At 64.7% G+C, this 53,768-nt stretch carries 45 protein-coding genes (1 of these 45 only partly in view); 19 read left to right on the forward strand and 26 right to left on the reverse strand.

From position 1 onward, the window contains the following. Positions 1–652 carry the 5' portion of a TRAP transporter substrate-binding protein gene (locus BP38_RS19235; RefSeq protein ID WP_081816467.1) on the reverse strand. The gene continues 344 nt to the left of window position 1, outside the view, so 652 of the gene's 996 nt are visible here — the first part of the coding sequence; its start codon is at positions 650–652; its stop codon lies beyond the left edge, outside the window. 241 nt (positions 653–893) lie between these two features. On the opposite strand from BP38_RS19235, the gene BP38_RS0105580 reads away from it, so the two are divergent. Beyond that, on the forward strand, positions 894–1,583 hold the full coding sequence (locus BP38_RS0105580; protein ID WP_026986925.1) for an MBL fold metallo-hydrolase: 690 nt from the start codon (positions 894–896) through the stop codon (positions 1,581–1,583). Positions 1,584–1,652: 69 nt separating this feature from the next. On the opposite strand, the gene BP38_RS19240 is transcribed toward BP38_RS0105580, so the two are convergent. Then, on the reverse strand, positions 1,653–2,486 hold the full coding sequence (locus BP38_RS19240; RefSeq protein WP_051609011.1) for a dienelactone hydrolase family protein: 834 nt from the start codon (positions 2,484–2,486) through the stop codon (positions 1,653–1,655). A 260-nt stretch (positions 2,487–2,746) separates the two neighbouring features. Here BP38_RS19240 and BP38_RS0105590 point away from each other — a divergent pair, with 260 nt between their 5' ends. Next, positions 2,747–3,172, forward strand: a complete 426-nt coding sequence (locus tag BP38_RS0105590; protein WP_155992217.1) for a HEPN domain-containing protein — start codon at positions 2,747–2,749, stop codon at positions 3,170–3,172. Beyond that, on the forward strand, positions 3,151–3,522 hold the full coding sequence (locus tag BP38_RS22505) for a hypothetical protein (RefSeq protein WP_155992219.1): 372 nt from the start codon (positions 3,151–3,153) through the stop codon (positions 3,520–3,522). The genes BP38_RS0105590 and BP38_RS22505 overlap by 22 nt, the downstream gene beginning before the upstream one ends. A 149-nt stretch (positions 3,523–3,671) precedes the next feature. Here BP38_RS22505 and rpmB read toward each other — a convergent pair whose 3' ends face one another. The 7 genes from rpmB to tsaE form a co-directional block, all read right to left on the reverse strand. Then, a complete protein-coding gene (rpmB, locus tag BP38_RS0105600; protein ID WP_026986927.1) occupies positions 3,672–3,974 on the reverse strand; it encodes a 50S ribosomal protein L28 in 303 nt (100 codons plus the stop codon). 139 nt (positions 3,975–4,113) lie between these two features. Then, entirely contained in the window at positions 4,114–4,434 is a 321-nt protein-coding gene (trxA, locus tag BP38_RS0105605; protein ID WP_026986928.1) for a thioredoxin TrxA, read from the reverse strand. A gap of 78 nt (positions 4,435–4,512) precedes the next feature. Then, on the reverse strand, positions 4,513–8,049 hold the full coding sequence (addA, locus tag BP38_RS19245; protein WP_051609038.1) for a double-strand break repair helicase AddA: 3,537 nt from the start codon (positions 8,047–8,049) through the stop codon (positions 4,513–4,515). After that, positions 8,046–11,081 (reverse strand): double-strand break repair protein AddB, encoded by a 3,036-nt coding sequence (addB, locus tag BP38_RS0105615; RefSeq protein WP_026986929.1) that lies wholly within the window; start codon positions 11,079–11,081, stop codon positions 8,046–8,048. The genes addA and addB overlap by 4 nt, the downstream gene beginning before the upstream one ends. 3 nt (positions 11,082–11,084) lie before the next feature. Then, positions 11,085–11,831, reverse strand: a complete 747-nt coding sequence (locus BP38_RS19250) for a nucleotidyltransferase family protein (protein WP_051609013.1) — start codon at positions 11,829–11,831, stop codon at positions 11,085–11,087. Then, the gene (locus tag BP38_RS19255; protein ID WP_051609014.1) at positions 11,828–12,874 is read right to left on the reverse strand and encodes an aminoglycoside phosphotransferase family protein; all 1,047 of its coding nucleotides are present in this window, start codon (positions 12,872–12,874) and stop codon (positions 11,828–11,830) included. Before BP38_RS19255 ends, BP38_RS19250 begins: the two co-directional genes overlap by 4 nt. Then, positions 12,874–13,356, reverse strand: coding sequence for a tRNA (adenosine(37)-N6)-threonylcarbamoyltransferase complex ATPase subunit type 1 TsaE (gene tsaE, locus BP38_RS0105630; protein WP_035723662.1), 483 nt, complete (start codon positions 13,354–13,356; stop codon positions 12,874–12,876). The genes BP38_RS19255 and tsaE overlap by 1 nt, the downstream gene beginning before the upstream one ends. A 175-nt stretch (positions 13,357–13,531) precedes the next feature. On the opposite strand from tsaE, the gene BP38_RS0105635 reads away from it, so the two are divergent. Further along, on the forward strand, positions 13,532–14,551 hold the full coding sequence (locus tag BP38_RS0105635) for an NAD(P)/FAD-dependent oxidoreductase (RefSeq protein WP_026986931.1): 1,020 nt from the start codon (positions 13,532–13,534) through the stop codon (positions 14,549–14,551). A 52-nt stretch (positions 14,552–14,603) separates the two neighbouring features. Here BP38_RS0105635 and BP38_RS19260 read toward each other — a convergent pair whose 3' ends face one another. Continuing rightward, entirely contained in the window at positions 14,604–16,799 is a 2,196-nt protein-coding gene (locus BP38_RS19260) for a sensor histidine kinase (protein WP_155992221.1), read from the reverse strand. Positions 16,800–17,145: 346 nt separating this feature from the next. Here BP38_RS19260 and BP38_RS0105645 point away from each other — a divergent pair, with 346 nt between their 5' ends. Further along, positions 17,146–18,486 carry a sodium-dependent transporter gene (locus BP38_RS0105645; RefSeq protein WP_026986932.1) on the forward strand — a complete coding sequence of 447 codons (1,341 nt, stop codon included), beginning with the start codon at positions 17,146–17,148 and terminating at the stop codon, positions 18,484–18,486. Positions 18,487–18,529: 43 nt separating this feature from the next. On the opposite strand, the gene BP38_RS0105650 is transcribed toward BP38_RS0105645, so the two are convergent. Further along, positions 18,530–19,351: a HesA/MoeB/ThiF family protein gene (locus tag BP38_RS0105650; RefSeq protein WP_026986933.1), complete on the reverse strand. Its 822-nt coding sequence runs from the start codon at positions 19,349–19,351 to the stop codon at positions 18,530–18,532. A 151-nt stretch (positions 19,352–19,502) separates the two neighbouring features. Then, positions 19,503–20,102, reverse strand: a complete 600-nt coding sequence (locus BP38_RS0105655) for a TetR/AcrR family transcriptional regulator (protein ID WP_026986934.1) — start codon at positions 20,100–20,102, stop codon at positions 19,503–19,505. 71 nt (positions 20,103–20,173) lie between these two features. On the opposite strand from BP38_RS0105655, the gene BP38_RS0105660 reads away from it, so the two are divergent. Further along, on the forward strand, positions 20,174–20,599 hold the full coding sequence (locus BP38_RS0105660; protein ID WP_026986935.1) for a VOC family protein: 426 nt from the start codon (positions 20,174–20,176) through the stop codon (positions 20,597–20,599). Positions 20,600–20,693: 94 nt separating this feature from the next. Here BP38_RS0105660 and cysK read toward each other — a convergent pair whose 3' ends face one another. The 4 genes from cysK to coaBC are packed head-to-tail and all read right to left on the reverse strand — an operon-like array spanning position 20,694 to position 23,960. Beyond that, positions 20,694–21,686, reverse strand: a complete 993-nt coding sequence (cysK, locus tag BP38_RS0105665; protein ID WP_051609015.1) for a cysteine synthase A — start codon at positions 21,684–21,686, stop codon at positions 20,694–20,696. A gap of 35 nt (positions 21,687–21,721) precedes the next feature. Then, positions 21,722–22,180: an RrF2 family transcriptional regulator gene (locus BP38_RS0105670; RefSeq protein ID WP_026986937.1), complete on the reverse strand. Its 459-nt coding sequence runs from the start codon at positions 22,178–22,180 to the stop codon at positions 21,722–21,724. Positions 22,181–22,236: 56 nt separating this feature from the next. After that, positions 22,237–22,710: a dUTP diphosphatase gene (gene dut / locus BP38_RS0105675; RefSeq protein WP_026986938.1), complete on the reverse strand. Its 474-nt coding sequence runs from the start codon at positions 22,708–22,710 to the stop codon at positions 22,237–22,239. Next, positions 22,707–23,960: a bifunctional phosphopantothenoylcysteine decarboxylase/phosphopantothenate--cysteine ligase CoaBC gene (gene coaBC, locus BP38_RS0105680; RefSeq protein ID WP_026986939.1), complete on the reverse strand. Its 1,254-nt coding sequence runs from the start codon at positions 23,958–23,960 to the stop codon at positions 22,707–22,709. Before coaBC ends, dut begins: the two co-directional genes overlap by 4 nt. Positions 23,961–24,166: 206 nt before the next feature. On the opposite strand from coaBC, the gene BP38_RS0105685 reads away from it, so the two are divergent. Beyond that, the gene (locus BP38_RS0105685) at positions 24,167–27,802 is read left to right on the forward strand and encodes a hydantoinase B/oxoprolinase family protein (RefSeq protein ID WP_026986940.1); all 3,636 of its coding nucleotides are present in this window, start codon (positions 24,167–24,169) and stop codon (positions 27,800–27,802) included. Between the two features lie 78 nt (positions 27,803–27,880). Here BP38_RS0105685 and BP38_RS0105690 read toward each other — a convergent pair whose 3' ends face one another. Beyond that, complete coding sequence (locus BP38_RS0105690; protein WP_026986941.1) at positions 27,881–28,432, reverse strand: NUDIX hydrolase; 552 nt, start codon at positions 28,430–28,432, stop codon at positions 27,881–27,883. A gap of 81 nt (positions 28,433–28,513) precedes the next feature. Next, positions 28,514–28,783, reverse strand: a complete 270-nt coding sequence (locus tag BP38_RS0105695; RefSeq protein ID WP_035723665.1) for a hypothetical protein — start codon at positions 28,781–28,783, stop codon at positions 28,514–28,516. Positions 28,784–28,871: 88 nt separating this feature from the next. On the opposite strand from BP38_RS0105695, the gene rsmB reads away from it, so the two are divergent. From rsmB to purH, 4 genes are all read left to right on the forward strand, one after another. Next, entirely contained in the window at positions 28,872–30,287 is a 1,416-nt protein-coding gene (rsmB, locus tag BP38_RS0105700) for a 16S rRNA (cytosine(967)-C(5))-methyltransferase RsmB (protein WP_081816468.1), read from the forward strand. Between the two features lie 137 nt (positions 30,288–30,424). Next, on the forward strand, positions 30,425–31,093 hold the full coding sequence (rpe, locus tag BP38_RS0105705; RefSeq protein WP_026986944.1) for a ribulose-phosphate 3-epimerase: 669 nt from the start codon (positions 30,425–30,427) through the stop codon (positions 31,091–31,093). Beyond that, positions 31,090–32,898 carry a heparinase II/III family protein gene (locus tag BP38_RS0105710; protein WP_081816469.1) on the forward strand — a complete coding sequence of 603 codons (1,809 nt, stop codon included), beginning with the start codon at positions 31,090–31,092 and terminating at the stop codon, positions 32,896–32,898. Before rpe ends, BP38_RS0105710 begins: the two co-directional genes overlap by 4 nt. 91 nt (positions 32,899–32,989) lie before the next feature. After that, positions 32,990–34,576 carry a bifunctional phosphoribosylaminoimidazolecarboxamide formyltransferase/IMP cyclohydrolase gene (gene purH, locus BP38_RS0105715; protein ID WP_026986946.1) on the forward strand — a complete coding sequence of 529 codons (1,587 nt, stop codon included), beginning with the start codon at positions 32,990–32,992 and terminating at the stop codon, positions 34,574–34,576. Between the two features lie 78 nt (positions 34,577–34,654). On the opposite strand, the gene BP38_RS0105720 is transcribed toward purH, so the two are convergent. From BP38_RS0105720 to BP38_RS0105740, 5 genes are all read right to left on the reverse strand, one after another. Then, on the reverse strand, positions 34,655–35,545 hold the full coding sequence (locus BP38_RS0105720) for an amidohydrolase family protein (protein ID WP_026986947.1): 891 nt from the start codon (positions 35,543–35,545) through the stop codon (positions 34,655–34,657). Positions 35,546–35,563: 18 nt separating this feature from the next. After that, positions 35,564–36,844, reverse strand: coding sequence for a TRAP transporter large permease (locus BP38_RS0105725; protein WP_026986948.1), 1,281 nt, complete (start codon positions 36,842–36,844; stop codon positions 35,564–35,566). Next, positions 36,841–37,353 (reverse strand): TRAP transporter small permease, encoded by a 513-nt coding sequence (locus BP38_RS0105730; protein ID WP_035723668.1) that lies wholly within the window; start codon positions 37,351–37,353, stop codon positions 36,841–36,843. The genes BP38_RS0105725 and BP38_RS0105730 overlap by 4 nt, the downstream gene beginning before the upstream one ends. An 84-nt stretch (positions 37,354–37,437) precedes the next feature. Then, positions 37,438–38,457: a DctP family TRAP transporter solute-binding subunit gene (locus BP38_RS0105735; RefSeq protein WP_035723670.1), complete on the reverse strand. Its 1,020-nt coding sequence runs from the start codon at positions 38,455–38,457 to the stop codon at positions 37,438–37,440. A 146-nt stretch (positions 38,458–38,603) separates the two neighbouring features. After that, complete coding sequence (locus BP38_RS0105740; RefSeq protein WP_026986951.1) at positions 38,604–39,377, reverse strand: class II aldolase/adducin family protein; 774 nt, start codon at positions 39,375–39,377, stop codon at positions 38,604–38,606. Between the two features lie 273 nt (positions 39,378–39,650). Between BP38_RS0105740 and mutS the strand changes: the two genes are divergently transcribed. From mutS to BP38_RS19265, 3 genes are all read left to right on the forward strand, one after another. Then, the gene (gene mutS, locus BP38_RS0105745; RefSeq protein ID WP_051609039.1) at positions 39,651–42,293 is read left to right on the forward strand and encodes a DNA mismatch repair protein MutS; all 2,643 of its coding nucleotides are present in this window, start codon (positions 39,651–39,653) and stop codon (positions 42,291–42,293) included. A gap of 77 nt (positions 42,294–42,370) precedes the next feature. Next, the gene (locus BP38_RS0105750) at positions 42,371–43,534 is read left to right on the forward strand and encodes a Fic family protein (RefSeq protein WP_035723673.1); all 1,164 of its coding nucleotides are present in this window, start codon (positions 42,371–42,373) and stop codon (positions 43,532–43,534) included. A gap of 58 nt (positions 43,535–43,592) precedes the next feature. Further along, positions 43,593–46,505, forward strand: coding sequence for a [protein-PII] uridylyltransferase (locus BP38_RS19265; protein ID WP_081816472.1), 2,913 nt, complete (start codon positions 43,593–43,595; stop codon positions 46,503–46,505). A gap of 40 nt (positions 46,506–46,545) precedes the next feature. Here BP38_RS19265 and metW read toward each other — a convergent pair whose 3' ends face one another. Next, positions 46,546–47,181 carry a methionine biosynthesis protein MetW gene (metW, locus tag BP38_RS0105760; protein WP_026986954.1) on the reverse strand — a complete coding sequence of 212 codons (636 nt, stop codon included), beginning with the start codon at positions 47,179–47,181 and terminating at the stop codon, positions 46,546–46,548. 49 nt (positions 47,182–47,230) lie between these two features. Beyond that, positions 47,231–48,454 carry a homoserine O-acetyltransferase MetX gene (gene metX, locus BP38_RS19270; RefSeq protein WP_081816473.1) on the reverse strand — a complete coding sequence of 408 codons (1,224 nt, stop codon included), beginning with the start codon at positions 48,452–48,454 and terminating at the stop codon, positions 47,231–47,233. Positions 48,455–48,681: 227 nt separating this feature from the next. On the opposite strand from metX, the gene BP38_RS19275 reads away from it, so the two are divergent. From BP38_RS19275 to BP38_RS19280, 3 genes are read left to right on the forward strand one after another with little or no spacing between them, the layout of a single operon-like run. Further along, entirely contained in the window at positions 48,682–49,590 is a 909-nt protein-coding gene (locus tag BP38_RS19275) for a chorismate mutase (RefSeq protein WP_051609017.1), read from the forward strand. Beyond that, on the forward strand, positions 49,590–50,687 hold the full coding sequence (gene hisC, locus BP38_RS0105775) for a histidinol-phosphate transaminase (protein WP_035723677.1): 1,098 nt from the start codon (positions 49,590–49,592) through the stop codon (positions 50,685–50,687). Before BP38_RS19275 ends, hisC begins: the two co-directional genes overlap by 1 nt. Further along, a complete protein-coding gene (locus BP38_RS19280) occupies positions 50,684–51,661 on the forward strand; it encodes a prephenate/arogenate dehydrogenase family protein (RefSeq protein WP_051609018.1) in 978 nt (325 codons plus the stop codon). Before hisC ends, BP38_RS19280 begins: the two co-directional genes overlap by 4 nt. Here the strand turns inward: BP38_RS19280 and BP38_RS0105785 are convergent. After that, positions 51,645–52,757, reverse strand: coding sequence for a DUF2125 domain-containing protein (locus tag BP38_RS0105785; protein WP_035723683.1), 1,113 nt, complete (start codon positions 52,755–52,757; stop codon positions 51,645–51,647). The genes BP38_RS19280 and BP38_RS0105785 overlap by 17 nt on opposite strands. On the opposite strand from BP38_RS0105785, the gene BP38_RS0105790 reads away from it, so the two are divergent. Both BP38_RS0105790 and BP38_RS23370 read left to right on the forward strand, forming a co-directional pair. Beyond that, positions 52,756–53,364, forward strand: coding sequence for a gamma-glutamylcyclotransferase (locus BP38_RS0105790; RefSeq protein WP_081816474.1), 609 nt, complete (start codon positions 52,756–52,758; stop codon positions 53,362–53,364). The genes BP38_RS0105785 and BP38_RS0105790 overlap by 2 nt on opposite strands. A gap of 141 nt (positions 53,365–53,505) precedes the next feature. Next, the coding region (locus BP38_RS23370) for a transposase (protein ID WP_026986958.1) at positions 53,506–53,768 on the forward strand (263 nt) is incomplete at its 3' end.

The following is a 53,768-nucleotide window of genomic DNA, read 5'->3' on the forward strand; positions in this document are numbered from 1 at the left end:
TCACGCCGGTGGACGGCGAGGTGATCATGGCGTCGACGCGGCCTGTGGAGAAGGCCTGTGCCAGGTCAGGCACCTCGACCTGGGTCGGTACGGCCCCGGCCAACTGCGCCAGGCGCTCGGTGGTGTTGTTATAGCTGCGGAAGCTGGTGCCGCTCAGGTCATCGATCGATTCCAGCTTATCGATGGTGTAGATGCCCTGCGGTGGCCAGGCCACGGCAAAGAGAACCTTCAGGTTCTGCTCGGCAAGGAGCTCCTCGGTCTTTTCGCGCGAGACCTCCCACAGTTTTCCGGCCTCGTCATAGCCTGTGGCCAGGAAAGGCACCGAGTCGATCTGGAAGATCGGGTTCTCGTTGGCAAGCAGCGACAGGAGGAACTCGCCGGCCGGGACCTGCCCGCCACGCACGGCATTCTTGATCTCCGGATGTTCGATCAGCGAGCCGTTGGAGTGCACCGTGATGGTCAGTTCGCCATCGGTGGCCTCCTCGACGTCCTCGGCGAACTGGATGATGTTCTGGGTGTGGAAGTTGCCCTCGGGATAGGGGGTGGGCATGTCCCAATTCTCGGCTGCGGCAAGGCTGGCCGTCATGGCCAGGCCGACGCCCATGGCGGCGCCGCCGGTCGCGAAGCGGGACAGGATGTTTTTGGTGGTCATGATGATCGTACTCCCTGAAGCCGTGTTTGCTGGTTGTATGTTTTATTGATGGCACAGTTGAAGCTAAAGGCCAAATTCAGGCGCGATCATCAGAATTTAGCGACAAAGTGTCAAGGAAGGTGAAGCTGACCGGCATAGGCCTTGAGCTGCCTGCCGGCATGGGAGAGACTTGTTTCCAAAGCTGTGACAGTGAAAAACTGCTTAAAGTTGTGTGCAAAAACAAGTAAAGAAGGGAAGACTCGTGACGGCAGACTACGAAATACTGCTGCAGGGGAACAACCTGCGCCTGCGTGAAGGATTCCTGGGCCTGGCGAACGTCAGCCTGGTCCATACCACGGAAGGCCCCATGCTGTTCGATGTCGGTCACTACGTGAATCGTCCCGGCCTGCTGACCGCGCTGGCGGCTCGAGACCTGGCGCCGGCCGACATTCCGTATGTCTTCCTGTCGCACCTGCACTTCGATCACAGCCTGAACATCGATCTCTTCCCGGATGCCAAGGTCTTCGTCAGCCAGCGCGAATGGGACTATGCGGCTGCTCCGCACGAGAAGGACCCCTTCATCCCGCAGATGATCCGCAAGCAGCTTGAGGGGTTCGACCTGGCGTTTCTGGAGGGCGAGCCGGAGCTGTTCCCCGGCGTGCGCACCCTGGCCGTGCCCGGGCACACGCCGGGGTCCTATGCCCTGGACCTGGACACGCCCGACAAGGGCCGCGTGGTGATCGCAGGCGATGCCATCAAGTATCCCAAGGAGGTGGTGGGACGGCGTTGCGACATGGCCTTCGACACCCTGGAAGCGGGCACGAAATCCATCGAACGCATCCTCGCCATCGCCGACCGTATCGTACCGGGCCACTTCCCGGAAATGATCCGCCAGCCCGACGGCACCTTCCTCTGGCAGGATGCGGCGTCCTTCGAGCTGTTGGTGCGCTAGAGCAAATCACGGCTTAACGGATCGCAAGGCGATTCCTCAAGCCGTGTGACTCCGCTCCAGGTCCCGCGATCACTCGCGCAGCTGCGCCTTCAGGAACACCAGCGTCCGTTCCCAGGCCTGGGCGGCGTCGTCCTCGTCGTAGCGCGCACCGGTCGGATTGGCGAAGGCGTGGTCGGCCTCGTACCAATAGAGCGTCAGGTCCTTGCCCGCCTCGTCCATGCGGCTGGCGAAGGTCTCCACCATTTCCGGCGTGATGGATTTGTCCTGCCGGGCAAAGTGGCCAAGCACCGGGCCTTCAAGCTGTTCCAGTTTCTCGACGGGGCGGTCCACGTTGCCGTAATAGATGACCGTCGCATCCACCGGGCTTGCGATGGAGGCGTTGAGCGACCAGGCGCCGCCGAAGCACCAGCCGACGGTGGCGACCTGTCCGGTGCTTGCGTCATGCTGTTTCAGCCAGTCGGTCCAGGCGGTCAGGGTTTCGGTAGCCACCTCGGCGTCCACGGCCTGCATCAGGCTGCGCGCCGTCTCGCGGTCGCCGGCCTCGGCGACCTCGCCCCCATAGAGGTCGACGGCCAGGGCCAGGTACCCCTGTTCGGCGAATTCGGCGGCCATGGTCTTGATCTGGTCGTTCAGGCCCCACCATTCGTGGATCAGCAGGACGGCGGGGGCCGGGGTTTCGGCCGGTCGCGCCAGCGAAGCGGTGACCTGGTCCCCATTGGACAGGGTCAGGGAGACCTCGTCCAGGCTGTCGGCAGCGGCCCGCGCCAGTTTCGGATCGGCAAGCACGTTGGCCAGGCCGGTGGCCAGGGGTGCCGCCGCCAGACCCTTCAGTACGGTACGACGGCCATAGCCGGTGCCTTCCGCCGGACCGAAAGTAATGGTCTTGTAAATCAGAGATTTCATAGCGCACCTCCTACTCGGAACTGTGAATGCGGAGGAATCACTATTGTAGCATGGAATTCTGTATTGGTCCCACCACAGGATGCGCCCAATCGCAAAATACCGAAATTAGCTTGTCGAATTGGACAGGCTTATTCTTTTTTGTCTGGTCTTTCCGCTTCACCGATTCCTGTTTAGGCTTCGGGGGGATTCTAATGACGCCGATCAGGATGAGGTAGCGTGTTCTCATCTAAATTTGTTTGTTTAGCTATTCTGAGGTTCGTATGGCGCACGGTTTGAAGAAGGCGGACTTGCAGACGTTAGCGCAAACTAAGGTAGATGATGCCCTATTACTATTTGATAGGGGGCGCTTTTCCAATGCCTACTATCTTGGTGGTTATGCGGTAGAATTCGCGCTAAAAGCCTGCATTGCAGCCCGAATTGAAACAGACACTATCCCCGACAAGAAATTCGTTACCTCCATATTCACCCATGACCTCGTCACTCTCATAAACGTGTCTGGTCTTTCTAATGAACTAAAAAAACAGGAGAACAGTGACGATGAGTTTCATGCCAATTGGGGTATTGTTTCAAAATGGAGTGAACAAAAGCGATACGAAGTATCAGACCGTTCCACTACACATTATTTTTTGCACGCCATTATTGATCAATATCATGGAGTACTGCCTTGGATAAAGAATTTCTGGTGAAATGCGGACACGCTTTTGTCCGCCTCCTCGACGAAACGGAAATTAGACCGCGCGGTGCTTTATGGGTTCACAATCCTGATAACGATATTTGGCGTTTGTGGATAGTTGGACAAAGGGGATTAAAAGAGCAAGAATTTTACCGAATTGTTGCTGAAACAATAACCAAGAATCGGACAGATTTGGCAGGTCTGGATATCAGTTCTGTAGAGCTAGTCGACGAGACTCATCCCGCTATTAAGGGATTAAAGGGTTTTATGCAAATGGAAAACCTCGGAAGCGCTCATATATCAAATAACACGATGAATGGATTCTTTATGCCAGACGGTATTATCTTGCGAATGGCATTGTGATTCACTCTGCACTTCATTCTCAGTATTCTGAATACAAGAATCATCTTAGTATGGAATTCTATAAGGGTTCCACCAAGAATCGTGTCTCAACGCAAAAAGGCCCGCCGAGGGGCGGGCCTTGAAAGCTGGACTCTTGCGTGCCGGAAGGATCAGGCGGCAGAGCTTTCCTTGGCAGCCGCTGCGCGAGCAATGCGGCGCTTCATCTTGAGGGCCTCGGCGCCGAGCTTGCTGTTGGGCATGCCCAGGAGATAGGCGTCGAGGCCGCCCTTGTGCTCGATCGTGCGGATGGAAGAGGTCGCCAGACGCAGGGGCACCATGCTCCCCAGCGCATCGCTGTAGAGAGAGGTTTCCTGCAGGTTCGGCAAGAAGCGACGCCGTGTCTTGTTGTTGGCGTGGCTTACATTGTTGCCGCTCTGGACACCCTTGCCGGTGAAGGCGCAACGTCGTGCCATGATCTCGGTTCCGTTTCGAAGTGATCGGTTGAAATGACTTGCGCCGGAGAGGAGCGCTCTCCGGGCGCGCAGCTGCCTTCTACGCAAGCCGGCGCGCGGCGTCAAGCCCCGCGCTGGCCCTGCGCCGAGAGAATCGACGTCAGATATGCTCCTCGATCCAGGACTGCAGCTGATTCTTGGGCAGAGCGCCGACCTTGGTGGCGCTGACCGCCCCGTCCTTGAACAGCATCAGGGTCGGGATGCCGCGCACACCGTATTTGGCGGGTGTGGCGGGATTCTCGTCGATGTTCAGTTTGGCGACCGTGATCTTGCCGTCGAGAGCCTGTGCGATTTCCTCCAGGGCCGGGGAGATCATCTTGCAGGGGCCGCACCATTCGGCCCAGAAATCGACGACGACCGGACGATCCGCCTTCAGGACATCCTCATCAAAACTGCTGTCCGAAACCTGTGTGGTAGACATGAGCTTACCTCGTAATCTGGTGGTCCGGGAGTCGCCCGGCTGACTTGGCGGAAGTATTGGCGCCTGTGAGCGGAAGCGTCAAGGCGCATGACCTGTCAGCAATTCACTCGGCAGTTCCATCAGGTTGGGCCCGTCCGTCCAGAGCAGAGCACAGCGTATGCTGCGGCCGGGATAGACCTCCGAAAGCACTTGGGCATAGGCGGCCATCTGCCGCAGGTAGGCCGTTGGAACCTGTTCCGGGGTGAGCGGTGGTGGCCGGTTGGTCTTGTAGTCGAGGACCAGGATGTCCTCGGCCCGGACGGCCAGGCGGTCGATCTGGCCGCTGATGACCCGGGTGTGTCCCTCGGCCCGGACCAGGCCGGTGATGGGCACTTCGGCCCGGCTGTCCGGGCCGAAGAAATCGGCAAAGGCGGGCGTGTCCAGGACCGCCAGTGTTTCCTCCAGGATCTCCTGGCGCTCCGTCTCATCCAGGCCGAAGGCGCTCTGGCCCAGGAAGCGCAGGCCGGCCTGCCGGCGTTCGGCCAGCGGCAGGTCGGGAAGGTGCTCCAGCAGGCTGTGTACCAGGCGCCCGTGCCGGAAGATGCGGCCGGGGCTACCCTGCAACGGCGAGCGTGGCGGGGGGTCGTCCTGCGTCGGACGGGACGGTGTGAGCGGGCGTGGCGGCTCGGCTTCCGCAGGCGGCGGGCGCAACAGCCAATCGGGCAACTCCGCCGAGGGGCGTTCGCGGCGCGGCGTATCCCGGGTCTGGTCGGGAGGCGCCGCGCCGGGGGTGTCGAGTCGCCAGCCCGGACCGCTCCAGCCCTTGTCCACCTCTGTGGTGAAATCGAACTCGACGGCTTTGGCACCGGCCGCTTCCATGGCGGGCTCCACCAGCTTGTACCAGCAGGTCTCGGGCGTGGTTCTCTGTGTTTCCCAGCCGCAGATGTAAAGGCGATCCTCGGCCCGGGTCAGGGCCACATAAAGCAGGCGCCGGTGTTCCTCCTCTGCCTGCTGCTCGGCCGTTTCCAGGGCCGCGCGGCAATGGCTGTCGGCCATGGACTTGCGCGGCAGCCAGACCGGAAGCGTGGCGCCCTGCGATTGTTCCAGCCACAGAAGATTGGGGTTCGGCTTCGTGTACTGCATGGTGTCGGGCAGAATCACGATGGGGGCCTGCAGGCCCTTGGCGCCGTGCACCGTCATGATGCGCACGGCGCCGCCATCGCTTTCCAGGTCGCGCTTGATCTCGCGTTCGCCTGATTCCATCCAGTGCAGGAAGCCCTGCAGCGACGGGGTGTGTTCGCTTTCGTAGGCCAGCGCCAGGGACAGGAACTCCTCCAGCGGGTCCGCCGCATCGGGCCCCAGGCGGGCCAGCAGGCGCTGCCGCCCGCCACGGGCCAGCAGGTCGGCATAGAACTCGTAGGGCGGTCGGTAGTCCGCCTCGGAGAGGAGCTGTTCAAGTGTATCCCGGGCGGGCTGCAATGCGGGATCCGCCTCGGCGGTGTGGCGCAACTGGCGCCACAGGCTGCCCTCGCCCGGACGGTTCCAGGCCAGCTGGAAGAGCTGCTCCTCGCTGAGCCCGATCAGGGGGCTGCGCAGGACCACGGCCAGGTTCAGGTCGTCCTCGGGCAGCAAGAGGAACTGGCCCAGGGCCATCAGATCCATGACCGCCATCTGGTCGGTCAGGACCATGCGGTCGACGCCGGCCACCGGTACGTTGCGTGCCTTCAGTTCGCGCACCAATTCGTTCACGAAGGCATTGCGCCGGCGGACCAGGACCAGGATATCGCCCGGCGCCACGGGGCGCGCCCGCGCGTCCAGCCAGGCCTCGTCGCCTTCCGTGACCCCACCGGCCGGCGCCGTCCAGCTCTGGATGCGGCTTGCCAGCAGGCTGGCCAGTCGGGCGCGGGGCTGGTCGTCCTCCTGCCGATTCAAGGGCAGGTCCCAGGGCGATTCGCTGTCCTGTTCGCGCGGGCTGACCGGAGGCCAGAGCTCGACGCGCCCGGCCTGGCCCACGCGCACGGCGTCGTGGGGCAGCCAGCCGCGCCCGAAGGTGACGCCCGCGTGCATGTTTTCGCTTTCGAAAACGGCATCCACCAGATCCAGGACCGCCTGGCAGGAACGGAAGGAGTGGATCAGGTCCACCGACGCCCAGTGCTTGCGGGCGGACCTGGCCTTTTCGGCGAAATAGGCCTGCATGCGGGCGAAGGCGGCCGGCTCGGCGCGCTGGAAGGAGTAGATCGACTGCTTGGCATCGCCCACGGCGAAGACGGTGCGGTTGTCCAGGCCGGCGGCCGTTTCGTGGCCGCTGTCGCCGGCGAAGAAGTCGGCGGTGATCAGGCGCACGATCTCCCATTGCTCGGGGTTGGTATCCTGGGCCTCGTCCACCAGGAAATGATCGATGCCGCCGTCCAGCTTGTAGAGCACCCAGGGCGAGATGCCCGGGCGGGAGAGCAGGTCGCGGCTTTTCAGGATCAGGTCCTCGTAATCCATCAGGCCGCGCAGCGTCTTCTCGCGCTCGTAGGTGTCCAGGATGCGCAGGCCCAGCCGCAGTAGGGCCGAAGTGGCCTCGGCCACGCGCAGGGCGCGTACGGACTCCTGCAGCGCTTCCACGCGCAAGGCCTCGCTTTCCAGGATGCTGGCCGCCGTAGGCAGGACGGCCAGGGCCTCCTTGTGTGCCAGTTTCTCGCGTCGTGTGCCCGTGGTCGTGAAGAAGACCCCCAGGTAGGTTTCCCAGTCCCGGGCGCGCGACTCGGGAGTTTGTGCCAGCCAGGAAGCGAGCACTTCACCGCGTTTGGCATCGCTCTTGCTGCCTGCCATCAAGGCATTGGCCGCCTGGCGCAGTTCGTCGGCGGCAAAGGACGCGTCGCGGCAGGCCGACTCCAGGAAGTCGAGGGACGCGCCCTGCCCCTCCACCTCGAGAGCACGGGCCACTTCCGTCAGCAGGGCCTCTTCCGAGCCCAGGTCCGCCAGCAGGCGCGCCAGGCGATCGCGCTCGCGGATCAGGCTGTCCACCAGGCCCTGGAAGTCCTCTTCGCCCACCAGGGCCGTGATCTGGTCGATGGCCTCCGACAGCGCGTCTTCCCCGGGCCGGCCCAGGGCCGCCAGGACTTCCTCGCGCGCCGCGTTCAGCAGGTCCTGCTGTCCGCGTTCCTCGACCAGCCGGAAATGCGGCGCAATTCCGGCCTCCAGCGGGAAGCGCCCCAGCAGGGCCTGGCAGAAGCCGTGAATGGTCTGGATCTTGATACCGCCGGGGGCGTCCAGGACGGCCGCGAAGAGTTGGCGTGCGCGCAGAATCAGGTCAGGCGCCGGTCGGTCATGCCCCAGCGCATGCAGCGCCTCTTCCAGCTTGTCCGGGCGGGCGGTGGCCCAGTCCTTCAGTGTCCGGGCAAGACGGATGCGCATTTCCGCGGCGGCGGCCTTGGTGAAGGTCAGGCAGACGATACGGTTCGGCGGTGTTCCATCCAGCAGCAGGTTCAGCACCCGGTCGGTCAGCACCTTGGTCTTGCCGGTCCCGGCCGAGGCGGTCACCCAGGCCGAACTGCGCGGATCGGCAGCCTGACGCTGGCGCTGCGAGGCACCCTGTTCACGCTGCTGGCGGTCCTGTGCGACAGCACTGTGCGTGGTCCCGCCGCTCATGATGCCTCCGTGCTGCTGGCCCATTCCTTCAGGCGGGCCAGGTGGCTGTAGTCGTTGTAACGCAGGGCGAAGGACGGACGCGGCCGGGCATGATAGGCGGTCTCGGGATCCTGGAAGGCCGCGACCAGGCGCTCCAGGCCCTCCAGGGCGGCGCGGGCCACGTCCTCCAGCGTTTCGTCCTTGGGTGGGCCCACCTCCAGTTCCGCGCCCGCGGCCTCGGCACCGCTCAGTCGCCAGAAAACCAGGGCGGCCACGGGTCCGGCGGGCACCTCCTGGAAGCCGCCGGCCTGGGCTATGGCTGCCTCCAGGGGAAGCTGGGGCGCGATGCCCGAATGAACGGCCTTTTTCGATGGCAGGCCGCCGGTCTTGTAGTCCAGCAGCGCCAGACTCCCATCCCCTGCGCGTTCGATGCGATCCGCCTTGGCCGTGAGCCGGAATCCGCTTGGAAGGTCGAGAATTCCGCTCACCTCGGCCAGGACCTCGCCATGCCCCATGTCGGTGCGGCGCCGGGCCTCGGCTTCGGCCACCCACTGGGCAATGCGGCGGAAGCGCGGCATCCAGAAGGCATAGAGCCCCGGCCAGGCCCGGAAGTGTTCGAATTCCTCCGCACCAATGGCCAGCAGTTCACCCACCGGGTCATCCGGCAGCTCCCGCGGCCACCTGCGGACAAAGCGCTCCAGGATGCGGTGGATCAGCGTGCCGCGTTCGGCCAGAGAGGGATCGGCGTCAAGTGGGTCCAGGGGCTTCAGGCGCAGGATCTGTCGCGCGTAGAGTGCATAGGGATCGCGCAGCCAGGTTTCCACCCGGGTGACCGAAAGCTGGTCGGGGCGTGCCTCCAGCGGCGGGCGGGGGGCCGGCGGGGCACAGGCGCGCACCTCTGCCGGCCGGTCGATCTCCTCGACCCAGTGCTGCAGACGCGGGGAGATATCGGCAATGGCCTGAGGCTGGCCCAGGCTTTCCAGGCAGGCCTCGAGCCGCAACAGCCAGCGTGACGGCACGGTCGGCGAGCCCTCGACACGGGTGGAGCGTGACAGCACCACCTCGGGTGCGCAGAAGGCCTGCGCGAAGTCGTGGGCGGACAGGCCGATGCGCCGTTCCAGAGGCGGCAGGCCGAAGTCTCGCCGCATGGGGCGGCTGAGCCAGGGGCCGGGTTCGCTCTCGGCCGGCCAGGTGCCCTCGTTCAGGCTGCCCAGGATCAGCAGGTCGCGGTGCAGCAGGCGCGCCTCCAGCGGCCCCAGGATGGACAGGCGCGGATGGCGTCCGTACCGCGGGCGCACCACGCGCCCGCGCAGAAGGCTGTCCAGCAGGGCTGGGTAATCCCCCGGGCCGAAATCCGGCGCATGTTCTACCGCCTGGCGCAGTTCGGTGACGAAGTCGGCTGCCGCCTCGCCGGCCTCTCCGGCCCAGAGTTGCTGGTCCTCCTCCGGAGGGGGGCCCGCGGCCAGGTACTCGGTGAAATGCAAATGTGCCTCGAGGACGTCTGCCAGGTTGCCCCCACCGCGGCGCGCTTCCTGACAGGGGCGATAGGCAGCCGCGAGGCTGTCCAGCCACTGCGTCAGGGCGCGGCGTTTCTCTGCCTCCAGGTCGCTTTCGGCCAGGGCGGCCTGAAGCCCCTGGAAGCCGGGCGCGGGCCGTGGTCCACGCAGCACCGCGCGTTCCAGGCGGCGCAGCGCTTCGCGGAAATGACCGGGTGGCTGGCCGCCGCGTGCCAGGGGGTGTTTCAGGGCAGACAGCAGGGCCAGCGGCGCGCAATCCTCCTCGATCAGCGCTGCCGTCAGACGCAGGAACTGTCCCGGGGGTGTCAGGGCCAAGTCCTGGCCGGCCGAGTCGTCGATATCGATGTCCCAGCGCCGCAGCTCTGCCGCCACACGACGGGCCAGGTTGCGGTCGGGCGTGACCAGTGCTGCGGTCTTGTCTGGTGTTTCCAGGGCCTCACGCAGCAACAGCGCGATGGCCAGGGCCTCCTCTCCCGGACTGCTGCAGGACAGGCGCTTCACCTCGGCCAGGGCCGTGGCAGGGTCCAGTTCCGGCTGCCCGGCCGCTTCATTTGCAACCCCTGCCTGCCAGAGCTGGGTTGTCTCGGCGGGCAGCAGAGCCTGTGCCACCAGCCGACGGCGTTGCCGGGCCGCCTGTGGCGCCTCGTGCTCTGGCCAGGGGACAACCTCGCTGCGCTCGACCCCCAGATGCTCCAGCAGTTGCGCCAGGCCGTATTGCGGATGGGTGGGATCCTGCCCGATCCAGGACCAGACCGCATCGCTGCAGTCCTGGTCCAGGCCGGGCAGGATAACCTGCCCTTGCGGCAAGGTGGTTATGGCCTTCAACAGGTCGGCCGTGGAGGGAATCGAACCGGTGGAGCCGGCGGCAATCACGGGGTCTTGCGGCGGCTGGTTCTTCCAGAGCGCAATACGGCGTTCATGCAGGCGGCGGCGGCGTTCGGCCGGCCCGATGCAGCCCTCGTCTGCCTCGATCTTCGGCCAGTGCTCGGTGACCAGCCGCAGGAACTCCAGGGTTTCCTCCCAATGGGCGGCCAGTTCCTTTTCGACCAGGCCGTCCAGACCGGAGAAGTCCAGGCCCTCGGTCTGGACCTGGTCGAAGAAGCGCGCCAGCTCGCCGGCCAGTTCCACGGCCCCCACGTCCTGCGGGGCCGTTCCGGAGGCTGCCGTCGCGCCTGACTTTCGCCGGCGCCAGGCCTGGACCAGGCGGGCCAGCATCAGCTGTCGTGTCAGTCCGGGCAGGGCTGGCGGCAGGTCGAAGGCCCCTTCGTCAGCGGCCTCCGCCTCCCCGCCCAGCAGGATTTCCTCAGGATCCAGGTCGCCCAGCGGCATCATGCGCGGCAGCAGCAGGGCGCGGCCGCCGGAATGACGCAGGAAGGCCTCCTGCAGGCTGCGCACGGCACGGCGTGTGGGCAGCAGCAGCGTGACCCGCGAAAGGGCCAGGGGCTCGTCAAAGCGCTTCAGGAGGCCGTCGGCCAGGGCGTCGACGAAGGACGTCTCCGGCGGGATGGTGGCAAGGCGGGCCGTTGGCGCGGACATGGTCTACACCACGGGCTCGGGGCGTGGTTTGCCGAGTTCGTAGGAAAGCTCCTGCTCGGTCTCCTCGAGCAGTTCCGGTGTGCCCACGTGGAACCAGAGGCCGTCATGGCGCAGGCCGTAGAGGCGCTGCTCCTCGATGGCCCGGTCCCAGAGCCGATTCAGAGAGAAGGCGCCTTCCGGTGCACCGGTAAAGAGACGGGGGTGCAGGATCTGCAGGCCGGTGAAGACGAAGGGGGCCACTTCGCGCTCGTTGCGGCGGCGCACCTGCCCATCGGGAGTGAGGGTAAAGTCCCCCTGTCCCTCGTAGCCGAAGGCGAGCGCCGAGGAGTGGAGCAGCAGCAGGCCGTCCATCCGGCTTTCATCCCAGAAACTGGCAAGGCGTTCCAGGGCAGGCCGCAGGCCGTCCAGCCAGACCACATCGCTGTTGGTGACATAGAAGGCGTCCTCGCCCAGCTGTGGCAGGGCCTTGGCGATGCCCCCTCCGGTATCGAGAATCTCGGCTTCTTCGGAAAAAAGGATTTCCGGGCGGCTGCGATCGGCCAGGTGTGCGCGCAGCATGTCGCCCTTGTAATGCAGGTTGACCACGGCCTGTTTCACGCCGGCATCGGCCAGGCGATTCAGCACGCGGTCGATCATGGGCCGGCCATGAACCTCGATCAGGGGTTTGGGCCGCGCGTCGCTCAGCGGTCGCATGCGTTTGCCGTATCCGGCGGCCAGGACCATGGCACGGGTGGGGGAGACTGGATTCATGAAAAGACTCCGGTAGCAGCGGACATCAGGTTGGCGGGGTTCCGGGCCGTGGCCGGAACATGACAGTCGAACCAGGCGCGCAGGGGTGCCAGCTCGGGTCGGGAGAGCTCTTCCTCCAGCAGGCGCCAGAGGCGTGGCAGGTGTGCAAGGTATCGCGGCTTGCCATCGCGCTGCGCCAGGCGGGTGAAGATGCCGATGATCTTGGCATTGCGCTGGGCCCCCAGGGTCCAGTAGGCGCGTTCGAAGGCGGCCCTTGGCCATTCGGGGCAGGCAGCCAGGTAACGCTCCAGTTCGCGTTGCTGCAGGGCGGTTGGCACGTCCCGGCGCGCATCGCGCAGCAGCGAGACCAGGTCATAGGCCGGCGTGCCGATGACTGCGTCCTGGAAATCCAGCAGGCCGCAGGCCTTCGTTCCTTCGCGGCCCGGCAGGATCATCAGGTTGTCCACGTGATAGTCGCGCAGAACCAGGACGCTTGGCAGGCGGTTGTCCTCCAGTACGGGTTCCAGCAGCTCCTGCCAGAGCGCCAGGTAGGCACGGCGGGCCGAATCCGGCAGGTGCTGTCCGGCCGCCGGCAGGTACCAGTCCACGAGGAGGACTGCTTCATCCAGCAGCTTCCGCAGGTCATAGGCGGGAAGGTTCACCTGCTTGGGTGCGTCCGGCCAGTGTCGCTGCAGGGTGGCCAGCGTATCCACGGCCAGGTCGTAAAGCTGTGCCTCGCTGGCCCCCTCGGCCAGAGCCCGCGTGAAGGTACGGTCTCCGAAGTCCTCCAGCAGCAGGAACCCTTGTTCCAGGTCACGTACCAGGCAGCGCGGGGCGCTCAGGTCCAATGCCACAAGCTGCTCGGCGATGCGCAGGAAGGCCTCGGGGTTCTCCTTCTGGGGCGGCGCATCCATAAGGATCGCGGTGTTATCCGTCCCGAACACACGGAAGTAGCGCCGGAACGAGGCGTCGGCGGCCAGGAGTTCCAGCCTGGCGCCGGTCCAGCCGGCCTGTTGAATAAAGCTCTGTGCGGCCTGTTCCCGCTGTGGCTGCGGTGCCTGCATCAGGCCTCTCCCCTGGCCAGACGTTCGGTCCAGCTCCCGTAAGGTGTGATACGGGCTGCACGGTGGTTTTCAAGATCACCGTGGCGGAGTTCGATCTCGAGTCGCGAGGGCGGCAGCGCGCGGCCCAGGCGCTCCGGCCACTCGATCAGGGACACGCCGTCGGCCAGGGCCTCTTCCAGGCCCAGTTCCCAGACTTCGTCCGGGCTTTCCAGGCGATAGAGGTCGAAATGCCAGACGTCCAGGCCACTGCCCTCCTGGTTCCTGCGGTGATAGGTCTGAACCAGCGTGAAGGTGGGACTGGGCACCTCCTCGACTGGTCCCGGCAAGGCGTTGATGAAGGCACGCGCGAACACGCTCTTGCCCGCCCCCAGCTCCCCGGACAGCAGGATTACGTCACCGGTCCGGGCCAGGGCGGCCAATTCCTGCGCCAGGGCAATCGTGGCCTCTTCGCTGTCCAGTGGTCTCGCTGCGCGCTCCGTCACCTGTCCTCCCGGGAGTTGTTTTCCCTGGTGCGCTGTCACCGCCCTTTATACAAGTCCGGCGCGCGACCACAACGGTCGACTGAAACAGGCCGGACGTGGGCCTTGCAAGAGGGCCATGCTGCGGCCATGTTAGCGCCGCTCCAGGGTTACCGCTTACCAGTTTCGGGATGATTTCATGTCGGAAGCACCAGTGCGTACGGACGTGGCCATTGTGGGGGCCGGTCCGGTGGGTCTCTTCGCCATCTTCGAGTGCGGCATGCTGAAGATGCACTGCCACGTGATCGACACGCTGGAGGTGCCGGGCGGTCAGTGCGCGGCGCTCTATCCCGAAAAACCCATCTATGACATCCCCGGTTTTCCGCGCGTAGGCGCAGCCGAGCTGATCGAGCAGCTTCTGGAGCAGGCCGCGCCCTTCGAGCCAGTCTATCATATGGACCAGCGCGTCGAGAAGCTGGAGCGCAATGGCGAGTGGTGGCGGCTGACCACCTCGCGCGGGAGCGTGGTGGAGGCCAAGGCGGTCATCCTGGCCGCCGGGGTCGGCGCCTTCGGGCCCAACCGCCCACCGCTGGAGAATCTCCAGTCCTATGAGGGCCAGTCGGTCTTCTACTATGTAACGAAACCCGAGGACTTCCGGGACCGCAGTGTCGTGATCGCCGGCGGCGGGGATTCGGCTCTGGACTGGTCGATCCTGCTGGCCGACATCGCGCGCAAGGTCTATGTGGTCCACCGTCGTCCCAAGTTCCGTGGCGCCCCCGACTCAGTCGCCAAATTGCATGCCCTGGCCGAGGCGGGGCGGATCGAGCTGGTGGTTCCCTATCAGCTGGACCGGCTGGAAGGCCAGGACGGCGCTCTGCAGGCCGTGATCGTACGGGATTTCGATGATGCGGAGCGCCGCCTGGAGGCCGACCGCCTTCTGCCCTTCTTCGGGCTGTCCATGGACCTGGGGCCAATCCGTGACTGGGGCCTGGACCTGGACCGGCAGGCCCTGACCGTCGACCCCTTCACCTGCGAGACCAACCTGCCCGGCATTCACGCCATCGGCGATGTGGCCAGCTATCGCAACAAGCTGAAACTGATCCTGTCGGGCTTCTCGGAAGCGGCGACCGCTGCCCATGCCATCCATCCCCGGGTCCACCCCGACGAGGAGCTGCACTGGGAGTATTCCACCACCAAGGGTGTGCCCGGCAAAGCTTAAGCGCAGGGCCTGGAGGCACAGAGTCCTGGAATATGGGTTCCGGGCTCAGGCCTCAGGCCGGGCCGCTGTCTCCCTCCGGTGGGGGTGTGAAACGCTGCAGCAGGCGGTTGGCAGCGGCTTCGGCCGAACCGCCGGGCGGCAGTGCATTCAGCAGGTCGCTTTGCGACAGGGCCATCTGGGGATCGGCCGGATCCAGCGGCAGGTGGCAGGTCACGGAGGTGCCCTTGTCGATTTCGGAGGCCAGCTCCACCCAGCCGCCGTGCAGCTCGATCAAGCTCTTGACCAGGGAAAGGCCCAGCCCGGCCCCGGCCCGCTGGCGCCGGTTCTGGGTCAGGCGGCCGCGTTCGAACTGGCCGAAGATGCGGGACTGTTCCTCGGGCGGTATGCCGATACCGTTGTCGCTGACCGTCAGCAGGACTTCCTGGTCCTGCCGTTGAGCCGTCAGGTGGATCGTGCCGCCATCGGGCGTGAAGCGGAAGGCGTTGGACAGCAGATTGAACAGGGCCTGGCGCAGTCGCTTTTCGTCGCAGTAGAGCGCATCCAGGCTGTCCTCGCAGTGAATCTCGAGCTTCAGATCGCGCAGGTGTGCGCGTTCGCGCCAGAGCCCCTCGACGGATTCCAGTAGTTTGTGCAGCTCCACCGGCTTGCGGTTGAGCTGCAGGTAGCCCGCCTCGATGGAGGCCAGGTCCAGGATGTCGTTGATCAGTGCGATCAGCCGTTCGGAGGACTCGACGATGGCCTGGGCATAGCCCTGCTGACGCTCGTTCAGGGGACCGAAGTAGCAGTTCTGCAGGATTTCCGCGAAGCCGATAGTGGCGTTGAGCGGCGTGCGCAGTTCGTAGGAGATGTTGGCAATGAATTCCGATTTCAGCCGGTCGGCCGTCTCGAGCGCCTCGTTGCGTTCGCGCAGCGCACGTTCGACGCGGGTGGAATCGGTGATGTCCACATAGGCGAAGAGGCTGGCGCCGTCGGGCAGGGCCACCTGGGACCATTCGACAATGGAGCCGTCGGCCCGCTCCAACTGGCCGTTGTCGCTTTCCGGCTCGGTGGCGCGGGCCACCATGTGCTCCAGGTAGGTCTGCCAGCCTTCCTCGGGCAGGTCGAAATAGCCGCGCCAGGCCTCGATGACATCGCGGACATGGGGTTCCTCGCCCAGCCAGTCCAGCGAGAGGTTCCAGATCTGGGCAAAGGCGGGATTGTAGAGGCGCAGGCGCCCGTCGGCACGAAAGACGGCCACGCCTTCATGGAGATTGTTCAGTGTTTCGCGCTGGACATCCAGAAGGGTGTTGTAGGTGCGCTCGAGCTGAAGGCGGTCGGTCACATCCTCGTAGGTCAGGATAATCCCATTGGCAGGATGCGGCGTCATGGTCACCCGCAGGGTCGTGTTGTCCGGCAGGTGGAGAAGTTCTTCCGAGGGTTCCAGCAGGGACTGGTACTGTCGCAGGAGCTGTCGCTTGTAGGCCGAGAAATCGGCCTGTTCCGGCAGGCGTCGATGCTCGCGCAGCCATTCCAGCAGGTCGAAGAGATGTGGCTTTCCGGCCAGGAAGGATTCGTCCAGGCGCCAGATACGGGCATAGGCTGTGTTGTAGAAGTCCAGGTGCATGTCGGCGCTGTAGATGGCGATGCCGACGCCCAGGTGCTCCAGCAGAACCCCCTGGGCTTCCTTGTAACGCTGGAAGCCGGTTTCCAGTTCCTCGACCTCAGTGACGTCCCGGGCATGGCCCAGCAGGCTGCCGTCCGGAAGGGGAGTCTCCATGACCTGCATCAGGCGCCGCTCGCCGCCGACGACAATGTGGAAACGTCTGGATTCCGACTGGTTGCCCTCCAATGCCTTCTGCGCCAGTTGCTGGGTCCGGTCCCGGTCCTGGTCCTCGACGAGTTCCGTTCCCTCGCGCAGGACCTGTTCGAAGCTCTGTTCCACCGCCAGCAGGTAGGCCCGGTTGCAGTAGGTCAGGGTCAGGTCGTCGCCACGCTGCCAGACAGGCAGCGGCAGGCTGTCCAGCAAGCCGCGCAAGGCGCGTTCATTGGCCCGCGCGGTGCTGCGCTCGCTTTCCGTGGCGGCCAGCAGCTCGTTCAGGTTTCCGACCCGGCGCTCCATGGCGGCCCGTCCGCTGCGCAGATCCTGATGGTCGCGTTGATGCATGGCGCGTTCGTCCTGCAGCTGGCGCCGGCTGCGCCAGAGCAGCCAGGCCAGGACCAGGGCCACCAGGACAGCCACTGCAAGAGCCGGAAGAACAAGGGGCGTCATTGAACGAACCCCGGACCCTGCCGATCCCTGGCGTATCCTTGACTCAGGAAGGTCATGACGCCTTGCGCCCCGTACGACCGTTTCACGAAGACTGCTGTCCTTTTTTCCCGCAACTGCGGTGCAAGTCTAGAAACAAGAAAATCAACGAGCAAGAACCGGCCACAAACTTGCCAGATCGGTCCCGGAAATGACATGGCTGGCAAAGATGGGACATCTATGGAGCCAAATCTTCCGCCCGTTTTTCTTTGCTGTCCGGCTGTGCTAGAATTTTCCGGCTTTTACAAGGGCTGTTCAGGCATTTCAGTACGCCAGCCTTCCTGTTGGCGACAGAGTTCTGGGGGAAGTGATGGCAAAGTCGTCTCACGCGCAGTGGTCTTCGCGCATGACCTTCATCCTGGCGGCCACGGGCTCGGCCGTGGGCTTGGGCAATATCTGGCGATTCTCATACCTGGTGGGCGACAGCGGGGGTGCCGCCTTCGTGCTGGTCTATCTGCTCTGCATCGCCCTGGTCGGGCTGCCGATCCTGGTTTCGGAGTGGATGATCGGGCGGCGCGGCCAGAAGAACCCGATCAACAGCCTGGCCGAACTGGCCCGCAAGAACGGTAGCAGCCAGGCCTGGATGATCGTGGGCGTGAGCGGCGTATTGGGCGCTTTCCTGATTCTGTCCTTCTACAGCGTCATCGGTGGCTGGTCGCTGTCCTATACATTGTCCTCGCTGACCGGTGATTTCAGCGGCCAGGATGCCGCGACCATCGAGGGACTGTTCGGCGCCCTGCTGGGGAGTCCCGGCATGCTGCTGCTCTGGCACACGATCTTCATGGCTTTGGTCCTTGGCATCGTGGCCTTCGGTGTGAACCAGGGGTTGGAGAAGGCCGTGCGCCTCTTGATGCCGGCGCTGGTGGTGCTGCTGGTCATCCTGGTGGTCTACGGCATGTTCTCCGGCCACTTCGGCGAGGCGCTGTCCTTCATGTTTGCGCCGGACCTGAGCGCCTTCACTGGCGGTGTGGTCCTGGCGGCTATGGGACAGGCCTTTTTCACCCTGTCGCTTGGCATGGGCATCATGATTGCCTACGGCTCCTACCTGGGGCAGGAGGTGAAGCTGCTGGGTGCGGCCCGAACGGTTATCATTCTGGATACCGTGATTGCCCTGCTGGCCGGCCTGGCCATCTTCCCCATCGTCTTCGCAAACGGCCTGGACCCCAGCGAAGGGCCGGGCCTGATTTTCGTCACCCTGCCGATCGCCTTCGGAAGCATGACGGCGGGTTGGCTTCTGGGCCTGATCTTCTTCCTTCTACTGACCTTCGCCGCGCTGACCTCGGCGATCTCGCTGCTGGAGCCGGTGGTGGAGTTCCTGGAGGAGCGCAGTCCGTTGACACGCGTTCCGGCCACTGTGGTGGCTTCCTTCGCGATCTGGGGCCTCGGCATTGCCGCCCTGTTGTCCTTCAATCTCTGGGACTTCACGGTGCTCTTCGGGCTCAACATCTTCGACCTGCTGGATACCGTGACGGCGAAGATCCTGCTGCCGCTGACCGGTCTCGGGGCCGTGGTCTTTGTCGGCTGGGTCCTGAGCCGCGAAAGCGTCGAGAAGGAATTGGGGCTGAGTGGTGGTGCGGCCACGGCCTGGAACATCGCGGCGCGTTTCATCGCGCCAATCGGTGTGGTCCTGGTCTTCATCTTCAGCTTTTAGGGGCAAAGGCCTGGAAAGTGGCGCGGCCGGCCTGTCAGGTGAGTCAGGCCGGCGCCGTACCGTAATGCGCAGGATCCAGTGCCCGGATTTGCGGCGCCGTCCCGCAGAGCGGACAGTCTGGATCGGCCGGCAGGTTTATGGTCTGAAAGCGCATGGCCAGGGCGTCGAAAAGCAACAGGCGCCCGGCCATGCTCTCGCCCAGACCCAGAATTTCCTTCACCACCTCGGTGGCCTGCAGGCTGCCCATGACGCCGGGCAGCATGGCCAGCACGCCGACATCGGCACAGGAATCGCGGCCGGCTTCCGGCTGGTCTCCGTAGAGGCAGCGATAGCAGGGGTTCTGTCGGCCGTCGTGCCCGTGGCCCAGATGGCTGCGAAAGGTCGCAAGCTGGCCGTCGAAGCGCATGATGGAGGCGGACACCAGGCTGCGGCCAACCAGATGACAAGCGTCGTTCACCAGATAGCGGGTTGCGAAGGTATCGCTGCCATCAGCCACCAGGTCGTACTGTCGGATGAGGTCCAGGGCGTTGTCGGGAGTCAGGCGGGCTTCGTGCGTGCGCACGACGATCTCAGGATTGAGCTGCTGCAACCGCGCGGCCGCGCTATCGGTCTTGGCCGTCCCGATATCCCCGGTGCCGTGGATCACCTGGCGCTGCAGGTTGGCCAGATCGACGCGGTCGTCGTCGATGACGCCCAGGGTGCCCACCCCGGCTGCTGCCAGATAGAGCAGCAGCGGGGAGCCCAGGCCGCCAGCGCCGATCACCAGGACCCTTGCCTGGGCCAGCCGTGCCTGCCCTTCCTCGCCGATCTCGTCCAAGACCAGGTGACGGGCGTAGCGGTCTATCTGGGCATCGGTGAAGTCCATCACGAGTCCTTTGGCCTCTAGAGCAAATCATGGTTTCACGAAATCTCTTTGCGATCTATTAAACCATGAGATTTTGCACTACCACATTGAAGTTGGAGCACCGTGCATCCTTCTGAGTGCACAAGGGGACGCGCTCCTTCGGGCTGCTGCGCTAGCCGCCATCCTGCACGGCAAGCCCTTCGAACAGTGCGTCGAGCGTCTGGCGCAGCGCCTCGGCATCACCGCCGGCCTCGATCACCAGCGCCGCACGGTCATATGCGGCGCCCAGAAGCGCTGTCAGCGCTGCCGGTGGCAGGCTGCGGATTTGGCCCGCCTGCATCGCCGCGATCAGCCCCTCGCGCAGGGTCCGGTTGCCATGGGCTTCGTCGATTTCGTCCATCGCCGCCTGTCCGAGTACAGCCGGTCCGTCCAGAAGTAGTAGGCGCGTGCGACCGGGCACCGCCATGGCCTCCAGAAAGGCTTCACCGCCCGCCATCAGCCCCTGAAGCGGGGTCGTGGAGTTGACCGCGCGTGCCTCGATCTCGCCGGCGACCTTTCTCGCTTCCTCCACCACCACGGCGTGGAACAGGCTCTGTTTATCCGCGAAATGATGATAGAGCGCGCCACGCGTTAGCCCGGCCCGGGCGACGATCTCCGGTGTGCCGGTCTCGGCATAGGATTTCTCGACGAAGAGTTGTCTTGCCGCGGCGATCAGCCTCTCGCGTGTGGCGGCGGTGCGTTCTCGATTGGTGCGGCGGGGTTTTTCTTGCATACATTCAGCCTGTATGTTAATTGGCACTTTCATACACATTGTATGTAATTGCTTGCCAGGAGGAAAGCCCCATGAAGACGACCAGCTATTATCCCGTCATCATGACGGAAGATGTCGCTGGCACGGCGCGTTTCTATCAGACGCATTTCGGGTTCGAGGTGCAGTTCGATGGCGGCTGGTACGTGCATCTGCAATCATCGGAGACGCCGAGCGTCAACCTTGCGCTCCTCGACGGCTCTCACGAAACGATTCCGGCTGCGTGGCGTGGTCGCGTGTCAGGGCTTCTTCTCAATTTCGAGGTGGACGATCCGGATGCTGAATATGCGCGTGCGCAGGCGGCGGGGCTTCGGATTCTGCAGGAGCTGCGCGACGAGGCGTTCGGGCAGCGACATTTCATCACCGTGGACCCGAACGGCGTCCTGATTGACGTCATCAAGCCGATTCCGCCCACGGCGGAGTTCGCCGCACACTACAGCGACCAGGCGTTGCCGAAATAGCGGCCTATCGAGATCAAGATCAGGTCCCCGGATCAAGTCCGAGGCAGGCTCTTGGCTGCTCCAATTCCATGGATCAGGAAACTGTCCGGACGATCTAGAGCCCCTCGAACAGTTGCGTCGACAGATAGCGCTCGGCCATCGACGGCAGGATGGCCACCATGGCCTTGCCGGCAGACTCGTGGCGCTCGCCCACCTCCAACGCGGCGGCCAGGGCCGCACCGGAGGAGATGCCCACCGGCAGACCCTCTATCGAAGCTGTCAGGCGGGCCGTGCGGAAGGCCGTGTCGTTGCCGATCTTGAGCACTTCGTCGATCAGACTGGTATCCAGGTTGCCCGGAACGAAACCGGCCCCGATGCCCTCGATCCGGTGCGGACCCGGCATGCCGCCGGACAGGACGGCGCTGTCCTCGGGCTCCACGGCCACGATGTGCAGGTCCGGATTGTGCTGGCGCAGGACGCGGCCGACACCGGTCAACGTGCCGCCGGTGCCCACCGAGCTGACCAGTATGTCCACCTTGCCGTCCGTGTCGGCCCAGATCTCCTCGGCCGTGGTGCGCATGTGGATCTCCGGGTTGGCCGGATTGTCGAACTGCTGCGGGATGACGGCATCGCCGATCTCTTCGCGCAGGGCGTCCGCCCGGTCCAGGGCGCCACGCATGCCCAGCGTGCCATCGGTCAGTTCCAGCTCGGCCCCCAACAGTTTCAGCATCTTGCGCCGTTCGGTGGAACTGGTCTCGGGCATGGTCAGGATCAGGCGATAGCCCTTGGCGGCGCAGGCAAAGGCGAGCGCAATGCCGGTGTTGCCGCTGGTGGGTTCGATGATGGTGGTTTCGGGGCCGATCTTCCCGCTGACCTCCAGCGCTTCGATCATGGCCACGCCAATGCGGTCCTTCACCGAACTGAGCGGATTGAAGAACTCGCACTTGCCCAGAAGGTCGGCCCGGCAGTTGCGGGCCTCCATCAGGCGTGACAGGCGCACCAGCGGTGTGGCTCCCACGGTCTCGAGCACGGAGTCGTAGATGCGCCCCCGGCTCTCCGGCGGGCGGGTGCTGGAGGCCCCAGATTTCGGCGCACTCGGTGTATCCATTGAGACAGTCCGTTAACGGTGACGTGTGGTTCGGGCTAGATGGAAAAATCGGTAACCACGGGCGTTGCCTGGCTGCGAATTCCGGCCTGGCGGGCCTGGTTGCAGAGGTCTTCCACCGTGATGGAGTCCAGGCGCGCCATCATGTCGTCCTGCATCTGGATCCAGATGGGGCGGACCACGGCCTGGCCCAGCTCCGAGCCCTCCTCGCCATCCCCCAGTTCGACGCTGCCTTCCAGTTCGCGCACAATGCGCACGATGTCCCCGATGGCAATGTGCCGCCGCTCACGCGCCAGGCGATAGCCGCCGCGCGGACCGCGCTGGCCGGCCAGGATCCCGCGATGAACCAGCATCTGCAGCACCTGTTCCAGGTAGCGGCGGGGAATGCCCTGCCGTTCGGATATGTCCGAGGACCGAACCGGTGCGGCACCGGCGTTGTAGGCGATGTCCACCACGGCCTCGATGGCGAAGAGCAGTTTCTTGGAAAGACGCAGCATCTTCGGTTTATCCTTTTGTCACTTCTGTTGCGTCAGGAATGCGGCTCACGGCGTTCCTATCCTGTCTTGGCGGGGCTTTCCAGCCCAGTGGAGCCGAAGCCGCCGTTGCCGCGTGATGTAGCCTCCAGGTTGTCGCTTTCCACCCATTGCGCCTGGCAGTGCCGGGCAATCACCATCTGGGCGATGCGCAGGCCGCGTGTGATCGTGAAGATTTCCTTGCCCAGATTGATCAGCAACACCTTGATCTCTCCGCGATAGTCGGCGTCGATGGTGCCCGGGCTGTTCAGCACCGTGACCGCGTGACGGAAGGCCAGGCCCGAACGCGGGCGCACCTGAGCCTCCAGTCCAGCCGGCAGGGCGATGGACAGGCCGGTCGGCACGGCCGCCCAGTCTCCGGGCGCAAGCTCCAGGGGTTGCTCGACGGCCGCCGGCAGATCGACACCGGCGGAGTGTTCCGTTGCATAGCTGGGCAGGGGCAGGTCGTTCCCATGGGACAGGCGCTGCAGGGGGATCTGCTGACAGTCCGTCATTGCTGTTGTCCGTCCTGGAGGCGGTCGGGCATGCGGTGTTCCTCCACTGGTGTGCGATCAAGGGTCTGGGCAATGCGGGCGGCGAGGCGTTCGGCCACTTCCTCCTTGCTGATGCGGGGCCAGTCTTCCCGCCCCGCAGCGTCGATCAGGATGATGCTGTTGTCCGGCCCGCCGAAGGTGCCGCTTTCCGCCGAGACATCGTTAGCCAGAATCCAGTCGCAGCCCTTTCGTTCACGCTTGGCGGTCGCCTGTGCGGCGACGTCCCGGGTTTCGGCGGCAAAGCCGATCACCAGTCCGGGCCGTTCCGTGCCGGCCTTGGAGAGTTGAGCCAGGATGTCCGGATTCTCGCTGAGCTGCAGGGCGGGTGGACTGGTTCCGTCCTTCTTGATCTTCTGCTCGGCCTGCTCGCTTGCGCGCCAGTCGGAAACGGCGGCGGCGCAGACCGCGACATCGACGGGCAGGGCGTTCCGGCAGGCCTGCAGCATCTCGTCGGCCGATTCCACATGGAGGGTTTGCACGCCCTGGGGGTCGGGCAGCTGCACCGGTCCGGTGACCAGCGTGACGGCTGCGCCTCGGTGCGCCAGGGCGGCGGCGATGGCATGCCCTTGCCGTCCCGAGGAGCGATTGGCGATATAGCGCACCGGGTCGATGGGTTCGTGGGTTGGGCCGCTGGTGACCAGGGCCTTCAGGCCCGCCAGCGGGCGCGGCGCATTGAAGTAGTCCTCGACCGCTGCGACGATGGCATCGGGTTCCGCCATGCGTCCGGGCCCGTATTCGCCACAGGCCATCTCGCCTTCGTCGGGTCCGACGACCTGGAGGCCGCGGGCTTTCAAGCGGGCCAGGTTGTCCTGGGTTGCCGGATGCTGCCACATGCGCAGGTTCATGGCCGGGGCGGCCAGCACCTCCTTGTCCGTGGCCAGCAGCAGGGTGGAGGCCAGGTCGTTGGCCAGGCCATGGGCCAGCTTGGCCAGCAGGTCGGCGCTGGCCGGGGCCACGACAACCAGGTCCGCGGCACGGCTGAGTTCGATATGGCCCATCTCGGCCTCGTCGGTCAGCGAGAAGAGATCCTGGTAGACCCGGTGGCCACTGACCGAGGCCAGGGACAGCGGCGTGACGAATTCCGCAGCAGCCGGCGTCATGACCACGCGCACCTCGGCGCCCTGTCCGCGCAACCGCCGGACAAGGTCAGGTGTCTTGTAGGCGGCAATTCCGCCGGAGACGATGAGAAGCAGACGTTTTCCCGAGAGCATCTGACCTATATGGTAACAATACGCCTTCACGTCACGGGCGTGGGGGATTTCACGTTCCTTGACCGTAATTCTGTCGATTGTGCGTCTGCCTGGCAAGCATAACCGCCATGATAACTGCCGTAAGTACAGGGCCGGGAAATCGGTTTGACGTTTTATCGACAAATCGCCTAGATAATCGCAAAGTCAACCAGTGGGGTCCTGAAGACATGAGTGATCAGACAGAGTCCGGCGAAACGGGTGCATGGCAGTTCTGGGTCGACCGCGGCGGAACCTTTACCGACATTGTCGCGCGCCGGCCGGACGGGGAACTGGTCAGCCACAAGCTGCTGTCCGAGAACCCCGAGCAGTACGAGGACGCCGCTCTACACGGCATCCGCACCCTGCTGGGCCTGAAGGCCGGTGAGCGTGTTCCGGCCGAGGCTGTCGAGGCGGTGAAGATGGGCACCACGGTGGCCACCAACGCCCTGCTGGAACGCAAGGGTGATCGCACGGTGCTGGCGATCACACGTGGTTTTCGCGATGCCTTGCGCATCGCCTACCAGAACCGGCCGCATCTCTTCACCCGGCGCATCGAGTTGCCGGAACTGCTTTATGAAGAGGTGGTGGAGATCGACGAGCGCCTGTTTTCAGACGGGCGGATCGAGACGCCGCTGGATGCCGAGAAGGCACGGCGCGACCTGCAGGCGGCCTATGACAATGGCATACGTTCGCTGGCCATCGTGCTGATGCACGGCTATCGCTTCAGCGACCACGAGAAGACACTGGCGCAGATCGGGCGTGAGATCGGCTTCACCCAGATCTCGGTCAGCCACGAGGTCAGTCCGCTGATGAAACTGGTGGGGCGCGGCGACACCACGGTGGTGGACGCCTATCTCTCGCCCATCCTCAGGCGCTACGTGGACCTGATCGCCGGTCAGATGGGCGAGGACGAGTCCGAGAGCGTGCGCCTGATGTTCATGCAGTCCAACGGCGGCCTGACGGACGCGCGCGCCTTTCAGGGCAAGGATTCCATCCTCTCCGGCCCCGCCGGAGGCATTGTGGGGGCTGTGCGCACCGCGGCCATGGGCGGCTTCGAGAAGATCATCACCTTCGACATGGGCGGCACGTCGACCGACGTGGCGCACTATGACGGCGAGTACGAGCGCGCCTTCGAGACCCAGGTGGCCGGCGTGCGCATGCGCGCGCCGATGATGCAGATCCACACCGTGGCCGCCGGCGGCGGTTCGATCCTGCACTTTGACGGCTCGCGCTATCGCGTGGGTCCCGATTCGGCCGGGGCCAACCCCGGCCCGACCTGTTACCGCCGCGGCGGGCCGCTGGCGGTGACCGACGCCAACGTCATGCTGGGCCGCATCCAGCCGGATTTCTTCCCGCGCGTCTTCGGCCCAAATGCAGACGAACCGCTGGATCCAGCTGCGGTGCGCACGAAGTTCGACGAGATGGCCAGGGATATCCACGAGAAGACCGGTGACACGCGCACACCCGAAGAGGTGGCCGAGGGCTTCCGCCGCATTGCCGTGGAGAACATGGCCAACGCCATCAAGAAGATCTCAATCCAGCGCGGCTATGACGTCAGCGACTACACGCTGAACTGCTTCGGCGGGGCCGGCGGCCAGGCCGCCTGCGACATTGCCGACACGCTCGGCATGACGCGTATCTTCCTGCATCCCTTTGCCGGTGTGCTCTCGGCCTATGGCATGGGCCTGGCCGATGTGCGCGTCATCAAGGAGCAGTCCATCGAAAAGCGCCTGGGCGACAGCCTGGAAGAAGTCGAGACCGAACTGAATCGCCTGGCGAGCGAAGCCGAGGCCGAGGTGATCGATCAGGGCGTCGAGCCGGCGCAGGTCGAGAAGCTGCGCAAGGTGCACCTGCGCTACGAGGGCACCGACAGCCCAATGATCGTGGACTTCGGCAGCCGCGACGCGATCGTGGCCGCCTTCGAGGCCGCCTATATCCAGCGCTTCGGCTTCACCATGCCCGAGAAGGCCCACATCGTGGAGGCCGTCTCGGTGGAAGCCATCGGTCATACCGATGCCGCCGAGGACCCGGTTCTGGAGGAGGGCAAGCGCGACAAACCGCTCGAGCCCCTGGCGCACAAGCCCTTCTACAGCGGCGGCAAGTGGGTCGACGCACCGGTCTATGACCGTGACGCCATGCTGCCCGGCGATTCGGTGGACGGCCCGGCCGTGCTGATCGAGAAGACCTCGACCACGGTGATCGAGGCCGGCTGGCGCGGCAAGCTGACCACCCGCAACCACGTGGTGCTGGAGCGCGTGCAGCCGCTGGAGCGCGAGCACGCCGTGGGCACCCAGGTGGACCCCGTGATGCTGGAGGTCTTCAACAACCTGTTCATGTCCATTGCCGAGCAGATGGGCTCAACGCTGGAGAAGACCGCCTATTCCGTGAACATCAAGGAGCGACTGGACTTCTCCTGCGCGCTCTTCACCCCGGCGGGCGACCTGGTGGCCAACGCGCCGCACATGCCGGTGCACCTGGGCTCCATGAGCGAATCCATCCGCGCCGTCATTCGCAACAACAATGGGTCCATCGCGCCGGGCGACGTCTATGTGCTGAATGCTCCCTACAACGGCGGTACGCACTTGCCGGACATCACCGTGGTGACGCCGGTCTTCGACGAAGCGGAGAAAGAGATCCTGTTCTATGTGGCCAGCCGTGGGCACCACGCCGATGTCGGCGGATTGACCCCCGGCTCCATGCCGCCCAATTCCCGCACCGTCGAGGAAGAGGGCGTACTGATCGACAACTTCAAGCTGCTGGACCGCGGGCAGTTCCGCGAACAGGCGCTGCGCGAGCTGCTGGGTTCGGGCAAGTACCCGGCGCGCAACCCGGACCAGAACATCGCCGACCTGCAGGCCCAGATCGCCGCAAACCAGAAGGGCATCGGCGAGCTGCGCCGCATCGTCAAGCAGTTCGGGCTGGACGTGGTGCAGGCCTATATGGGCCATGTGCAGGACAACGCCGAGGAACAGGTCCGCCGTGTGCTGGACCGCCTGGCCGACGGCGAATTCGTCTATCCCATGGATGATGGCAGCCAGATCGCGGTGAAGGTCTCCATCGACAAGCAGGCCCGCAAGGCCCGCATCGACTTCACCGGGACCAGCGAGCAGCAGCCCAGCAACTTCAACGCCCCTGCGGCCGTCTGCCGGGCGGCGGTGCTCTATGTCTTCCGCACCTTGGTGGAGGACGAGATCCCGATGAACGAGGGCTGCCTGAAACCGCTGGACATCGTGCTGCCCGAGGGCTGCATGCTGAACCCCGAATACCCGGCCGCCGTCGTGGCCGGCAACGTGGAGACCAGCCAGGCCATCACCGACTGCCTCTATGGCGCGACCCGGACCATGGCCGGCGCCCAGGGCACGATGAACAACCTGACCTTCGGCAACGACCAGTACCAGTACTACGAAACCGTCTGCGGCGGGTCCGGGGCCGGACCTGATTTCGATGGCTGTGACGCGGTGCACACCCACATGACCAACTCGCGCCTGACCGATCCCGAGATCCTGGAATGGCGCTTCCCGGTCCTGCTGGAATCCTTCGAGGTGCGCCGCGGCTCCGGCGGCAAGGGCAAGTACCGTGGCGGCGACGGCGCGGTGCGGCGCCTGCGCTTCCTGGAGCCCATGACGGCCTCGATCCTGTCCAGCCACCGCAAGGTGCCGAACTTCGGCGTCGATGGCGGCGAGCCGGGCGCGCTGGGCCACAATGCGGTGGTGCGCAAGGACGGCAGCGTCGATGAGCTGTCGGGCACCGACCGGGCCGAAATGGAAGCGGGCGACGTCTTCCTGGTGGAAACCCCGGGCGGCGGCGGCTACGGCAAGGCGTGATTCAGGCCTGATCCGCCAGGCGCGCCCGGGAGATGCAGGCGGGCCTACCGGTTGGAGGGACCGGCGGTCGACTGCGGTCTATCGCTCCATCCTGCCCGTCTCTCCGGGTGGGTTTGCGAAGGGGGCGAAGTCCTGGCGGTTGCGGACCTCGCGGTGGTGGTTGAGCGCCCAATGGACGCTTGGGAAGGCGATTTCGTCCCAGGGGATCTCGCTCCAGTCGAACAGCCCGACTTCTGCTGATTCCGGGCCGCAGGCCACCTTCTGGTGGGCCAGGCGGGCGCGGTAGATCAGCTGAACCTGGCTGATGCGCGGGATGCTGTAGACCGCCAGCAGGCGGTCGATCTCGAGCTCGGCGCAGGCCTCCTCGCGCGCTTCGCGCAGGGCGCCTTCCAGCGGTTCCTCCTGCAGCTCCAGGTATCCGGCCGGCAGGGTCCAGTAACCCTTGCGCGGGTGGATGGCGCGGCGGCAGAGCAGGATGCGTCCCTGCCATTCGGCTACGGAGCCGACGACGATCTTGGGGTTCTGGTAGTGGACGAAGCCGCAGTCGCGGCAGACCAGGCGTTCGCGGTCGTCACCATCCGGAACGCGATTTTCGAAGTTGTCGTCGGGCTGTGTCGCGGGCTCTGTCATGCCATAGAGAATGGCGCGAGGCAGCTGTCGCGGCAAGAGATGCGCGCAGGTCGGAGCTTTCGCGGGTCTTCAGGGGCCGGGTCAGGCCTTCATGTTGACGAAGCTGCCGCGCCAGGCCGGCTGGCCGGTTTCCCCCTGCTGCTGGGCAGCGGAAATGGTCTTGTCATTCGGCAGCTCCGTGCTGGAGGCCGGACCGCTGCCCGTGGGCTTGGTGGCGCCGGCTGCACCGTCGCGCGGCACACTCTGCCCCACGTCCTGGGGCGTGTCCTTGGGGGCGCCGGGACGACTCATGTCGTCCAGCGCCTTGGTGAAGGAGCCCAGAAGGTTTGATATGCCAGGATTCACTTGCATGGGCGTAACTATGTCGCAGAAAATCTTAACAAAGGGTTAAGGCGATAAGCGGTTTCCTTGACTGGCCGCATGGGCTAAAGCAGGCGCCATGACGCAACGCAATTCCAGGTCCCGCACCGGCCCGGCCGGCAAGGGCGGTACCGACCCGAAGTCCAAAGACACCTCGAAGTCCTCCCGCGGTGGGCCGTCAAGGCGTGACACAGAGTCCGTCCGGCCCGGCGACGCGCGCAGCCTGGCCCTGGCGGCCCTGGACGATGTCCTGCAGAAGGGACGTCCGCTGGAAGAGGCGTTGGCCGGCCAGCCGGGCTATCGCGCCCTGGCGACGCGCGACCGCGCCTTTGCCCGGCGCCTGCTGGCCGGGACACTGCGGCACCTGGGGCAGATCGACGACCTGTTGAGCCGGCTGCTGGAGCGGCCCCTGGGCGTGCGCAACAGGCGGGCGACGAACATCCTGCGGCTGGGTGTCTGTCAGCTGGCTTTCCTGGAAACACCGGCCCATGCGGCGGTCAGTACCGCACTCAGCCTGGCCGAGCATCCGCACAGCCGTTCGTTGAAGGGCCTGGTCAATGCCGTGCTGCGGCGCCTGGATCGCGAGAAGGACGGCCTGTTGGCCGAACAGGATGCCGCGCGCCTGAACCTGCCCGCCTGGCTGTGGGACCGGCTGGAAGCTGCCTATGGGGAAGCGACCCTGCGCGCCAGCCTGGAGGTGCAGCAACAGGAACCGCCACTGGACCTGACGGTCCGGGAGCCGCGTGACGAGGACAGCCTGGCACGCAGCCTGGAGGCCCAGATTCTGCCGATCGGGGGCTTGCGCCTGCCGTCCGGGCGGGGGGAAATCACCGCACTGTCCGGCTATGCCGAGGGCCGCTGGTGGGTCCAGGATGCGGCGGCGGCGCTGCCGGCTCGCCTGGCGGGTTCGCTGGCGGGGCGGCGGGTCTATGACCTCTGTGCCGCACCGGGCGGAAAGACCTGTCAGCTGGCCGCCGGAGGCGCCGAGGTGACGGCTGTGGACCAGTCGGCCTCGCGCCTGAAGCGCCTGCAGGAGAACCTGGTGCGCCTGGGCCTGAAGGCCGAGGTGGTCACGGCCGATGTGGTCACATGGCAGCCGGCCGAGCCGGCCGACCTGGTCCTGCTGGATGCCCCCTGCAGTGCCACGGGCACGTTGCGCCGCCATCCCGATGTGGCCTGGCTGAAGCGCGAAGAGGACATTCCCGCGCTCTGCGCCCTGCAGGATCGCCTGCTGGACGCCGCGGCGCGGATGGTGGCGCCGGGCGGCCTGCTGATCTATGTCACCTGTTCCCTCTTGCCCGAGGAGGGGCCTGAACGCGTGGCGGCCTTCCTGGAGGACCGGGTCGACTTTACCCGGGTGCCGGTCACTGCGGCCGAGGTGGGCGACAGACCGGAACTGCTGACAGAAGCGGGCGAGTTGCGCAGCCTGCCCTGCCACCTGGCCGAGCTTGGCGGCCTGGACGGCTTCTATGCCTGTCGCCTCAGGCGGAACTGAGATCGGCGAGCGCCCGCGTTTCTTGCGCCATGGCGCTTGCTGGCGCTTTGACGGGGGGACGGCTTGCTGATATCACCCGAAGATACCGGTTCGGTTTCCTGACGCCTTTCCATCGAGCGCGAGGTTCGGTTCCCCGCATGCAGCAGCACACACGCATTTCTCCCTCCATCCTGTCGTCCGATTTCGCAGCCTTGGGCCAGGAAGTCCGTGCCATCAGCGAGGCTGGTGCAGATTATATCCACGTGGACGTCATGGACGGCCACTTCGTGCCCAACATCACCATCGGGCCCTCGGTGGTGAAGGCCCTGCGCCCGCACAGCGACCTGCCCTTCGACGTGCATTTGATGATCTCCCCGGTGGACCCCTATGTGGAGGCCTTCGCCGAGGCCGGGGCCGACATCATCACGGTGCACCCCGAAGCGGGGCCGCATGTGCATCGCACACTTCAGCTGATCAAGTCGCTGGGAAAGAAGGCGGGAGTGTCCATCAATCCCGGGACGCCGCTGGCGACGGTCAAGCCGCTGATGGAGGAGGTGGACCTGATCCTGGTGATGAGCGTCAATCCCGGCTTCGGCGGACAGTCCTTCATTCCGGAAAGCCTGCGCAAGCTGGAGTCGCTGCGCCGCATGATCGATGACAGCGGCCGCGACATCGACCTGGAGGTGGATGGCGGAATCAACCTGGAGACCGCGCCCCAGGCGATCGCGGCGGGCGCCGATGTCCTGGTGGCCGGCACCGCCACCTTCAAGGGCGGACCGCAAGCCTATGCCGAAAACATCCGCGCCCTGCGCGGACCCGCCGGATGACGGAGTCTGTGGTGGTCGGCGAGACAGCGCCCGCACCGCCTGCTGACAGGGATCAACGGCCCGGTGGTCGCGGCATGGCCGGACGCAAGCCACCGCTCAGTATGCGCCTGCGGGCCCTGGGGGCACTACCGCGTCGCCTGCTTTGGCAGAGACTGGCCTATCGCCTGAAGGCCCCCTGGCATCGCAGCCCGCTCTATGGCGTCTTCCTGCCCCGTCTGGAGAGCGCAACGCCGCTCAACCTGCCGCCCGATCCCTGGCCCGGCGAAGCCGACCGTGGGCGTGCGCTGGCCGATATGATCTTCACCTTTGCTGGCCAGACCCTGGAGAACCCCAGTCCCATCTGGAACCCGCCCCAGGCTTCGCAGGCCTGGCGTGAGGAGCTGCACAGCTTCTCCTGGCTGCGCGACTTGCGGGCCTGCAATGGCGATCCGGCCCGGCGCCGCGCCCGGGCCCTGACCGCGGAGTGGATGGAGCTGCACCGACGCTGGTCGCCGCTGGCCTGGGACCCGCTGGTGACCGGGCGCCGCCTGTCGCACTGGCTGGGCCAGTATGACTTCTTCGCCGCCTCGGCCGAGATCGATTTTCGCCAACGGCTGCTGGACTCGTCAGCACGGCAGGCCGCGCACCTGGCGGCGGTCCTGCCGGCGGGACTGACCGGCTCGGACCTGATCGTGGCCTTGCGCGGGCTGGCCATCGCGGGCGCCTGCCTGCCCGACGGGCGGCCCTGGCTGAAGCGGGCATTGGCCCTGCTCTCGCGCGAACTGACGGCCCAGATCCTGGCTGACGGCGGACATTGCGAACGCAGTCCCGGACGTCACCTGGCGGTGCTCCGCGATCTGGTGGACATCAAGGCCACGCTGCATGCTGCCGGTGAGCCCTTGCCCGACGAACTGCAACTGGCCATCGAGAGCATGGGGCCCCTTATGCGCCTGCTGCAGCACGGCGATGGCGGCCTGGCCCTGTTCAACGGCTCCACAGCCGAAGAGGGCTTCAAGGTGGACATGGTGCTGCGCCGGGCCGATGCTCGCCGCCGGCCCCGGACGTCAGCGCCACAGACCGGCTTCCAGCGTATGCAGGCGGGGCGTACGCTTGTCCTGCAGGATTGTGGCGCACCGCCACCGCCAGGCCTTGACCGTGCGGCCCATGCCGGGACCTTGAGCTTCGAGATGAGTGTCGGGCGCGAGCGTCTGATCGTCAACTGCGGGGCGCCCAGTGGCCAGGCTGCGGGCGAGGCCCTGCGCCAGGCCTTGCGCGTCACCGCAGCGCATTCCACCTTGACGCTGGCCGAGACCAATTCATCGCTTTTGTCGGCAGGGCGTGCCTTCTGGCAGTCAGGGCTGGTGGCCCGGCCTGCGGACGTGCAGTACCGACGCGACGAGGATGAGGGCGCCATCCTGCTGGAATCCCGGCATGATGGCTACGCCGTACGCCTGGGGGCGCTGCATCGGCGCGTACTTTATCTGGCGGCCAGTGGCGAGGATCTGCGCGGCGAGGATCGTGTGGAACCGGCGGGGGCCGAGCCCTTTGACCGAGCGCTGGACTTTGCCGTACGTTTCCATCTTCATCCGAGCGTACAGGCCGCAGTGGTACAGAACGGACAGGCCGTGCTGCTGCGCCTGCCCAAGGCGGGAGGCTGGCGCCTGCGCTGCAGCGGGGCGGTGGTGGCCCTGGAGGACTCGGTCTATTTCGGCGATGGCCAGTCGCGGCGCAGCCAGCAGGTGGTGCTCCATGGCCGCTGTGGACAGAGCGGCGCGCGCGTCAAGTGGGCCCTGCAGCGCGAGGCGGCGGCCAAACCGGGGCGTTGACGCCGATTTTTTTATCACAGGGGAGGACAAAGGCGGCAGTCTTGCTTACAACAGGGATGAGAGCCGAAGACCAGATAACCGGAGTGCCGTCATGTCCGATCCGACACCTGCTGCCAAGAGCCCTTCGCCCGTGAAGGTCCGGCGCGCGCTGTTGTCCCTCTACGACAAGACCGGGCTGGTCAGCTTTGCCCGCTCGCTGGCCGCTCGAGATGTGGAACTCCTGTCCACCGGCGGGTCTGCCAAGGCCATCCGGGATGCCGGCATCCCGGTGACCGAGGTGAGCGATTACACGGGCTTTCCCGAAATCCTGGACGGCCGGGTCAAGACCCTGCACCCGAAGATCCATGGCGGCCTCCTGGGGCGGCGCGACCTGGACAGCCACCGCAAGTCCATGGAAGAACACGGCATCGGTCCCATCGACCTCCTGGCCGTCAATCTCTATCCCTTCCGCGAGACCGTGGCCTCCGGGGCCGAGCGTGCGGACTGTGTCGAGAAGATCGATATCGGCGGGCCGGCCATGCTGCGCGCTGCAGCCAAGAACCACGAGTCCGTGGCCGTGCTGACCGATCCTGAGGATTATGAGCAGGTGATCGCCCAGATGGATGGTGGCGGTCTGCAGCCGGACCTGCTGCGCACCCTGGCGGCCAAGGCCTTTGCGCATACGGCTTCGTATGATTCCGCCGTGGCGGCCTGGATGAACAAGGATCAGGAAATCGACTTCCCGCCTTCGCTGGTCCTGTCGGGCGAGTTGGCCGAGACACTGCGCTATGGCGAGAACCCGCACCAGAAGGCGGCCTTCTACAGCAGCGGCAGGCAGCGGCCGGGCGTGGCCACGGCCCAGCAATTGCAGGGCAAGGCGCTCAGCTACAACAATTACAACGACACCGATGCGGCCTTTGAACTGGTGGCTGAATTCGATGACCCGGCGGTGGCCATCATCAAGCATGCCAATCCCTGTGGCGTGGCCGAGGGCGACAGCCTGAAGGCGGCCTATGAACGGGCGCTGGCCTGTGATCCGGTCAGTGCCTTTGGTGGTATCATCGCGGTCAACCGGCCGCTGGACGGCGAAACGGCGGAGGAGATCGCCAAGCTCTTCGCCGAGGTGGTGATTGCACCGGAGGCTGAAGAGGCTGCGCGCGAGGTCCTGGCCGAGAAGAAGAACCTGCGTCTGCTGCTGACCGGGACGCTGCCCGACCCGGCCGAGCCCGGGCTGTCCGTCAAGTCGCTGTCGGGCGGCTACCTGGTCCAGGACAGGGATAGCGGCTGTGTCGGCGCGGATGACTTGAAGACCGTCACGAAACGCAAGCCCGAGGCGCGGGAACTGGCGGACCTGCTGTTCGCCTTCCGTGTTGCCAAGCACGTGAAGTCCAATGCCATCGTCTATGCCCGCGACCGGGCCACCATCGGCATCGGCGCCGGACAGATGAGCCGTGTGGACTCCAGCCGCATTGCCGCGAGCAAGGCGAAGGAAGCCTTCGGCGAAAAGGGCGCGAAGGGTGCCGTGGTGGCGTCGGATGCCTTCTTCCCCTTCGCCGACGGCCTGCTGGCCGCGGTCGAGGCCGGCGCCACCGCCGTGATCCAGCCCGGCGGGTCCAAACGCGACAAGGAGGTCACCGCCGCCGCCGACGAAGCCGGTATCGCCATGGTCTTCACCGGCATGCGCCACTTCCGGCATTGATTTGCTGATTTCAATGCACCTCTGCTGTGCAGAGGGGAATATGTAAGATTTCCTTGACCTGAGCTTCCTTGCGGCCCTTTACCTATCAAACCCGTAAAGCCTGGCCGGATTATCGACCAGTATGCGCCTGCGGATCGCCTCATCTGGAACCCAATTGGCGAATTCATCAACGAGGCTGCCATCATCCGGTATAGGCGTTGACAGCTTGACGTGTGGCCAGTCTGTTCCAAACAGCAGCTGATTGGGGTTGGCCTCAACGAGTGGATCCACCAAGGGTTTGACGTCATCGAAGGGCGGCGTTTGCCTGCCGCTGATACGGTTTGGCCCGATTATCTTTACCCAGGCCCGCGATTCCCGCACCAGCGAAACAAGATCGCGGAAGGCCGGCAACTCCGCACCCAGACTGACCGGGAAATGGCCGATGTGATCGACGACGAAGGGAACAGGCAGCGATTCAACACGCTGGGCAAAGTCCGGCAGCTTCGACAGGTCCACGAGGAATTGTACGTGCCATCCCAAGGGTGCGATGCGGTTACCCAGATCGTTGAGGACCTCGAAATCAACCCCGCCACCGTAGACGAGGTTGATCCGGATACCGCGCACGCCAACGCGTTGCATCTCTTCAAGTTCGGCGTCCGTGACGTTGCTGTCCACGACAGCAATTCCGCGAAAGCTGTTGTCTCCCGTCGGTCCCTTCCTTTTCAGGCACTCCATCATGAAGCGATTGTTGGTCCCGTAGACGCTTGGTTGGACAAGAACGGCGCGCGCGAAACCAAGATGCTGCAGGAGTTTTTCATAACGCTCTAGCGGTGCATAGGATGGCTTGTATTCGCTTCCCGGAGCCAGCGGTGTTCCACCTTCGGGATCAAAGACATGGGCGTGGCTGTCGCAGGCATTCTTTGGAAGTGGGGTCGAAGGCTTGCTTGGTTCGGCCACAGGATCGGGAGTTACGGGAATCGTATCACTCATCGTGTTTTCCTATCTTGTTCAGTCGATCAAACTCGGCAGCCACAGCGTCACCCAAGGAACATAAGAGACAAGTGCGATAACGCCGACGAGGACGAGAAGAAATGGCCAGAGGTGTCGCGCCACCGTTTCTATGCGCAACTCCGTGATCGAGGCGGCCACGAAGAGGGAATAGCCCAGCGGAGGCGTCACCATGCCGACCGCAAAGTTAATGACCACCATCGCTCCCAGTTGAATCGGGTCCAGTCCGATTGAGTTCCCCACGGCGATCAGGACAGTGCTGAGGATCACCATTGCGGAGAGCGTATCCATGACGGCTCCGAGAAACAGGAGGAGGAGGTTGAGGATAAGCAGAATCAGGATCGGGTTATCCGTGATGGAGAGAAGCTGTTCGGCGACCTGGGAGGGCAGCTGTTCATTGGAGACAACCCAGGCAAAGCCATAGGCGGCCGCAATGATGAACATGATGATGGCGGTGGTGCGCAGCGACTGTAGCAGCACGCCCGGCAGCCTGCGCCAGCTCAGTTCGCGATAGATGAAGACTCCGACAATGAAGCTGTAGAAGGCGCCGACCATGGAGGCTTCCGTGGGCGTGAAAACGCCACCATAGATGCCGCCCAGAATGACGACAGGCGTAAACAGGGCCCAGATGCCGTTTCGGATTGCCAGGCCGATCTCACGAAATCCCGCCCAAGCTGCGCGCGGCACGCCCCGGATTATGGCATAGAGGTAGCTAATGGCCACAAACCCGAGTGCAGCGGCCAGGCCGGGAATAATTCCCGCCAGGAACAGCTTGGAGATCGATTCCTCGGCCAGGACACCCCATACGACCATGGGAATTGAAGGAGGAATCATCTGGCCCAGAGGACCGACAGCAGTTGCGAGCGCGGCCGCGTATCCCCGTTCGTAACCCCTATCTTCGAGTTCCCGCGTCATGACGGAACCAATGGCAGCGGTCGTTGCGGGGGCCGACCCGGAAATAGCTCCAAAAAAGGTTCCAGCGCCTACAGTGGCCATGCTCAATCCCCCCGGCAGATGACCGATCATGGATGAGGCAATGTGCACAAGTCGGCGCGAGAGCCCGCCTTCGCTCATGATATAGCCGGCAAGGACAAATCCCGGTATGGCGAGAAGGCTGTGCACTCCGGTTCCCGCCACGAGACGCTGGCTGAGGATCAACGGGTTTGCATCGTTCAGCCACATGCCGACCAGGGCCAGGATACCCAGGGTAAAGGCAATCGGCATGCCTAGCAGCAGGAGGACGAGAAGCCCCACGATCAATACGATTGCCACGGTGGTCATAAAGCGCTCTTTCCCAGACTTCCAGCATCACGCAGGCTCGGCCGGGTCAGGCGGGCCAGGACATGCAGCAGCATGAAGGCGCCCGAGACCGGTACTGAAGCGTTGCGGAGCCATAGGGGGTAGTTGATTGCTGCTGAGGTTCGTCCCGCCGTGAATTCGGCGAATTGCCAGCCATAGAACAGCATGGCAAAGGCAAATACACCGACGCCCAGAAGGATAAGACGCTCCAGGCCGTCGGACAGTGCGTCCGGCAGTAGATCGCGAAGCAGTGTGACGCGTACATGGAAATCCTCGCGTACGCCGAGGCTTGCGGCCAGGAAGACCGTCCATGAGAACAGAAGCAGACCGATCTCGCTCGGCCAGGGCAGTGAGTTCTGCACCACGTAGCGAAAAAAGACTCCGATCAACAGCGTTGCCACAAGCGCCACGGCCGTCATGCAGGCAATGCCGGCCGTGAAACGCGCGACCCATAGGCTGAGGGTCTCCAGTAGCTTTTGGAAGAACAGCATGAAGGTTGTTCCGGACATACCTGATAAGCAGAGCATCGCACCCGGCAGTACGCATGGCTGCCGGGTGCGATCGATGATGCAGGATTATTCCTGTCCGGTGGCTTCGAGAGCCTTGCTCATGATCTCGTTTCCGATGGTCTCCCTATAGTCCTCATAAACGGGTCGAACGAGGTCCTGGAAGGCAGCAACATCCTCGACCTCGTTTACCTCCATGCCGGCCTCTTCGATGCGGCTGACCATTTCCGCGTTGTTGGCACCCACAGTTTCACGTTGCCGCTCGATGGTCGTTTCCGCAGCACGCTGGACCGCCTGTTTCAGTTCGTCGCTGAGTTGATCGAAGGTCTGTTTCGAAAGCAGCAAAGCCGGGGCGTTGTAGACATGCTGCGTCATGGAGAGGTATTGAGTGACGTCCGGGAAGTTGTTGGCATAGATCACACTCAAGGGGATTTCGAGTCCGTCGATCGTGCCCTGCTGGACAGCGGTGAAGACCTCGCTCCATTCCATGGGAATGGGGTCCGCTCCGAACTTATCGAAGCTGTCGAGGTAGATGTCGAAGGGTTGCACCCGCAGGCGGATTCCTTCCATGTCGTCTGGTGTCGAGACGGGGCGCTTGTTGTTGATCGTGTTCCGGAAACCCGCTTCAACAAAGCCAAGGCCGACAATGCCTTCTGGCTCGAGCGTATCCAGGATCATCGTTCCCACTTCACCATCCAGTACCTGGCGGGCCTGTTCGTTATCCTTGAAGATAAAGGGCAGATCGATCAGTTGAAAAGCCGACGAAATCGAGGCGATTTGCGTAGCCGTGATGACTCCGGCTTCAAGCGTTCCTAGCTGCATGCCCTCCAGCATCTCGGTTTCATTGCCAAGTTCGTTGCTGGGAAAGAAGCGGACATCGAATTCCCCGGGTGCTTCATTCTCGAGTTCCTCGGCAAAATAGTGGGCAGCAATGGCATAGGGATCCGTTTCACTGTCGGCGGTCGGCCAGCCGAGGCGCAAGGTCACTTCCGCTGCCGCGGCTGGAATCTGCATGGCAGCCAAGGCCAGCAAGGCAGTGGAAAGACCCACCAACCGGTATTTACGAATCTGGAAATTCTTCAGTCCCATGACGTGTCTCCTCTCGTGATTCATGTGGTTGTTATTGTTGTTGCGCTTGCCTGTTGAGGCTGCGGATAGAAAAAGTAACTCCTTGATCTTCTTTTGCTTTCAGTCCTTTTGCGGATTGGTGGATGTCCGAACTCACAGCTTGGCCGCTACTGGTCATATCCCGGATTTGCTTCATCAACCTGGCGCAGCATGGCCTCCCACTCCATTTCGCCGTAGACGCGGCGCACATCCGGATCGTACAGCTTGGCCGTCTTTTCGCAGACCTCTTCGGGAGGCAGCTGCAATTCGCTGCCGGCATTCATAACATCCACCTGGACCTTGCAGGCGTTCTCCAGCCAGTACATGAGATTGAAGGCATGGGCGATGTTCAGTCCACAGGTCAGAAGGCCATGGTTGCGCAGGATCATGGCGTAATGCGGTCCCAGGTCGGCGACCAGGCGCTGGCGCTCGTCCAGATCAAGGGCGACGCCCTCGTAGTCGTGATAGCCGACACGGTTATGAAAACGCATCGAGGTCTGCGCAATGGGCAGCAGACCACACTTCATGGCCGAAACCGCCATGCCGGCGCGTGTGTGGGTATGGATCACGCAGTCCACATCCGGTCGGGCCTCGTGCACGGCGCTGTGAATCACGAAACCGGCCTGGTTGATCCCATAGCCAGTATCGGGATCCAGCAGGATATTGCCTTCGTGATCGATCTTGCAGAGGCTGGACGCCGTCATTTCGTTGTAGCGCAGGCCGTAGGAGTTGATCAGGAACTGATCCGGATGACCTGGTACGCGGGCCGAGATGTGGTTGTAGATCAGGTCGGTCATGCCATAGAGGGCCATCAGCCTGTAACAGGCCGCCAGATTGACCCGTGCTTCCCACTCTTCGGATGAGACCTGAGCACGCAGGGAGGCCTGCTGCCTGCTGATCACGTTCAATGGTGTCTCCATCTCACTGGAATTCGAATTGTATTTCTAGAAGTATGATGAATTGAATTCTCTCAAGTCAATGAATGAACTCATGTGAGGGATAGTCCTGTCCGCTTCCCCACTGGCGTGAGGGGGGTATCTTCGATAGAAGGATGGCCCCTTTCACCTTTATTCATGACCGCGCGAGCGCCCGTGTCCGAACGTTCTGCCAAGACCGCTGAAGACAGCCCTGCCGAAGGCAAACCCGCTGTGACTTCCGTGCAGGCCGCCACGCCGATGATGGCGCAGTACCTGGAGATCCGGGATGCGCATTCAGACTGCCTGCTGTTCTATCGCATGGGCGATTTCTACGAGCTGTTCTTCGACGATGCCGTGCAGGCGGCGGCGGCGCTGGATATTGCGCTGACCCGCCGGGGCCAGCATGCGGGCGAGGACATTCCCATGTGCGGCGTGCCGGTGCATTCGGCCGAGAGCTATCTGGCGCGCCTGATCCGCAAGGGCTTCAAGGTCGCCATCTGCGAGCAGACCGAGGATCCGGCCGAGGCGAAGAAACGCGGCAACAAGTCCGTGGTGCGGCGCGAAGTGGTGCGCATCGTCACCCCCGGCACCCTGACCGAGGACGAGCTGCTGGACGCGCGGTCCCACAACTACCTGGCCGCGCTGGCCGAGGCCGGTGGCGGTCTAGGCCTTGCCTGGCTGGACATCTCCACCGGCGACTTCACGCTAACGGCGGTGACGCCTGACGGCCTGGGTGCCGCACTGGCGCGGGTCGAGCCAGGGGAACTGCTGCTGTCGGAAAAGCTGGCAGACAAGGACGGGCCGCTGGGCGAACACCTGGCCGAGTGGCGTAGGCGGCTGTCCCCCCTGCCCGTCAGCCGTTTCGACAGCACCAATGCCCGCCGGCGCCTGGAGGAGGCCTTCTCCGTCGGCACCTTGGCGGCCTTTGGGGAATTTTCGCGTGCCGAGATCGCGGCGGCGGGCGCCCTGCTGGACTATCTGGAGCTGACACAGAAGGGCAAGCGCCCGCACCTGCAGCCGCCACGGCCCGCAGGTGCCGGTGGGCAGATGCAGATCGACCCGGCCACCCGGCGCAACCTGGAGATCATGCGCGGTGCCGAGGGTGGCCGGGCTGGCAGCCTGCTGGCCACCATCGACCGCACGGTCACCGGTGCCGGCGCACGGCTGCTGGCGGCCCGGCTGGCTGCACCGCTGACCGACGCCGCGGGGATCGAGGCCCGGCTGGAAGGCGTCGGGTATCTGCTGACAGAGGAGTCCCTGCGCGCCGATTTGCGCGGCAGCCTGAAGCGCAGTCCCGACGTGGAGCGTGCGCTCTCCCGCCTGTCGCTGGGACGCGGGGGGCCGCGTGACCTGGCCGCCGTACGCGATGCCTTGGGTGTCGCATCGGACCTGCGGGGCCATTTGGGGAAAGTCGGTGAATTGCCGGAAGACCTGGCGCGGGCGCGTGATGCACTGACGGGGCAGGAGGCCCTGGCCGAGCGCCTGGGCCAGGCCTTGGCCAGCGACCTGCCGCTGCAGGCGCGCGACGGCGGCTTCATCGCCGAAGGATTTTCTTCCGAACTCGATGAGTTGAAGGGCCTGCGCGACGAGAGCCGGAAATTGATCGCCGGACTGCAGGCGCGCTATGCCGAGGACACCGGCATCACCTCGCTGAAGATCCGGCACAACAACGTGCTGGGGTATTTCATCGAGGTGACCAGCGCCAACGCCGGGCGCATGCCCGACGGGCCCGAGGCGGGCTACATCCACCGCCAGACCCTGGCCAGTGCGGTGCGCTACACCACAGTCGAGCTGTCCGAGCTGGAGAAGAAGATCCTCTCGGCCGGCGACAAGGCGCTGGCCCTGGAAATGCAGCTGTTCGGCGAGCTGGTGGAGGCGGTGCTGGCCGAGGCCGAGGCCATCACCGAGACGGCCCGGTCGTTGGCGGAGGTGGATGTGACCGCCGCCCTGGCCGAACTGGCAGGGCGCGAGGGCTGGTGCCGGCCCGAGGTGGAGGAAAGCAGCCGATTCGAGGTCACCGCCGGGCGCCACCCGGTGGTCGAGGCCGGCCTGCGCCAGGCGCAGGAGGGGCCCTTCGTCGCCAACGACTGCGAGCTGCAGGACGACAGCCGCCTGTGGCTGGTGACCGGCCCCAACATGGCCGGCAAGTCCACCTTCCTGCGGCAGAACGCTCTGATTGCCATCCTGGCCCAGATGGGCAGCTTCGTGCCGGCCCAGAGCGCCGTCGTGGGCACAGTCGACCGCCTGTTCAGCCGTGTGGGTGCGGCCGACGACCTGGCGCGCGGGCGCTCCACCTTCATGGTCGAGATGATCGAGACGGCGGCCATCCTGAACCAGGCCGGCCCGCGCGCGCTGGTCATCCTGGACGAGATCGGCCGTGGCACCGCCACCTTCGACGGGCTGTCCATCGCCTGGGCCTGCGTCGAGCACCTGCACGAGGTCAACCGCTGCCGCGCGCTGTTCGCAACGCACTACCACGAGCTGACGCGCCTGACCGCACGCCTGGCAGCGCTGTCCTGCCACGCCATGCAGGTGCGCGAGTGGCAGGACGAGGTGGTCTTCCTGCACGAGGTCGGCCCCGGCGCCGCCGACCGCTCCTACGGCATCCACGTGGCGCGCCTGGCCGGACTGCCCCAGGCGGCCCTGACCCGTGCGCAGGAGGTGCTGGAAACACTGGAACAGGGCGACCAGGCCGGCGCGCTGGCCCGCCTTGCCGACGATCTGCCGCTCTTCGCCGCGGCACAGGCGGAGCCGGCCCACAGCGGTCTGGCGGAGGAGGTCAGGGGGATGGACTCTCAACTCGCCGAACGCCTGCAGCAGGTCAACCCAGACGACCTCACCCCCCGCGAGGCCCTGGAGTTGCTCTACGAGCTGCGCGGCCTGCTGCCGGGGGAGCGGTGAAGCGCAGCGATTGCGTTATTAAAGGGAATAGCGATATCCTTTAATAACGCTTTGTCTTATTAAAGGACCGTTTAATAGTGACGTCAGTACACCCCAGCGGCCACTTCGTCGCCTTCAACACGGGCCAGGAAACAACGCGCGCGTTCGTGCCAGAGCCATTGCCTCCAACCGAAAGTCTGCGGTTTGAACGCCTGTACGAACCCTTGGAAGCTGCAACGCTTGCATTGGGAAAATTGGATGGCATTTCGTCCCTGCTGCCTGATACGCCGTTGTTTCTTTACATGTATATTCGAAAGGAGGCCCTGCTTTCCTCGCAAATCGAAGGAACCCAATCTTCGCTTTCCGATTTGCTGCTTTACGAGAACCAGGCTGCACCGGGCGTTCCGATAGACGATACAGCGGAAGTGGCGAATTACGTTGCCGCGATGGATCATGGGCTTCTACGCCTGAGGGAGGGCTTTCCCATCTCCCTTAGGCTGATTCGCGAGATCCATGACGTTCTGCTCTCGGGAAACAGGGGAGCAGACAAGAACCCTGGGGAGTTTCGGCGTTCCCAAAATTGGGTTGGAGGACCGCGCCCCTCCCTTGCAGCTTACGTCCCACCGCCACCAGACCGCTTGATGGAATGCATGGGAGAGCTGGAAAAGTTCATCCATCAAGAGGACCCTGCTTATCCAGTTCTGGTCAAGGCGGGTCTTGTTCATGTTCAGTTTGAATCAATCCATCCTTTTCTGGATGGTAACGGGCGTCTGGGACGTCTGCTCATAACCTTTCTTCTCTGCGCAAGCGGCCTTCTTCGCGAGCCAACTCTCTATCTCAGTCTATATCTGAAGAAAAACAGGGAGGAATACTATGAGCTTCTTCAAGCCGTTCGCGAGAAGAGTGCTTGGGAGGAATGGCTGATCTTCTTCCTTAAAGGCATTCGGGAAACGTCTCAGCAAGCTTTTGAAACGGCACAGAAAATTATAGCTCTGTTCGAGAAGGATCAGGATCGCATCGAAAAACTCGGTCGTCAGGCTGGCTCTACTTTGCGTGTCCATCAATACCTGCAGTCACGCCCCTTGGTTTCCATTCCCTCTGCCTGTCAAAGCCTTAACCTGACAGCGCCAACCGTGACAAAAGCGATGAACAACCTCCAGCAGCTCGGCATTGTAAGTGAGATTACAGGCCAGAAACGTAGTCGCATGTACGTATATGATGGCTATCTGCGGCTGCTGTCCGAGGGAACAGAACCTTTATAGACATAGTCATTGTCCTTCCCCCTTGCCCTGAGGCGGCAAAGGGACAATCCTTGAGATTATGGTTTCACCGACACCCGCCGCCGTTCCCGAAGAGGCCCAGCCGCTGGCCGAGGCCGCACTGGCGGGCGGCAGCCATCCGGAAGACCGGCTGCGTGGCCGCCGCGACATCGTCAATCGCCAGCGCCTGCAGGAGAAGATCGCGGCCACCTGGTTCCGCGCCTCGACTCCGGAGCGCGCGCGCTCGGAGATCCTGGACATCCTGAAGGAAGCCCAGGCCGACGGGCGGGACGAGATCGAGCGGCGCTTCCATGACGGCGCCTCGGGCCTGATGACGGCCCAGGCCTTCAGCTTCCTGGCCGATCAGTTGCTGCGTCTGGTCTATGACCACGTGAGCCACGACCTCTATCCGCTGCACAATCCCTCGACGGCGGAACGGCTGACCCTGGTGGCCGTGGGTGGCTACGGGCGCGGCGAGCTGGCGCCCTATTCCGACATCGACCTGCTGTTCCTGCTGCCCTACAAGATCACGCCGCGCAGCGAGCAGGTCATCGAGGCCATGCTCTATTTCCTCTGGGACCTGGGCTTCAAGGTGGGACATGCCACACGCTCGGTGGAGGACTGCATCCGCCTGGCCCGCAACGACGTGACCATTGCCACCAATCTGCTGGAGAAGCGCTTCCTGTGGGGCGACCAGGCCCTGTTCCTGGAGCTGCGCGAAGGCTATCAAAGCAAGGTGCAGAATGGGCGCAGCGCCGCCTTCGTCGAGGCCAAGCTGGCGGAGCGTGACGCGCGCCACCAGCGCCACGGAGAGGGCTCGCGCTATGCGCTGGAGCCCAACATAAAGGAGGGCAAGGGTGGCCTGCGCGACCTGCACACGCTGTTCTGGATTGCCAAGTTTGCCTATAGCCTGGACGACATCGAGCGCTTCATCGACACGGGGGTCTTCTCTCGACCCGAGGTGCGCAAGTTCGCCAAGGCGCTGGCTTTCTTCTGGACGTTGCGCTGCCACCTGCATTTCCTGACCGGCCGCGCCGAGGAGCGCCTGACTTTCGACCTGCAGCAGCAGATCGCGCCCTTGATGGGCTACAAGCAGCACGCCGGCAGCCAGGCCGTCGAGCGTTTCATGAAGCACTACTTCCTGATGGCCAAGGACGTGGGCGACCTGACGCGCATCTTCTGCGCCCAACTCGAGGCTGAGCACGAGCGCCGCTCGCGCTTCCGCCTGGCGCCGCTGCTGGGCCAGCGCCGCCTGTCGGGTTTCCAGCTGGACGGCGACCGCCTCTGGGTGAAGGACGCCGAGGTTTTCCAGAAGAACCCGGTGGAGATGCTCCGCATCTTCCAGGTGGCGCAACAGAACGACCTGGATATCCATCCTCAGACCCTGCGTTGGATCACGCGCAACCTGAAGTACATCACCGACGCCGTGCGCAAGGAGCCAAAGGCGAACGCGATCTTCCTGGACATCCTGACCTCGGAGCAGGATCCCGAGGTGACGCTGAGGCGCATGAACGAGGCCGGCGTGTTCGGGCGCTTCATCCGCGACTTCGGGCGCATCGTCAGCCAGATGCAGTTCAACATGTACCACCACTACACGGTGGACGAGCACACCATCTTCGCCATCGGCATCCTGCATGACATCGAGCAGGGGCGCCTGGCCGAGGAGGCGCCGATCGTCACCGACGTGGTGCACAAGGTGCTCTCGCGCCGGGTGCTCTATGTGGCCGTGCTGCTGCACGACATTGCCAAGGGGCGGCCCGGCGACCACTCCGAGGTCGGCGCCGAGATCGCCCAGCGTCTCTGCCCGCGCCTGGGGCTCACCGAGGAGGAGACCGAGACTGTGGCCTGGCTGGTGCTGCATCACCTGAAGATGAGCGACACCGCCTTCAAGCGTGACATCGACGATCCCCAGACCATCCAGTCCTTCGCGGACCTGGTGCAGTCCATGGAGCGTCTGCGCCTGCTTCTGATCCTGACGGTGGCGGATATACGCGCCGTCGGCCCCAATGTCTGGAGCGCCTGGAAGGCCGCCCTGCTGCGCGAGCTCTACTGGCGCACCGAGGAGGTGCTCTCCGGCGGGCTGATCACCGAGGGGCGCGAGCGCCGGGTCGAGGCCGCCCAGCAGGCCCTGCGCGCGCAACTGTCCGACTGGCCGGCAGAGGAGGTGGAAGCCCACCTGGAGCGCGGTTATGCCTCCTACTGGCTGTCGCTGGACGCCGAGACCCATGCCCGTCACGCCGAATTGGTGCGCGAGGCCGAGGCGGCGGGCCGGCAGCTCACCGTCGACACGCGCATCGATGACTATCGCCAGGTCACCGAGGTCACGATCTATACCCCGGACCATCCCGGACTGTTCAGCCGCATCGCCGGCGCGCTGGCGGTGGCCGGCGCCTCGGTGGAGGGCGCGCGCATCTTCACGCTGTCCAACGGCATGGCGCTGGACATCTTCTATATCGAGGACGCCACTGGCGGACCTTTCGACCGAACCGACAAGCTGGAGCGCCTGCGCAGTGCCATCGAGGCCAGCCTGACCGGCCGCCTGAAGCCGCAGCAGGAATTAAAGAAGCAGGGCACGCAACTGCCCTCGCGCCTGGAGGTCTTCAAGGTGCCGCCGCGGGTGCTGATCGACAACAAGGCCAGCCGCAACCACACGGTGGTCGAGGTCAATGCCCGCGACCGCCCCGGCCTGCTGCATCGCATCACCGAAGTCATCACGCGCCAGCACCTGATCATCGACAGCGCCAAGGTGACCACCTATGGCGAGCGGGCGGTGGACGCCTTCTACCTGCATGACGCCCTGGGTTCGAAAGTGGAGGACCAGGCACGCCTGCGCCGCCTGCGTCACCGTTTGCTGGAAGCGCTGGAAACGACGCCGGGCGGTGCCGAGCCGGCCCGCAAGGCACCGGCGCGTGGGAAAGGTGGCGGGAAGGCACGTGCCGCCCGGCAAGGTGCGGCCAAGCCAGTGGACACCTGAAGGCCGCGAACAGCTGAAAATGGGGAGTGAGGTGCGCTCTCTAAACCTTGCGCAGCAGAAAGACGCCGTCCTGGCCGAAGAGGTTGGCCGTGCGCAGCGAGCGGATGGGGCGCGGGCGCAGGGCAGCGCCTACGGTATAGGCCTCTTCGATCACCACGCCGCAGGCCATGCAGAGCTCGACGAAATCGCGGATGGTGCAGAGGTGGATGTTCGGCGTTTCGTACCAGGGTTCCGGCAGCAGTGGCGTGTCCGGCATGCGGCCGGTGAACAGCAGGGACAGGCGGATACGCCAGTAGCCGAAATTGGGGAAGGAGACCACGGCATAGCTGCCGATGCGGACCAACTGGCGCAGTACGGCGCGCGGATCGCGGGTCGCCTGCAGCGTTTTGGAGAGCACCACGTAGTCGAAGCCGCCTTCGGGATAGGTGTTCAGGTCGCTGTCGGCGTCACCCTGAACCACCGACAGGCCCTGGGTCACGCTGGCATTCACACCTTCCTGGCTCAACTCCATGCCGCGGCCGACAACGCCCTTTTCCTCCACCAGGTAGGACAGCAGCATTCCATCGCCGCAGCCGATGTCCAGCACGCGGCTGCCATCGTCGATCATGTCGGCGATCAGCTGCAGGTCGGGACGGATCGTCCGGGTGTGCGGGTCTTCGGAGTGCTGGGCAGACATGGTGAGGTTCGCGTGGTCCTTCTTGCGGCGGTCGACTGGCTACAGGGGCTCAGCTGATCCGCTCGGCATCCGAGCTACCGTCTTCGGATGGCAGGGGTTTCAGATCGGCCGTGGGCAGGTCCAGCTGCTCGGCAAAGCCATTCAGGAAGCCGTTCAGTGTTTCGTGGAACTCCGGCTCGTTCAGCAGGAAGGCATCGTGCCCCTTGTCACTGTCGATCTCCACGAAACTGACGTCTGCCGTGGCGGCATTCAGTGCGTGGACGATCTTGCGCGCCTCCGTGGTGGGAAACAGCCAGTCGCTGGTGAAGGAAATCACACAGAAGCGCACCGGCGAACCGCGGAAGGCATTGGCCAGCACGCCGTCGAAATCGGCGCCCAGGTCGAAATAATCCATGGCGCGCGTGATGTAGAGATAGGAGTTGGCGTCGAAGCGCTCGACGAAGCTGGCCCCCTGGTAGCGCAGGTAGCTTTCCACCTGGAAGTCGGCTTCCAGGCCATAGGACAGTTCGCCACGGTTCTGCAGGCGGCGGCCGAACTTGCGGTGAAGGGCCTGTTCCGAGAGGTAAGTGACATGCGCCGTCATGCGGGCGACCGCCAGGCCGCGGCGCGGGATCTTGCCGCTGTCCAGGTAGCGCCCTTCATCCCAGTCGGGATCGGCCATGATCGCCTGCCGCCCCACTTCGTGGAAAGCGATGTTCTGGGCCGAGTGGTAGGGCGCGGTGGCAATCGGCACCGCCGCACCGACACGCTCGGGAAACTTCGAGGCCCATTCCAGCACCTGCATGCCGCCCATGGAGCCGCCGACCACGGCGAACAGCCGGTCGATGCCCAGATGGTCCATCAGGCGCTTCTGGGCATGCACCATGTCGGACACCGTGATGAAGGGAAAGTCCAGGCCCCAGGGCTTGCCGGTGGCGGGGTTGATCTCCTTGGGGCCGGTGCTGCCCAAGCAGCCGCCCAGCACGTTGGAACAGATGACGAAGTAGCGTTCGGTGTCCAGCGGCCGGCCGGGACCGATCAGCACCTCCCACCAGCCGGGCTTGCCGGTCAGGGGGTGGGTTTCCGAGGCGAACTGGTCGCCCGTCAGTGCGTGACAGACCAGGATGGCGTTGGACTTGTCGGCATTCAGCTCACCATAGGTCTGATAGGCGATCGCGAACTGCTCCAGGGTTTCACCGCAGTCGAGCGGCAGGGGACCCTCGTCACCCAGCTCGACCCGATGGCCCGGCAGGCTGCGCAGGAGATCCGGCGATTTCGGGGCTGTACCCGTCATGCGTCTGTCATTCCGGCAAAGCTGTGATGGCGTCATGCGAAAAGCTCCGCGCGGATGGGCCGCACGAAGAGCCTGACACTAAGCAGGTGAGAAGCCGTTCCTGTCAATGCCCTGTTGCGCGCAACGGCCTTGCAGGTCCATCGTGTCGTTTTCTTTGATTTTACCAGTTGTTGCGACTATTCCTAGGCGCCTTTCCGTCACGTACCAGGAAGCGAAGACAAACGACCATGGCCCAGGGTGACCACTCTCTCGAAGAGCTGCGCGACGAAATCGACCGGATCGACGACGCCCTGCACGACCTGCTGATGCGCCGTACCGAAGTCTCGCGCCAGGTGCGCCAGGCCAAGGGTGACGTGCCGGCGGTGATTCGCCCGGCGCGCGAGGTCCAGGTTCTGCGCCGCCTGCTCTCGCGTCATGCCGGCTCGCTGCCCGGGGCCGTGCTGGTTCGGATCTGGCGTGAGATCTTCTCGGATTCGCTGGCCCAGCAGGGGCCCTTTACCGTGGCCGTGGTGAGCGACGACAAGGATGTTGTGCTGACGGGCCTGGCGCGCGACCACTTCGGCGTGCTGACACCGATCCAGGAGTACGGCTCGGCGCTGAGAGTGGTGAATGCCGTGGCCGAGGGCGAGGCCTCGGTGGGCCTGATTCCGCCCCCTGAACACGAATCCGACGATCCCTGGTGGCGTTACCTGGCGCGCCAGGGCGACGACGTGCCGCGCATCATCTCGCGCCTGCCTCTCGCGGCCGCGGCCACACCCGCCAATCCGGCGGGACAGAGCGGTATCATGATTGCCCTGGTGCCGCCGGAATCCTCCGGCGAGGATGCCAGCTTCCTGATCGTCGAGACGCGCAACCACATGAGCCGGGGCGCCCTGAAGGACCTCTTCGAGAAAAGCGGGCTTTCGCCGCGGAATATCTATGTCCAACGCAACGGTGGTGCGGCTGGCGGCGACGGCCTGCTGATGGTGGAACTGCCGGGCTTCATCACCGACGACGACGAGCGCCTGAAGACACTGCTGGAGACCCAGGGCGAGCGGCTGAACGGCCTGTGGGTCGCCGGGTCCTACCCCCTGCCCTTCCAGGCCGCGCCCCTGACCGATCCACGTGCCGCCCTCAAGGAACGGGAAAAGACCTGATGTCCTCGAACGCCCCGACCGCCTCCACTGCACCCCTCGCCAAACCCTCCATCTATGAGATTGCGCCCTACGTCGGCGGCGCCTCGTCGATCGAGGGGGTCGAGAAGATCTCGCGCCTGGCGTCCAACGAGAACCCGCTGGGACCCGGCGCCGAGGCCCTGGCCGCCTATCAGGCCGCGGGCGACAGCCTGTTCCGCTATCCCGATGGCGGGGCCGTGGAATTGCGCCGGGCCATTGCTGAGGTCCAAGACCTGCCCATGGAGCAGATCGTCTGCAGCGCCGGTTCGGACGAGATGATCGCTCTGTTGGTGCGGGCCTATGCCGGTCCGGGCGACGAAGTGCTCTACAGCGAGCATGGCTTCCTGATGTATCCCATCACCGCCAGGGCCCAGGGCGCGACGCCGGTCACCGCGCCCGAGACAAACCTGCGGACAGACGTGGACGCGCTGCTTGCGGCGGTGACACCGCGCACCCGCATTGTCTTCCTGGCCAACCCCAACAATCCCACCGGCAGCTACCTGACCCGCGACGAGCTGGAGCGCCTGGCCCGGGAGCTGCCGGACGATGTGCTGCTGGTGATCGACGCCGCCTATGCCGAATATGTGGAGGCCGCGGACTACATCACCGGCAACGAACTGGTGGCCGACCATCCCAAGGTCGTGGTCACCCGCACCTTCTCGAAGATCTATGGCCTGGCGGCCCTGCGCCTGGGTTGGGCTTATGCCGCGCCCGAGGTGGTGGATGTCCTCAATCGCGTGCGCGGGCCCTTCAACGTCTCGGCCGTCGCCCAGATCGCAGGCGCGGCGGCCGTGCGCGACCAGGCGCACGTGGCGCATTCTCGGGCCCACAACACCCAGTGGCGCGACTGGTTCATCGCGCAGCTGGCGCGCCTGAACCTGCGTGCCGAACCCAGCGTGGCCAACTTCGTCATCGTGCGCTTCGCCGATGCCGAGGACGCGGCCGCCTACCTGAAGCGGCACGGCATCCTGGTGCGCCAGATGGCGGCCTATGGCCTGCCCAACCACCTGCGCATCACGATTGGCACCGAAAGCGACATGCGCGCCGTGGTCGACGCGCTTTCGGACTACGAGCAATGAGCCCGTCAGCAATGAACCAGGTTCCGGACCATCAACCGCTGTTCGGCAAGGTTGCGCTGATCGGTGTCGGCCTGATCGGATCGTCCCTGGCGCGCGCGCTGCACCGACACGGCCTGGCGGGCGAGATCGTCGGCCATGCCCGCACCGAGGAAGGCTGCGTGCGCCTGCTGGAGCTGGAGCTTTGCGACAGCGCCCACAGCGATCCGGCCGAAGCCGTGCAGGATGCCGATCTGGTGATTCTCTGCGTGCCGGTCAGCGCCAATGCCGACCTGGCCGAGGCCATGGCCCCAGGCCTGAAGCGCGGTGCCATCGTCAGCGACGTGGGCTCGGTCAAGCAGGCGGTGATCCGCGACGTGGATCCCTTCCTGCCCGAGGGCGTGCACTTCATTCCCGGCCATCCCATCGCCGGCACCGAGCACAGCGGCCCCGAGGCCGGCTTTGCCGAGCTGTTCGAGAATCGCTATGTCATCCTGACGCCGCCGCCGGGCGCCGACGAAGAGGCGCTGGAGAAGCTAAGCCGGCTCTGGCAGGCCTGTGGCTCCACCGTCGAGGTCATGGATCCCGCGCACCACGACAAGGTCCTGGCAATCACTTCGCATCTGCCGCACCTGATCGCCTATACCATCGTCGGCACGGCCGCGAATCTTGAGGAGAGCGAACGCCGCGAGGTGGTCAAGTATTCGGCCAGTGGTTTCCGCGACTTCACCCGCATCGCCGCCTCGGATCCCATCATGTGGCGCGACATCTTCCTGAACAACCGCGAGGCGGTGCTGGAGATGCTGCAGCGCTTCAGCGAGGACATCACCGCGCTGCAGCGGGCGATCCGCTGGGGCGAGGGCGAGACGCTGGAGTCGCTCTTTCGCCATACACGGGAAATCCGCCGCGGCGTTGTCGAGCTGGGCCAGGCGGGCACCTTCGACCCACGCGAGCCGGAAAAGGCCAGCACTGCCGAGCCGATCAGAAAAGAGGACTAAGCGGAAAAAGCGGCACAGGACCCAGGTGGAACATCCCGTCCTGGGCCGAGAGCGGAAGTTCCACCACCGAACGGCCGCTTTCGCCGTCCGTCTGCGAGGCCGCTTGCGCCCCCGCCTTCAGGATCGGGGCCAAACCATCGTCCAGGATGTCCTTCTCCACCAGTCGGTCGATGGTCTGCTCCAGGCCGGCCACGCGGGCCGTTCCGGCCCCTTCGGGCCTGAACTGCGAATCCAGGGCCAGGGTGGCCGCGCCGCGCAGATCCAGCGGGCCCCAGGTCAGCGTCAACTCTTCCAGCTCCAGGGTGCCGCCGGCTTCACGCCACTGCCGCGCGGCCTGTTCCGGCGGGCCCGGGGGCAGGGGTTCGCTCAGGTGGCCGGTGGCTTCGACCAGCTGCACCTGCTGCCCCAGCGGCGGGTCGCTGGCGCTGGGCAGCTCCAGTGCCTCCAGCCGTGCATGGAAGGGCCGGTTCTCTGCGTCCTCCCGGATCGATTCCGGCGCCAGGCTGCCGTAATCCAAGGTCACGGAGTCGGCGGCCAAGCTGCCCTCGAACAGGCCGACCAGGGCCAGGCCCTTCAGGCGCAGTTGCAGGCCCTCGACCTGCCCGTCGCGGGTCAGTGACACCGTGGCACGGCCTTCGGCCGTGGCCAGTTCGATGCGGGGCAGGCCGCTGTCCGGCGGTGGATGGAAGCGCTGCGTACCGGGAAAAGACAGGCGCAGCTTCTGCGGCGCCCAGACGGCCGCCTCGCCGGACAGGGCGGGGGCTTCCCAGCGTGCGCCTTGGGCATCGCTGATTCGCGGCCCCTCGGCCTGTAGGCGCAGGTGCAGGGGGAAGCCGGAGATCGTGCGGCTGGCGGTTTCGATCACCCGGCCTTCGGCCTCTTGCCGCGCGATCCAGGCATCCACCTCGGACTCCAGGCGCTGGGCCGACCAGAACCAGAAGCCGCTCCACAACAGGGCCAGAACCGCCAGGGCGAGAAGAAGACGATAGGTCAAGCGCATGGGAGCGATCTTATGGGCGCGCGCCCGATAGGCCAAGTCCCTCGTGAAGGTGCGGGCTTTGCCGTTTCCGTCCCGGCGCGTTAGCATGACGGCCATGAGAACAGATCACTCCGACGGACCTGCCACGGCGGCGTCCAGCCCCGCCTTTGGTCCGGATATCGTCGTTCACCGCGAGAAACCGCAGTTGCCGCCGAACGAAGGCTTCTGGGTCTTCGGCTATGGCTCGCTCATGTGGAATCCGGAATTCGATTTCGCTGAGCGGCGCGAGGCCCTGTTGCGCGGCTATCACCGGCGCTTCTGCATCTATTCCACGCGCTATCGCGGCACGCCGGACAACCCCGGCCTGGTCCTGGGCCTGGACCGGGGCGGCGCCTGCCGCGGCATCGCCTATCGCGTGACGCCCGAGCGGGCGCGCGAGGCCCTGGACTATCTCTGGGAGCGCGAGATGGTCACCGGGGCCTATCGCTGGAAATGGCTGAGCAACCGAACCGGCGAAGGTCCGGTGCCCGCGCTCTGCTTCATCGCCGATCCGAAGCATGCACAGTATGCCGGGCACCTGAGCCAGGAACAGACGCTGGAGCTGATCCGCTGTGGCGAAGGCTACCGCGGACCCTGCCGTGACTATCTGGCCAACACCGTCGCCCACCTGGACGAGTTGGGCATCCACGACCGCCGACTGCACTGGCTGATGGAGCGGGTGTAGGGGGCGGGGCAGGCCCGACCGCCTGTGCCGACGTGCTTCGAGGCATTGACTGGCGTCAATGCACCTCAGCATGGAGACCTTTGCGCGGAAATCAGAGATGTGATTCAATTTTGGAATACACATTGCTGATTGGGGGCGGTTATGGCGCAGAAATCGGTTGGTCAGCTGGGTTTCGGAGATGCCATGGTTGAGGAGAGCCGTGGCCAACGTGAGGATCGCCTTGGCCGGATCGATGGGCTCCTCGAGTGGTCCCGCTTTGAAGCTCTTTTGTCGGGCCTATATCCCTCGCGCCGGGGCGAGCCGGCCTATCCACCGCTTTTGATGTTCAAGGCCTTGCTGCTGCAGCGCTGGTACGGCCTGTCGGATCCGGGCCTTGAGGAGGCTCTGGACGACCGTTTGTCGTT

Origin of the sequence: Fodinicurvata fenggangensis DSM 21160, assembly GCF_000686045.1 — a bacterium.
Classification (GTDB): domain Bacteria; phylum Pseudomonadota; class Alphaproteobacteria; order Kiloniellales; family DSM-21159; genus Fodinicurvata; species Fodinicurvata fenggangensis.

Coding starts and splice junctions, on each gene's coding strand:
- BP38_RS19240 (WP_051609011.1), bottom strand. CDS start 2,486: ATGAAATCTCTGATTTACAAGACCATTACTTTCGGTCCGGCGGAAGGC.
- BP38_RS0105590 (WP_155992217.1), top strand. CDS start 2,747: ATGGCGCACGGTTTGAAGAAGGCGGACTTGCAGACGTTAGCGCAAACT.
- rpmB (WP_026986927.1), bottom strand. CDS start 3,974: ATGGCACGACGTTGCGCCTTCACCGGCAAGGGTGTCCAGAGCGGCAAC.
- trxA (WP_026986928.1), bottom strand. CDS start 4,434: ATGTCTACCACACAGGTTTCGGACAGCAGTTTTGATGAGGATGTCCTG.
- addA (WP_051609038.1), bottom strand. CDS start 8,049: ATGAGCGGCGGGACCACGCACAGTGCTGTCGCACAGGACCGCCAGCAG.
- addB (WP_026986929.1), bottom strand. CDS start 11,081: ATGTCCGCGCCAACGGCCCGCCTTGCCACCATCCCGCCGGAGACGTCC.
- BP38_RS19250 (WP_051609013.1), bottom strand. CDS start 11,831: ATGAATCCAGTCTCCCCCACCCGTGCCATGGTCCTGGCCGCCGGATAC.
- BP38_RS19255 (WP_051609014.1), bottom strand. CDS start 12,874: ATGCAGGCACCGCAGCCACAGCGGGAACAGGCCGCACAGAGCTTTATT.
- BP38_RS0105635 (WP_026986931.1), top strand. CDS start 13,532: ATGTCGGAAGCACCAGTGCGTACGGACGTGGCCATTGTGGGGGCCGGT.
- BP38_RS19260 (WP_155992221.1), bottom strand. CDS start 16,799: ATGACGCCCCTTGTTCTTCCGGCTCTTGCAGTGGCTGTCCTGGTGGCC.
- BP38_RS0105645 (WP_026986932.1), top strand. CDS start 17,146: ATGGCAAAGTCGTCTCACGCGCAGTGGTCTTCGCGCATGACCTTCATC.
- BP38_RS0105650 (WP_026986933.1), bottom strand. CDS start 19,351: ATGGACTTCACCGATGCCCAGATAGACCGCTACGCCCGTCACCTGGTC.
- BP38_RS0105655 (WP_026986934.1), bottom strand. CDS start 20,102: ATGCAAGAAAAACCCCGCCGCACCAATCGAGAACGCACCGCCGCCACA.
- BP38_RS0105660 (WP_026986935.1), top strand. CDS start 20,174: ATGAAGACGACCAGCTATTATCCCGTCATCATGACGGAAGATGTCGCT.
- cysK (WP_051609015.1), bottom strand. CDS start 21,686: ATGGATACACCGAGTGCGCCGAAATCTGGGGCCTCCAGCACCCGCCCG.
- BP38_RS0105670 (WP_026986937.1), bottom strand. CDS start 22,180: ATGCTGCGTCTTTCCAAGAAACTGCTCTTCGCCATCGAGGCCGTGGTG.
- dut (WP_026986938.1), bottom strand. CDS start 22,710: ATGACGGACTGTCAGCAGATCCCCCTGCAGCGCCTGTCCCATGGGAAC.
- coaBC (WP_026986939.1), bottom strand. CDS start 23,960: ATGCTCTCGGGAAAACGTCTGCTTCTCATCGTCTCCGGCGGAATTGCC.
- BP38_RS0105685 (WP_026986940.1), top strand. CDS start 24,167: ATGAGTGATCAGACAGAGTCCGGCGAAACGGGTGCATGGCAGTTCTGG.
- BP38_RS0105690 (WP_026986941.1), bottom strand. CDS start 28,432: ATGACAGAGCCCGCGACACAGCCCGACGACAACTTCGAAAATCGCGTT.
- BP38_RS0105695 (WP_035723665.1), bottom strand. CDS start 28,783: ATGCAAGTGAATCCTGGCATATCAAACCTTCTGGGCTCCTTCACCAAG.
- rsmB (WP_081816468.1), top strand. CDS start 28,872: ATGACGCAACGCAATTCCAGGTCCCGCACCGGCCCGGCCGGCAAGGGC.
- rpe (WP_026986944.1), top strand. CDS start 30,425: ATGCAGCAGCACACACGCATTTCTCCCTCCATCCTGTCGTCCGATTTC.
- BP38_RS0105710 (WP_081816469.1), top strand. CDS start 31,090: ATGACGGAGTCTGTGGTGGTCGGCGAGACAGCGCCCGCACCGCCTGCT.
- purH (WP_026986946.1), top strand. CDS start 32,990: ATGTCCGATCCGACACCTGCTGCCAAGAGCCCTTCGCCCGTGAAGGTC.
- BP38_RS0105720 (WP_026986947.1), bottom strand. CDS start 35,545: ATGAGTGATACGATTCCCGTAACTCCCGATCCTGTGGCCGAACCAAGC.
- BP38_RS0105725 (WP_026986948.1), bottom strand. CDS start 36,844: ATGACCACCGTGGCAATCGTATTGATCGTGGGGCTTCTCGTCCTCCTG.
- BP38_RS0105730 (WP_035723668.1), bottom strand. CDS start 37,353: ATGCTGTTCTTCCAAAAGCTACTGGAGACCCTCAGCCTATGGGTCGCG.
- BP38_RS0105735 (WP_035723670.1), bottom strand. CDS start 38,457: ATGGGACTGAAGAATTTCCAGATTCGTAAATACCGGTTGGTGGGTCTT.
- mutS (WP_051609039.1), top strand. CDS start 39,651: ATGATGGCGCAGTACCTGGAGATCCGGGATGCGCATTCAGACTGCCTG.
- BP38_RS19265 (WP_081816472.1), top strand. CDS start 43,593: ATGGTTTCACCGACACCCGCCGCCGTTCCCGAAGAGGCCCAGCCGCTG.
- metW (WP_026986954.1), bottom strand. CDS start 47,181: ATGTCTGCCCAGCACTCCGAAGACCCGCACACCCGGACGATCCGTCCC.
- metX (WP_081816473.1), bottom strand. CDS start 48,454: ATGACGGGTACAGCCCCGAAATCGCCGGATCTCCTGCGCAGCCTGCCG.
- BP38_RS19275 (WP_051609017.1), top strand. CDS start 48,682: ATGGCCCAGGGTGACCACTCTCTCGAAGAGCTGCGCGACGAAATCGAC.
- hisC (WP_035723677.1), top strand. CDS start 49,590: ATGTCCTCGAACGCCCCGACCGCCTCCACTGCACCCCTCGCCAAACCC.
- BP38_RS19280 (WP_051609018.1), top strand. CDS start 50,684: ATGAGCCCGTCAGCAATGAACCAGGTTCCGGACCATCAACCGCTGTTC.
- BP38_RS0105790 (WP_081816474.1), top strand. CDS start 52,756: ATGAGAACAGATCACTCCGACGGACCTGCCACGGCGGCGTCCAGCCCC.
- BP38_RS0105785 (WP_035723683.1), bottom strand. CDS start 52,757: ATGGCCGTCATGCTAACGCGCCGGGACGGAAACGGCAAAGCCCGCACC.